We start from the raw sequence: 57671 nt of genomic DNA on the forward strand, positions 1-57671 counted from the left end.
CGCGGTTCTTGGAGCGGGCCGGCGCGGTCAGATAGTCGGGATGGCTGTAGAGTTCCGGCGCGCCGATCGCCTGCGCGCAGCGCTCCCAGATCCGGCCGCCCGTAGTTGCGATGTTGATGTAGCCGTTCGAGGTCTTGAACACGCCGGTCGGAATGCTGGTCGGGTGGTTGTTGCCGGCCTGGTTTGCCACTTCCTTCTCCATCAGCCAGCGTGCGGCCTGGAAGTCGAGCATGAAGATCTGGGCCTGCAGCAGCGAGGTCTGCACCCACTGGCCCTTGCCCGAGACCTCGCGCTCCAGCAGTGCGGTGAGGATGCCCATGGCACAGAACAGGCCGGCGGTGAGGTCGGCGACCGGAATGCCGACCCGCATCGGCCCTTCCCCCGGCGCGCCGGTGATCGACATCAACCCGCCCATGCCTTGCGCGATCTGATCGAAGCCCGGCCGCTTGTGGTAGGGCCCGTCCTGGCCGAAGCCGGAGATGCTGCCGTAGACGAGGCGCGGATTGATCCTGGCGAGGCCCTCATAATCGATACCGAGCTTCTTCTTCACGTCCGGGCGGAAATTCTCCACGACAACGTCGGCCTTGGCGGCGAGGCGCTTGAACACGGCGAGCCCGCGCTCGTCCTTGAGGTTCAGCGTCATCGCCCGCTTGTTGCGATGCAAATTCTGGAAGTCGGAGCCCCGCCGCGGGCCGCCCGGCTGCTCGCCGCCAGCATCCTCGGTCAGCGCGTCGATCTTGATCACGTTCGCGCCCCAGTCCGCGAGCTGCCGCACGCAGGTGGGCCCGGACCGGACGCGGGTCAGATCGAGCACGGTGAAGCGTGACAGGGCTTCCGAGGCATGCGGAAAGGGCATCTTGATGGGCTCCGGGACAGATTGCGGGCCTACCATAGTGCCGAAAGACCATGCGGCAAGACATCACGCGGCAGGTCAGGGCCGCGCGGATGCCGCCTGTCGAAAATGCAACGCCTGCGGGCGCCTGCGAAGGATCAGCGCGCCAGCCGCTTCAGCTCGGCGCGCGCCCGCTCGGCCAGCGGGTCATCGCCGTGGCGCGCAATGAACAGCTCGAACGCCTCCCGCGTTCCCTTGCGACGGGCGGATTCGTACTCCTCCGCGACCGCAGCCGAGGGGTCGCGGGCCATTGGAACGGTGGGGACGCACCCCGCTGTGACGCCTTGCCTGGCGCTTTCCTTGCCGCACTCATCCGCGTTGGCTTTTCCGACCATGACAGGCTGTCCTCCGAAGGATAGATGGCCCGGCCCGGCGAGCGCCATCAGAGCGCCGAACAGGCCGGCCGGGAGGGAACGTATTTTCATGATTTCACTCGCAACACGGCAGCTAGCCGGAACCGGCATCCTCGTCCTGGCCCGTATGACTACGGGAATTGATGGCTAACACGGTCTTATGGAAGGAGTCCGGACCTCCTCGCCCAAATTAAACCAAACGTTCAACTCTCAAGCTAGAATCGCCTGTCTGGCCCCCGAATCATATGGGCCACCTGCTTCGGAGATTCGCTTTGGCCACCGCGGTCACGGTCACCAAGACCAACAACGCCGACATCGACGGCCTGCTATCGGGCTACAAATGGTCCGGCACGATCACGTACAGCTTTCCCGACTCGCCCAGCGACTACGCCATTCCCTACAGCGGCGGCAGCAGCGAGCCGACGACGTCGGGTTTTGCCTCGGCGCCGAGTCAGACGCAGGCGGCGATCAATTACGCGATCGGACTGATCCTCAGCTACACCAACGCCAACATCCAGTATGCCGGGACGAACGGCGCCGACATCATGGTCGCGCAGTCGCCAGCGGCCAATCCGACATCCTACGCCTATTACCCCGGCAATTACGCGGCCGGCGGCGACATCTGGTTCGGCACCGCCTACAACTATTCGCAGGCGGCGCTCGGCAACTACTATTTCACGACTGCGTTGCACGAGCTCGGACACGCCCTTGGCCTGAAGCACAGTCAGGAAGCGGGCGGCCCCGCCAATGTCGCGGTGCCGAGCGCGCATGACGACACCGAATACACCGTCATGAGCTATCGCAGCTATGTCGGTGCTTCGACCACGAGCGGCTATACGAACGAAGCGTATGGGTATCCGCAGACCTATATGGCCAACGATATTCTCGCGCTACAGACGATGTACGGCGCGGACTACACGACCCAGGGCGGGACCACCGTCTATAGTTGGAGCCCGACCACCGGGCAGGAGTTCATCAACGGCGTCGGCCAGCCGGCCGACAATGGCGGTGCCGGTGGCTCGGCCAATCGCATCTATGAGACGATCTGGGATGGTGGCGGCGTCGATACGTACGACTTGTCGAACTACACGACGAACCTGAGCATCAATCTTAATCCAGGTGCGCCGTCCGTGTTCTCGTCGGTTCAACTGGCCAATCTCGGAAACGGCCATTACGCGTCGGGGAATGTCTACAATTCCTATCTCTACAACAACGACGCGCGGTCCTACATAGACAACGCCACGGGCGGATCAGGCAACGATACCATCATCGGGAACGTCATCGCCAACGTGCTGAACGGCGGGGCCGGCAACGATACGATCACCGGTGGCGGCGGCAACGACACCATCACCGGCGGCACCGGCACCGACACCGCCGTGTACTCGGGGAGCGAAGCCAATTACGCCATCGCTTACAATTCGACGACGCAGACCTTCACCATCGTCGACCAGCGTTCCGGCTCACCTGATGGAACCGATACGGTGACGGGTGTTGAGAATTTTCAGTTCGCGGATGGCACGATCGCAAGCGTCAGCGTGATCAACGTTGCGATCGAGGCGGTCGGGTCGACTAGCCTTGTGCAGACTGGAGACAACTTCTATCTTAAGGCCATCAGCACGGGCAGCGGGCCTGTCCTGAAAATCTACGGCTCGCCGGTCAGTGCCACTGCGTATGGGACCTGGGCGCCCTTCGCAGCCGAGCAGACCGGCAGCGGATACGACGTGGCCTGGAGGGACACGGCGACAGGTCACTACACGATCTGGAGCACGGACAGCAACGGCAACTATACGGCCAATATCGTTCCCGAGGTGACGGGGACGAATGCATCATTTCGATCGCTCGAGACCATCTTCCAGCAAGACCTCAATGGCGATGGCACCATCGGTATTCCGAGCGTCACGCTTGAAGCGCAGGGCGCCACCAAGCTGGTGCAGACGGGAGACAATTTCTATCTCGCGGCCATCAGCACGGGCAGCGGGCCTGTCCTGAAAATCTACGGCTCGCCGGTCAGTGCCACTGCGTATGGGACCTGGGCGCCCTTCGCAGCCGAGCAGACCGGCAGCGGATACGACGTGGCCTGGAGGGACACGGCGACAGGTCACTACACGATTTGGAGCACGGACGGCAACGGCAACTATACGGCCAATATCGTTCCCGAGGTGACGGGGACGAATACGTCGTTTGAGTCGCTTGAGACGACCTTCCAGCAAGACCTCAATGGCGATGGGACCATTGGTATTCTCAGCGTCACTATTGAGGCGCAGGGCGCCACCAAGCTGGTGAAGACGGGAGACAATTTCTATCTCGAGGCCATCAGCACGGGCATCGGGCCTGTCCTGAAGATCTACGGCTCGCCGGTTAACGCCAGTTTGTATGGGACCTGGGCGCCCTTCGCAGTCGAGCAGACCGGCAGCGGATACGACGTGGCCTGGAGGGACATGGTGACAGGTCACTACACGATCTGGAGTACGGACGATAGCGGCAACTACACGGGCAATATCCTTCCCGAGGTGGCGGGGACGAATACGTCGTTTGAGTCGCTCGAGACGACCTTCCAGCAAGACCTCAATGGCGATGGGACCATTGGTATTCCCAGCGCCACTATTGAGGTGCAGGGCGCGACCAAGCTGGTGAAGACGGGAGACAACTTCTATCTTAACGCCATCAGCACGGGCAGCGGGCCTGTCCTGAAGATGTCCGGCTCGCCGGTCAGCGCCAGTTTGTATGGGACCTGGGCGCCCTTCGCAGCCGAGCAGACCGGCAGCGGATACGACGTGGCCTGGAGGGACACGGCGACAGGCCACTACACGGTCTGGAGCACCGACAGCAACGGCAACTACACGGGCAATATCGTTCCCGAGGTGACGGGGACGAATACGTCATTTGAGTCGCTTGAGACTGTCTTCCACCAAGACCTTAATGGAGACGGCACCGTTGGAATTCCTTCGGGTGCGACCATGGCCAGCGCATCATCTGCAACGAAGCTTCTCCTGTCCCATCAGAAAGGTTTTGTTTTCCAACCTGAGATCCAGCCAATTAGTGGTTCCATCAACAGCGCGTCGCCGGCCTTTTTGAACGACCTATCGGGCACTGGATTTCACTTCGAGACGCAAGTGTCCTCCTCTGATTATGGATTTTGGGAAAACCAGGGGAGTGATCCGGCGTTCTCACATATTGATCATTCAGGCCTATCCCACATTACCGAACTTCTGACGCGAAATTTCCTGCTTCACTAGACTAGCACTACTTTGGCAGATTGTTGATTTTGTCTCGTTTTATAGGATTCCCGAATCAATTTTTCAATGATTCATGGGTGGTCGGCTCTTGGAGGGCTGACGATGCCGGGATGGGAAGACGAACCCGAACGCTGGCTGAGGCCGTTCTTGGACCGGCTGGGTCATAAGACCCGACAGCGGATGTGTCCTCTGTATGTTGCGGGACTGATCGGTCCTGGCGATCGCAAGAGCATTCAGCCGATGGCGGAACGCCTTGCCACGAGCAACTACGACCAGTTGCACCATTTCATTGCGGACGGTGTCTGGGACGCGACGCCGCTGGAGACAGAGCTGCTCAACCAGGCGGACCGACTTGTCGACGGCAGCGATGCGGTGTTGGTTATCGATGACACCTCACTGCCGAAGAAGGGTGAGCGCTCGGTCGGTGTTGCGGCTCAATACGCGTCGGCTCTCGGTAAAACGGCAAATTGCCAAACGCTGGTGTCTCTAACGCTTGCGCGCGGCGAAGTGCCATTGATGGTCGCGTTACGTCTCTTTCTGCCCGACAGTTGGACGAGCGACATGTCTCGTTTGAAGCGCGCTCGCGTACCAGTCGAACAGCGAACGCCACGGTCCAAGCCGGAGATTGCTTTAGCCGAGATTGACCGCGCGATGGCAGCCAAGGTGCGCTTTGGATGTGTGCTGGCGGATGCAGGATACGGCCTCATCGCACCGTTTCGACAAGTGCTAACAGAGCGCGGGCTGGCCTGGGCTGTCGGTATCCCTTCGGCACCTGAAAGTGTATCCGGTCGATGTGAAGCTCATTTGGCCGATTACTAAAGTTCGCGGGAAACCACGAAAGCACCACGTGCCCGATATCTTATCGATTGCGGCAGAACAAATGCTGGCCAGCGCCAAATGGAAAACCGTGAGTTGGCGCAGCGGGACGAAAGGTCGGCTAAAAGCCCGATTTGCTGCTCTCCGTGTCCGGACCGCCGACGGCCCTCCGCAGCGGATATGGGATAAAGGTCAGCAGCATCTCCAAGGCGACGAAGCTTGGCTCATTGGCGAGCAACGTGCCTCTGGAGAGAAGAAATACTATCTCGCCAATCTTCCGGCGGCGACGGATCTGCGCACACTAGCCGTCACCATCAAGGCACGGTAGATTTGTGAGCAGGCGCATCAGAATTGAAGGAGGAGCTTGGACTTGATCACTTCGAAGGCGATCATGGCAAGGTCTGCATCGCCACGCCCTGATGACAATGATTGCCTACGCCTTCCTGCAACATCATCGCCTCCCATACGCGGGGCGGAAAAAAAAGAATCAACGGGCCTCCGCCTCAACCAACCATGCCCGCCGTACGTCACGCCATCGTCGATCTCATCCTTCGGCCGCCGTCTCAGCAGTGCCCATATTGCCGAAAGCAAATCGTTGAAAAACAGTGGCGCAAACACATTCTGCCAAAGTAGTGCTAGGGGTGGACTCATAAACTCGTGTCGAGAGACGTGCAGATGCGAGAGCGACCGCGGCGAGGAAGTTGCGGGCGAGCTTATCGAAGGGGTTGCGATGCGTCTGAAATGCTTAAGCTTACAGAAGAACCGCTCGATCAGATTGCGCTGGCGCTAGATGCGCCGGCTGACAGAGCGTTGGATTATTCGCTGGCTGGTGGACGGATACGAGCCCTGGCGCCAGTGGCTCGGATCGTGTTCAGGAGGGCGTCGGCGTCATAGCCACGATCGGCGACGACGTCTCGGCACCTGAGCCCTTGCAGCAGAAATGGCGCAGCACGCAAATCGTGAGCCTCCCCGGGGTGGCATCAGCCGACCGTCATGCCCTTCTCATCGACAGCAGCGTTGATCTTGGTGCTCAGTCCTCCACGAGAACGGCCGATGGCGTGATCTTCGCCCCCTTTTTACCCCCAGCGGCATGCTGATGAGCCTGGATAATCGAACTGCAGATCAGAGCCATCGAATGCGGCGAAAGGTCTGCCAACACCTCGAAAATCTGCACCCAAACACCCGTCTTGGCCCAGCGATTAAAGCGGGTATAGTTGTAGAGGCCGTAGTGTTCCGGAAGATCTCGCCAAGGCGAGCCTGTCCGAAGCACATAAACGATGCCGTTGAGAACCCGCCGATTGTCCACCCGCGCAACGCCGCGCGACTTGTTCGGCAGCAGGACCTTGATCAAGGCGCATTCTCGATCGCTCAGGTAATACCGCGCCATGTCTCCCCTCCAAATCACCGGAGGAGTTCGCGAGCTATGGAGTCCCTTTATGATGGGGTGGACGCCCCGCCGACGGCATCGATGTGCCAAAGTGGAGGTGTTTAGCACCACTTAAGGGAGGCTTCCGTGTCGGAGGTTAGCATAATCGGTCTGGACATCGCCAAGCAGGTTTTCCACGCTCATGGAGCAGACGGGAAAGGGCGAGCTATATTCAGCAAACGGATCAGCCGAGGAAAGCTGCTGGATTTCTTCGCAGCCCAGCCGAGTTGCACGGTAGCGCTGGAGGCATGTGGCGGAGCGCATCACTGGGCCCGTCAGCTCACTCGGCTTGGCCACGAAGTTCGGCTGATCCCTCCCGCCTATGTAAAGCCGTTTGTGAAGCGGCAAAAGAACGACGCGATCGACGCCGAGGCGATCTGCGAAGCAGCGCAGCGGCCGAGCATGCGGTTCGTGGCCGTGAAGAGCGAACAGCAACAGGCGGCGGGTCTGGTGTTTCGGACCCGTCACCTGTTAGTGCGACAGCGAACGCAGCTCATCAACGCGATCCGGGGACATCTCACTGAATATGGTTGGGTCGCACCTAAGGGGCCATCGCACGTGGCGATGCTTATCGATCTGATCGAGGAGGAAGAGATGGCCAGCTCGCTTCCCAAAGCGGCCCACGCCATGTTCCGATTGATGTTGGACCTGCTGACCGACCTCAATGGCAAGATCGCGGATCTCGACCAGGAGATCGCGCGACGTGCTCGCGAGGACGAGGTATCGCGCCGGCTAATGACCGTTCCCGGCATCGGCCCAATCTCCGCCACTGCGATCGCCGCTCTAGCACCGCCGGCCGAGACCTTTGCCAAAGGCCGTGACTTCGCGGCATGGCTCGGTCTCACGCCTCTTCAAAGATCGACAGGCGGCAAGCAGAAGCTCGGTGCGACGTCCAAGATGGACGAACGCACGCTCAGGCGCCTTCTCATCATCGGCAGCAGCGCGGTCGTGCAACAGGCGAGCAAACGCGGTGCGCCAAGGGGATCGTGGCTCGAACAGATGCTGGCTCGCAAACCGCGCATGCTGGTAACGGTCGCGCTCGCCAACAAGATGGCGCGGATCGTCTGGGCGCTACTTATCAAGCAGGAGAATTACAGGGCTCCGGTCGCAGCCAAGGCGTAATCCTGGCCGACCTGAGGTCGTCAGAGATGTAGTCGGTCGAAGGAGAGTATGGCGCAACAGTCGGCGAGACGAGACCGGAAGAACCAGGTGTACTCATCGTGCCTACCGAGCACGCGTTTATGATTTGGTTCCGGTCTGCGAACTCCCATACGGGCCCGCAGCTTCATCGCTGCACCATCAGAGGCCGGACAGATGGCGGCATCCGACTACGTGCCGATCTTCTTCAAAAATCGCTTGCATCTCGTGGGGCGTCCACGAGTACAGGACCTAGTCCAGGCTGACGAGTGCACAGGTCGAGCGCTGCTCGATCCATGTTCCTTGGCGGCGGATCCCCATTTAAAAATGCATGTGTACAGACTCATGCACCCGCGGCGTGCTCCCAGCACGCTGCTACCCATTCGACCGGCGGCCGGGCTGCCGTGGCAGACTCGACGCATTAGGCTAAGCGCTATCAGATGGAGGGAGTGCCGGTGCCTTCTAACCGACACGACAGCGCGTCTGTCACTTCTATGCGATCAGGCATTCCAGCGCGAACAAGCGGAGCGCTAGCAACTGTGCGCTCCTCCCTCGCGCTTCGCTTCAGACACTTTAACAGCCATAGTTGGTGACCTGCGACGGCGATGCTTGGACTACGAGCGACGGAAACCCGTTCCATGACTTAAGTTGGAGATTGCGAGGGATCACGTTGAAAAAGCGAGCCACGTGGGAGCTGCGCTTCCGTCAGGGGAGATCGAGCGTACGCTTGAAATAGGCGATCGTCTCCTTCAGCCCGTCCTCGAGCGCGACCTTCGGCTCCCAGTCCAGCGCCGCCTTTGCCTTGGTGAGGTCGGGCTGGCGCTGGCGCGGATCGTCCTGGGGCAGCGGCTGGAAGATCAGTTGCGAGCGCGAGCCGGTGAGCTTGATCACCTTCTCGGCGAGCTCGCGAATGGTGAACTCCGAATTGTTGCCGATGTTGATCGGTCCGGTGATGTTCTCGCCGGTCGCCATCAGCCGCATGATGGCTTCGACGAGATCGTCGACATAGCAGAACGAGCGGGTCTGCCCGCCGTCGCCGAACACGGTGATCGGCTCGCCCTTGAGCGCCTGGACGATGAAGGACGACACCACGCGCCCGTCATTGGGCTGCATGCGCGGGCCGTAGGTGTTGAAGATGCGCGCGACCTTGATCGGCAGGCCGTGCTGACGCCAATAGTCGAAGAACAGCGTTTCGGCGCAGCGCTTGCCTTCGTCGTAACAGGAGCGGATGCCGATAGGGTTGACGTTGCCCCAATAGTCCTCGGTTTGGGGATGGGTCAGCGGATCGCCATAGACCTCGCTGGTGGAGGCCTGAAAGATGCGCGCCTTGAGCCGCTTGGCGAGGCCAAGCATGTTGATGGCGCCGTGCACCGAGGTCTTGGTAGTCTGCACGGGATCGCGCTGATAGTGGATCGGCGAGGCAGGGCAGGCCAGGTTGAAGATCGCGTCGACCTCGATGTAGAGCGGGAAGGTGACGTCGTGCCGGACCGCTTCGAACAGCGGATTTGCGATCAGATGGGAGATATTGCGCCGGCTGCCGGTGAAGTAATTGTCGACGGAGACCACCTCGGCCCCCGTATCGAGCAGCCGCTCGCAGAGGTGGGATCCGATGAAGCCGGCGCCCCCGGTGACGAGGATGCGGCTGTTCTTGTAGCTTTCAAACGGCATGATCGGTTCCAGATTGTCCGCGGCGCAGCGCGCTGAGTGGTATCGGCAACGGCCGTGCTCGCCAATAGCCAAATGGCTTGGTTGCAGGTATGGAAATACCGGTGCTGTGTATGGGGTTGTTTTCGCTATTTAGTGCGTGGCAGGGCACTGGCTAGAACTCCCGTCGTTTCAGCCAGGCGCGCGCACTCCAATGGGCAAAGCACCAGGCCGATCTGATCAGCGAGAGCTGTTCGACATTGCGGTAGATCTGCCAGACCCATTTGGCGGAACGCGCCGGGCGGCTGGAGACCGAAGAGCCCCTGACGCGGTAGCGCGCAAGGTCCTCGTTGAGACCGTAGGCGGTATGGCCGCGCTTGAGGATCGAGAGCCACAGGCAGAAATCGTCATAGCCCTCGTTCTTCATCACGACGGAACCGGCGATCTCGCGGTCGACCATCGCTGTCAGCGTCGCGATCGCGGTGTTCTCCAGGAGCTGGCTATAAGTGAGCGAGGCCGGCACCTGGATCAGCCGTCCGGTGATTGTGTTGCTCTCGTCGATGCGACGGAACGCGGTGTAGCTGAGGGCGGCCCGCTTCTCGCGGGCGAAGGCGAGCTGGCGCTCGAGCTTGCCCGGCAGCCACAGATCGTCGCTGTCGAGGAAAGCGAGATAGCGGCCCCGCGCGGCGTCAATCGAGGCTTGGCGGGCGAGCGCAGGGCCGCCATTTCGGGCCTGTCGGATCAGCTTGACGCGGGGATCGCGCTCGCCGATCGCGGCGATGATCGCCGGCGTCCTGTCGGTCGAGCAGTCGTCGGCGATCAAGAGTTCCCAATCGGCGAACGTCTGGTCCTGCACCGAACGGATTGTTTCCTCGATCAGGCCTTCGACGTTCCAGGACGGTGTTATGATTGAGACGAGCGGCATCACAGATCCGTTCAGTTCACGCGGGCCGGCTCGGCGATTGCCGCGCGCAAGGAGGCCGCAAACGTGTCGAGCAGCTTGGGATCGCTGATATAGAGCTCGCCCGGATAAGACCGGCGCCAGGCAGACTCGAAATAGGGTGCGCCCTTGGCCGTATCGAAAGACCCGGCGGAGAGCGCCTCGCGCAGCCGGGCAGGTACGTCGGCCAGACGATCGACCGCATATACCAGCGGACAAGAGCGGTAGAACGCATCGCCCATCACCACGACCGGCTTGCCGAGCAACAGCGCTTCGGCGCCCGACTTGCTGTTGACGGAGATGACCGCATCGGCACGATTGAGCACGGTGTAATTGTTGGTCTGCGGCGGCAGCAGCACGAAATTGTCGAACCGGCGCGCCAGCTCGAACAGGCGGTCGGCAGAGATCGCGCCGATCTGAGCGGGGTGCTCCTTCACCACCAGCACATGCGAGTCCGGGATCGTCCGCAGCAGGAAGTCGACGGTCGCGACCTGGTCGAGATAATCTGGTGAGCGCAGCGTCAACGCCATGTCGGCGGGAACGTGGAAAGGGTAGTAGACGAAGGGGGTGTCGGGGAGCGGGCGATAGAGCTTCCGCAGCCGCGTCGCGTTGAGCGCCATTGCCGCATGAACACGCGCGTGGCGCAGATTGTGCCCGAACTCCTGGTGCTTGCCGAGCGCAAACTGGTCCCAGAGTTTTTCGACAAGACGGTGGGCATTGTGCAAGTTCACGACCTTCTTGAAAGCCGCCGAATAATGGTGCTGGTCCTTCTTGGGGATGACGATGGCACGCTGCGTCAGCGTGTCGTCCAGATAAGCGCGCACCTCTGATGACACCGTGTCTGCCGGCGTCGCCATCACGTCGGGCGCTGCGAGGCTGTCACGGGTAAAATACGTCCGGCCGCGGAAGAACGACGGCTCGATGAACCAGTTGCGGATGTTGCGGCGCCTTGCGGCGTAGAAGCTCGCGATGACGGAGAGAAAGCCGCCGAGCTCCTGCACCAGTTCGGCGCGCGTGCCTTGCGCCTCCAGCCGGTCGAGCACCGCCTCCATGGCGTTGGCGTAGATCATGAATCGCCGGCGCAACGCTGCCGTGTCGCGGATGCCGAAAGTGAAACGTTCATGACTGAACAGGAAATTGGTCCCATCTAGTCCGTAGGCGGCGACGCGCGCGTCGAACGCCTTGCGGTCGTCGGGTGCAGGGCCGGCCTTGAGGCCCTCGCGGTACATGTTCGTAACCGGCACGCCTGCAGCGGCCGAAATCTCCGCGCTGCGATCGTCGAAGGCGAGCAATTCGACGTCATGGCCTGCCGCGCGCAATCGCTGTGCGACCGGAATCCAGAACCGGGTCTGGTATTCGGCAAGTGTGGTGATCAAGATCTTGTTTTCGGAATACATGCTAGCGCGACGGTTGTGTATTTGCCACTTCCGCATATAGAAGCGCGAGCGACAGTCAAGCTTGCATTAAAGTTCTTTTTTGCTCCAGGCTGTAGTAGTAGGCTGCCTGTTGGATTCGTATCGCCTGGAAACGCGACGCTTGTTGCATTGGCTGTTCGGGAGAGTTGGCAGCAACTATGAACAGGATGAAGCGGGTCATTTTCCGAGTCGACGCTTCGGTCCAGATGGGGATGGGGCACCTTACGCGTTGTCTGACCCTAGCGAATATCCTTGCCGAAGGCCGAACCGCATCGTGCTTTCTTATGCGCAGCCATGCCGCTGCGTTGGCTCCACTGATTCAAAGCTACGGCCATCTCGTGCGGCTCTTACCAGATCCACAGGTGTCGAATCCGCAAGCAGCTAACTCGGACCAGAGCTACGCGCATTGGTTGCCTACGACGTGGCAACAGGATGCGGAGCAGACCTTTCAGGTGATGGAGGAGATTGGACCAGCCGACTGGCTTGTCGTCGATCACTATTCTCTCGATGTCAATTGGGAGAATGCCTGCCGACGACACGGCTTGCGAATCCTCGTGATTGACGATCTCGCCGATCGTCCGCACGACTGCGAGATTCTCCTCGATCAGAACCTCGTTCAGCAGATGGAGACGCGCTATCGTGAACGTGTATCGCATTCTTGCGTGCAATTGCTCGGGCCGAGATACGCCTTGCTTCGTCCCGAATTTGTAGAGCAACGTCGCTTGTTGTCAGGCCGCAGCGGCGACATCGGTCGGATTCTGGTTTGCTTCGGTGGCTCTGATCCAACCAACGATACTGCTAAGGCGTTGCAAGCTATCGCAAGCCTCGGGAGTCCAGAGATTGCGGTGGACGTTGTCATCGGTCAGAGCAATCCGCATGCAAAGTCGATTGCGCAACTTTGCGACGAGCTGCCGCGTGCGCAGGTGCACCGCAGTGCAAATAACATGGCCGAGCTGATGCGCCGGGCCGACCTGTCGATCGGAGCGGGAGGTGGTATGAGCTGGGAGCGTTGCTGTCTCGGCTTGCCGGCTGTGGTGGTGGATATTGCGGCAAATCAAGTTAGCGCGTTAGCGGCCCTCGCCCACGCGGGAGCGGCGCTGTATCTCGGGTCGAGCTCGTCTGTCACGGCCGAAGCGCTTGCCGACGCCATCCGCTCGCTGCAGGCGGAACCGGCCCGAGTGAAGGTATTGGGGGAGGCCGCCTTGGCGCTGGTGGACGGCCAAGGTAGCGGCCGCGTGCGTCTCGAACTCACTTCCCGATTTTAGCCGGAGATCAGTCAACGAAAGATTTTATGAAGGAAAAACAGCGAGATGAAACATCTCTGCTTCCCGTATTTTTGCTCTGGGAAGTATACGGGAAGCACCCGGGCCGAAATCTCGTTACGAGTTGGCCGCCAACTCAAACAGGCCGGTGGGCTCAAATCCGCGAGCTCGTCGACCTCGTACTGATGCTGCCCATGTCGCCGATCAGACTCCGCCCGGTGGCCCGCACGTCAGGGCTGCCAGCGTCATTCATCAGCTATGCCGATCTCCTGAGAATCGGCTTAAGAAGCTTGCCGATTCCAGCCGGAGCCGCAAGCTTGGTTCTGCGTGCCATTGGCAGGAGCTTGGGCAGTGCGCAGGAGCAAGTAGAGGGCGGGGACTTGATTGGTCGCACTGATATCGCTAGCCAGAATATGATGGCGCAAGAACACAAGTTCAGGGATTACAAGCCGCCCGGGCGATCGCCGCGCTATCGGTAGCCTATTTCCATTCGTACGTCGCTGTGTGCGGCGCCTTTCCGGAAAGCGATTGGCTGCCGATTCCTCCGCTCGCTCGCTGGGACTTTTTGGGCGTGGACGTCTTCTTCGCCATCGCGGGTTATGTGATCTGCCTCGTCACCTCGAGACCTTCCTTCACTGTGGGCGGCTTCGTGTTCAAGCGGTTGTTCCGCCTCTACCCGATGTACTGGGCGACACTGATCGTTGTGGTAGGCCTCATTGTTTGGGGCAAGTACGCCCCTCAGACCAGCGGACATGTCATCTATTCGATGACTTTGCTGCCGCAACAGGGTGCCCCCGCCTATGAGATTAGCTGGACGCTGGAGCGTGAGTTGGTGTTCTACGCTCTCGCCGCGCTGTGCGTGCCCTTCATCGGGATCGTTGGCCTGGCGTTGGTGCTAGCCGGGCTGGCGTTCGCAGGCTGGTATCTCGGCAATCCTTGGTCGTTTCACCTTGTCTCGGCTGTCCAAGCCGATTTTCTTGCAGGAGTTCTCGTCTACCTCAGCCGAAAGCCGATAGCATGGCTTGGGAGTGCCGTTCCCCTCATTGCAGGCATCGCACTGCTTGCCTGGACTCGGCAGCATGATTTCCTGTTCTCCGTGCCAGCTTCGATGGCCCTGATTCTTGCGGGCATGGTCAAGCTCGAGCTGCCCTGGGGGCACCGCCCATTCACTTGGCTGGTCAAGGCGGGCGACGCCTCGTATTCGATCTATCTGCTGCATTACATCATCTTTCTCGTGGCTTCGATCATCGGAGGTCAATGGCTGCCCTTCCCACTGCCGGCGTGGAGTTGCGAAATCTGGCGCTTCGCGGCCCTGATCGCTTGCTGCCTTGTTTCGTATTTCACTTGGATCGTGATCGAGCGCCCGATGATCCGTCTCACTCGGCCACGGTGCTTGACTGAGCAACTGGCTTAATTGCGGCCCGCGTCTCAGCACGCGCGCCGCCTCGATACGGAAGTATCACCGTTTGAGGCGGCGTCGGCGCTTAGCAGCAGGTCAACAGGGGCCTCCGGATTCGCGGGTTGGCGATGAGCCCATGGGCAGCCCACGATAGTCCGCGATACGCTTCGGCCGTCGCTTCCCGTGCGGCGTCGAGCTGGGCTGCCGGCGGGTTCTGGTGCTGAACGGCGATCGCCCAGGCCACGGCTTGCCCTAAGCGCGGCGCGCCTCAACGTGCCGCTGGATATCCTGAAGGGAGTACGTCCGGTCGCCCCAGGATCTTGCCTCTTGGGGTTCAGCATCCGGCTCTGGTGGGAGAGCGGGCGCTGCTGACGGTCCGCCGGGGAACGTGACAACGTTACTCATACCATCGTTCCCTGCTGCCAGCCTTGCGTTCCAACTTGCTCTAAGAGGCCCTCGCGATCCCTATGCCAGTATCCTCGATTATCTCGAACGCCGTCGACACACGGGTCGCTCGTGTCGAGGAAAGCAATCAGCCGCTCGATCTCCCACGGATGCCTCTTTCCTCAGTCTGGCGAGGCGCTCAGAGGCCTTGCGGTCACCCGCGGTTGAATAGTGGCTGGGTATGGAAACGATCAACGACTCCGCTCGCGGCGGAAACATGGATTCTTCGGTGGACGGGTAGTTTCTCAAGATTTGGCTACCAAGGGCTGCTTGCCGTGACGGACGGCAAAGCCTCGGTCTTAAGAGCGAGCCTTGAGGACTCGCGGCATAGCCTTTGGGGTCCCCTTGAACATCGGCCGCAGGCTAGGCGGCCCTCGGCATTGCGATGCCACCCCGGCCGTGATATGCTAGAGTCAGATGAGGGTACTTGCCAAGGTGCAGCCATTGCGATCAGAGCCCGCCAAGGCTCGTCACGCAGGTCGACCCCGCCGCCAAGCGATATCGCCTTCGCAAGGTCCGGATTTCTGGGCCCGCGGACCCGCCATACTGATTTGCTAAGAAGCTGCCCCTTGGGGGCCGCGGCGCGCCCGCCACGGCCTTGAGCCCAATCACGATTGCCTGCGTCTTATAGGACACCCATCGGGCTTCCCTAGCCCGTTCTCCATCAACGGTTGTCCGCTCGCCGTCCCCAGTGATAGGAGGCTGGAAATAATTGCAAACAACGGGGCGCAATTTGAAACACGACCACCGGTCGGTTGGAATCGATTGCCTGCGGGCAGTCGCGATAATCTGGGTACTGCTCTATCACTTTGTGCCGATTTCCCTGTTCAATCGGGGAACTCACGGCGTTTTGCTCTTCTTCATCATCAGCGGATACTGCATATCGTTCAGTGCCCGGACCTCACGATCCGCCTGGCACTTCTACGCCAAGCGCGTTGGCCGGTTGCTTCCGGCTCTCGTCGTGTGCGGCTTCCTGACGACTGCCTTCAAGCACGTTGCTCCAGAACTCATTGACCCGTCCCGGCTGGTGTCGTGGCGCGACTACGCCTATTCGCTCGTTGCGCTCCCCACGCTCAATCTTCTCCGCATCGACTATGCACCGCCGGACTGGGCGTATTGGTCTTTGATCGTGGAGTTTCAGTTCTATGTGCTTTGCGCGGCGATATTAGTCCTCGGACTGCGCAAATACCTTCTGCTTGCCGTCTGCGGCTATTGCTTGGCGCGCTTTGCTCTGTCGAGCCCGAGCACGTCTTATACGAACGACTTTTTCGCCTTCTTCATCGCAGGCCTAAGCGTCGCTTCTTTAGCCAGTGGCGATCGCAAGCAAGCGCTATTTGGCTTGGCGACAGCGCTGTTTCTCGAATGTGCCCATCAACTCCTGCATTATCAGCAACCGTCTATTCCAATGGAAGGATGGCGGCTTCTGACGCTATCGCTTGGCACACTTGCAGTGTTTCTCGCCTCTCGATACGAAGCGCCAAAAGTTCTGCGGCCGGCCGCTTACATTGGTCTGATCAGTTATCCGCTCTACTTGCTCCATCAGGACGTAGGCCACATGATCCTTCACGCGCTGCATATCGGCGACGATCGGCCGATCGACTTACTCTTGCGGGCAGTAGCACTGCCGGTTTTCCTTGGAATGATCGCCTGGCTGACATATTTCTTTATCGAGCGGCGGAGCATCAAGCCGCTCACCACGTTCCTGCAAAATCCGCTTCCTTCAAATGAACTCGTTCTGACGAAAGACATCGCTACGGATTGAGGAACGCACTGTCGTCTTATGGCGCGCTGATATAGCTAAGTCTCGTTGGCGCAAAGGACGGTCTAATTCTGTCGCATTTTAGGTACGAAGCGGAAAAGTGCGTCTGAGTCGTGGCGGGTCAAAGACTCAAATCCGACAACCCACTCCCTGTGAATAAGGGCAAGCGCGAAATGAACTCCCTGATCTTGGGGGGGCGGGAATGGACTTGTCCTTTGGCGACCCACAGTTTCACGTCCACCCAGTAATCATATCCCCGCCGAATCAACTCCTCTGCGACTTTCCTCAGCTTCTGCGCTTCTGCACGGAAATCTTGTGCTCCTTCATGAGCACGGCGATGGTTGTGAGCCCAACAATGTCCTGGAAGAAATGCACCCGGCTGTAAGGCGCAAGCATATTTTCACAGGCGTAGCGAGGTTGAAAGAAGCCAGCACGGTCCTACGAGCGCAGCTGCCCGTGCGTAAGGCCAGTTAGCCGCGCTCTTCCTCGAGACCTGCTGCAAGGACGTTTTGCTCATGCTGAGTCCTTTTGGCGGTCCAGCGCTCCCGAATCGACCAGGCCAAGCCCGCGTGAACAGAGAGTGAATGTCCTATTCAGCGGCGATTGCATTTCCATAGCTATGCTTATCGGGGATTTGGTACACTTTAGAGGGAGAGAAACAGTGCTTGTTCAGGCTGCAACACTGGCGCTGGTGGGCCTTGGACCGATATCGTCCGCCCCGATACAGGAAGTTCCAATTCAGCAAATCCAGTTCCCGGGGAGAGCCGGTGGATGTCCGGTTGGCTACGACTTTAACTTTTCCAACGGTCGCTGTTATCCGAACAGCTATCACGCCCCCGGCGTCTACAAGCGGCCGTTACCCGATGACCCGCCATACGGCTATCGTTACCGACATCATAGATATAGTGATCGGCCCGGCTATGGGTACGGGCCAAGGTACTATGACCGCTACTAAGGATCGAATCCGTTCGCAGGCGGCAAGTCGACAGCGCGATCGGTGCTGCCACGCTGCTCGTTCAGCACAAGCTGACCTGCCCCTGCCGATTTCCTCCAGTTGAAGTTAGAGTCCGGCCTTCTGAAGGACGGACAAATGAAGCGAGCCAGGTTTACGGAATAGCAGATTATAGGCGTGCTGCGCGAGCATGAGGCCGGTGCGAAGACGGCCGATTTGGCACGCAAGCACGGCGTCTCGGAGCGACGCTTTACAACTGGAAGTCCAAATTCGGCGGTATGGACGTCTCGGAGGCCAAGCGGCTGCGTGAGCTTGAGGAAGAGAACGGGAAGCTGAAGCGGATTGTCGCCGACCTGTCGTTGGACGAGGCCATGCTTCAGGATGTGCTCTCAAAAAAGCTCTGAGGCCTGGCCGCAAGCGCGAGCTTGTCGACAAGGTGCGAAGTGACTGGAAGGTGTCGGTCAGGCGGGCCTGCTCCACGCTTCGGGTTGATCGCGCTCTTTACGTCTACAAGTCGAAGCGCGGCGACCAGGCCGCTCTCAAACACCGGATCAAGGACATCTGCGCGACGGGGGTGAGATACGGCTATCGGCGCATTCATGTGCTGCTGCAACGGGAAAACGTCAAACGGGTCTATCGCCTGTACGGGAATTGAGCCTGCAATTACGCAACAAAACGCCCAAGCGCCGCGTCAAGGCCAAGCTGCGAAAAGATGAACCGATGCCAAACAGATCAACGAGACCTGGGCCATGGACTTCGTTCACGACCAGCTGGCCACCGGCCGCAAACTCCGCGTGCTCACGATTGTCGACATCTTCAGCCGCTTCTCGCCGGCGGTCGATCCGCGGTTCAGCTATCGAGGCGAGGACGTTGTGCTGACTCTGGAGCGCATCTGCAAAACCGTCGGTTACCCGAAGAGCATTCGTGTGGATCAGGGATCGGAGTTCATCTCCCACGATCTCGACATCTGGGCTTATCAAAGAGGCGTTGTGCTCGACTTCTCACGTCCCGGCAAGCCGACCGACAAAATAGCTTCATCGAATCCTTCAACGGCAAGTTCAGAACCGAATGCCTGAACACGCACTGGTTCCTGAGCCTTGACGACGCCCGGCAGAAAATGGAGGATTGGCGTAGAGACTACAACGAAGTCCGGCCCCACAGCGCGATCGGCAATAAGGCGCCGATATCGCTGTTGAATGGCTCATCGGCGCCCCAGCCGGCATGAGCATAACCCCGGCAAATTCCAGCGCCGGCTGGCGTAGTTTTGGGGAGCACTTCAACATCCGCCGAGACTCTAATCGCCAATGGATGAAAGTTCAGCGGCAGGTCAAAGCTTGGCGCAACCGTTTTTCTGCGCGGGCTCCTGCGAGAGAGCCACTGCCGTATTTGTGCTCGCCAGCGTGACGAGCTGGTTGCATCCGAGCCACTAGACGAGTGCTTGATGGGCACGGATGCAGTGGCTGAAATGTTCACCCTAAACCCGTTCGGGATTTCCTGTGGTCGTCATTGAAATCGAAGGTGTTGACGGTGTTGTCTTGCCGCTCGATGGGCCTCAAAGATCGCGCTGCGCACACGACCCATCGTGGGTGCCGTAACTGACGCGAGCTCTGACGTTCACACCTTTGACGAGAGCAATAGTGTTGTTTGCCGAAATGTCGCGCTTGAAGAACACCGTAAAGTCTCGCAGGTCGGAGCGAAAAGACCCTAGGTGCGGCTCGGATCGCCGAGCGTGCTGCCGTGCATCCCCGGATCGAAGCGGTTGCCCGCGCGCAACGCGGTGCCGCCCCCAGCACCTCCCAGTATCACGCCAACGGAACTATTAGAGACGTGGGGGGAGAAGAGCACAGATTGGTGACGCCAGCGGGTACCATGGCGCGCGCATCCTGGAAGCCTCCGGCGCGGGATTGGCGGCGCGCCATAGGGTGCCGAGCGGGGCCGCAACCATCTCCGCTATCCGGATAGCCGAGCGTTCGGATAACCGAATAGGCCGAGTCAAATTCCGCCCCTGATGGGCGCGAAGTGGAAATGAATGTCGATCCTGAGACTGCACCGGCGTAGGGCGGGCAACTGAGTGTCCCCGGGGACGTGTTCAGGAGGAGCGGAGTTGTTGCATGAGTGACAACTGTGCCAGACGTGCTCGGCCACGTCCGGGAAGCGGACGCGATAATCGAAAATCTTGAGAATGGAAGCGGTCCAACCTTTTTTCGCGAACCAATGATCGATTGTGACCGCAGGTGAACGAGGCTTCCGCTTCGCCTAAGCCATTGCAGATTAAGGATTTTGGAGCATCGTAAAGGCTTCTGACAGCTAAGGCTATCTGTTGGCCGTGAATCGAGCCAGTTTCCCGTAGGTTTTTGGTGAATTTCGCTGATTTTACAACGGGAAGCGCCGTTCGCGCTTTGCTCCCTTTTTGTTGACTAACGCCGGGCTTGTGCCTATGTGAATCCCGGTTGGGCGGGCTTGCGACAATGAACGATTTTCAAATTCGGCTGGCCACGAAGGACGACGCTCGACGGTTGTTCGAATGGCGCAATGACGAGTCGACTCGCAGAATGTCCAAGAACAAGAGCGGCGTCGGATGGGACGAGCATGTGGGCTGGCTCAATCGACGGCTCGAGATGGACCAGCCAAACCTTTTCATCTTCGAGCTAGATCAAGACCCGGTTGCGACCTTCAGGATAGATGGCGAAGACGTATCTTATACAGTTGCGCCTGCGCATCGTAATCGGGGAGTCGCAAAGCTGATGCTGAACGCAGTCAGGTCGCGCTTTGGTTGCCTTCGCGCCCACGTCTATGCCGACAACGAGCCATCTATCAGAGTCGCGCGGAGTGCTGGCTTCGATGTTGTGATAATTGACCCTGATCCGACGAAATGATCAGGGCGCGGTCGCTCCTGTGGCGCCGCTGCCTTTGAAACTGTCCGGAGCATCTTATGACAGACACGATCTCCATTGCCGGTCATTTGATTGGCCGCTCGCATCGGCCATTCATCATTGCCGAAATGTCGGGCAACCACAATCAGTCGCTCGACCGCGCGCTGACGATCGTGGATGCGGCCGCTAAGTCTGGCGCGCACGCACTCAAGTTGCAGACTTACACTGCAGATACGATGACCCTTGATTTGGACGAGGGCGAATTCTTCATCAACGATCCTAACAGCCTGTGGCGAGGGAATTCGCTGCACAAACTCTATCAGGACGCCCATACCCCATGGAAGTGGCATGCTCCGATCTTCGAGCGGGCCCGGTCGTTGGGCATGATTCCATTCTCGACGCCGTTCGATGCTACTGCGGTCGATTTTCTCGAAAATCTTGGTGTCGCCTGCTACAAAATCGCGTCCTTCGAGAATACTGATCTCCCACTCATTCGCAAAGTCGCGGCTACTGGCAAGCCCATGATCATTTCGACAGGCATGGCGACCGTGGCCGAAATCGATGAGACGGTGCGCGCGGCAAGAGCTGCAGGCTGCAGACAACTTGTGCTCCTGAAATGCACTAGCACCTACCCCGCGACCCCCTCCGACACCAATCTGCTGACGATCCCCCATATGCGGACTCTGTTCGGTTGCGAGGTGGGCCTTTCGGATCACACCTTCGGAATTGGGGCTTCAGTTGCGAGCGTTGCGCTTGGTGCGACCGTGATCGAGAAGCATTTTACGCTTGCACGCGCCGACGGCGGTGTCGACTCCACGTTCTCAATGGAACCCGAGGAGATGGCGGCGCTGGTCGTGGAGACGGAGCGCGCCTGGCTCGCCCTTGGTGAGGCACGATATGGTCTCACGGAAAAGGAGCACAAATCACTTGTGTTTCGTCGCTCGCTCTATGTGGTGGAGGATCTGGCTCCAGGTGACGTGCTAACCGAGGGCAATTTGCGAATTATCCGGCCCGGGTTGGGCCTGCCACCGAAATACTTCGAGACGCTGCTTGGCAAGCGCGTCGGTCGGTCGGTCCGCCGCGGGACTCCGATGAGTTGGGACCTGCTCTCGCCTGCCGACAGTGCCTTTCAGGCGCGGCAGGAGATGTCGAGGAGCGATCGTGGCTGAACAGCACCATGTCTGTCTGATCGTCGACAACCCGCTTCGCGATCTTGAGGGGTTAGTACTACTTGCTCGCCAGCTGTCAATTCATGGCGCGCGCACCACGCTGGTGCCCATGTACGAGCAGGGAAATGATATCCCAGCTTTGCGTCCTGATCTCGTGCTGCTGAACTACACCCGTCCGAACAATGCCGACTTGATCAAGTCCTACAAGCGCGCCGGAATTCTCGTCGGCGTTCTAGATACGGAGGGAATTGGCGGCAAGAATGCGGATCAGTTCGCAAGCATGGTGAAGAACGCGGGCTGCCCTGACCTCGTCGATCTCTATTGTGTCTGGGGACAGGCGCAGTACGCGGCGTTCCTGCGGCAGGGCACTGTGTCGCCGGATCGCCTCCACGCCACGGGGTGTCCGCGCTATGATTTCTGCGCGCCGCCCTGGCGCGCTGCGTTGGCGAGCCCAACTGTCGGCTCGGACTACATTCTCATCAATACGAATTTCCCGACCGTGAACCCGCGATTTTCCGGCAGCTCGTCTGCCGAAGAGGAGTCGATGGTGCAGGCTGGCTTCGCGCGCGAGTTCGCTCGGCGGTTCATAGCCGATGCTAGACGAGCCTATCACAACACGTTGGATATGGCCGTCAAGCTGGCGGAGCACTTTTGCAAAGTCGAGTTCGTGTTGCGGCCACATCCGTTCGAGAACATCAACTCGTATGACGCGTTCGCGGCATTGCCGAATGCAAAAGTGGTCCAGAGCGGAACGTCACTCGAATGGATTAGCGGCGCGCGTCTGCTTGTCCATCAGAACTGTTCCACCGCGATCGAAGCAACCATGCTGAATGTCGAGCCGTTGAGTATGGAGTGGTTCAACACGCCTTCCCTGCGCTTCGATGCAGCGACGCGAGTCAGTCGCGAAGCCCGTGGTGAGGCTGAAATGCTTGAGCTAGTGCGGCAAGGGCTCGATAATCGCTTGCCGTCGCTGCGCCCTGAGACCGAGGCATTTCGCCGCGAAATTATCAAAGATCTGTATAGCGCAGTGGATGGGGCGAGTTCCGCTCGCGTTTGCGAGGCAGTTCTCGCAACCATCGCCTCCGCGAGATACTGCAAACAGCCAGTGCATTCATTGCCGCCACTGTCCTTGCGCGGTGCCGCGGCCGGCGCGCTTCGGCGAACGCTCGGATATAGGGCAAGTTCAGTCCTCCGCCGGACCTACAGCTCCGCCGAGAGCGAACGTCGCCGGGCCGGCAAGTCATTCGATGCCGAAACCGTGAACGCGATATTGCAGCGTCTCAATGCAGTGTCGCCTGATTGTCGGCGATTCGTAGCCGGGCCTACTGCGAATATCCGACTGAGCCGGTTGAGCAGCGGAACGAGCCTGCAGCTTGCGGAGGTGAACTGACCGTGCTGCGCCCTTTTCTACGTAACACTGCCATCTCCGCAGTCGCCTACGGAGCAGCGGGCGTGCTGGGGCTATTTTCTGTCGGACTTATTGCAAGGTCCTATGGAGTTACCGTCCTAGGTCTGCTCGTCTTAGTGCGAGCGTTTCTCCCAAGTGGCTTTCTCGCACTGATCGATTTTGGGGTGTCAGAACTTGCCACGCAGGCCGTCGCTCGCGGGCGGTTCGGCGATTGGAGACTGGCGAGCGAAAAGGTATCGCTTCTTACCTCGATTGCCGCAAGCACGGGGATCATCTCGAGCCTGGCGCTTTGGCTTGCGTCCCCCTGGCTCGCTGTCGTCCTTAAGGTGCAACATGAGCAGGTTCTCGGGTTCGTTTCGACGCTCCACGTTACGTCGCTAGTGCTTCCAATCTGTTTCGTTGGATTGGTCGTGGAAGGCGTTCTCAAGGGATTTGAACAGTACGCGTGGTTGCGTCTAACTGAAGTCGTCAGCAGCTTGCTATATATTGGTTCGATCTACCTCGCTGCCTGGAAGCAAGCTCCGTTCGAATGGCTTGCGTATGCCTATCTCGGAACGACTGTGACGAAGTATCTGGTATTGGGCATCGTTGTCAGATGTACAATCCGTGGCTCGTTGTTGAGTTTCACGTTGTGGACGGAGGCGAGCCGCAAAGATCTTGTTCATCGATGCCTGCAGATGTTTAACAACCGAATCGCAGGAACATTTCAGCATACTCTTCCGCCTCTCGCGATCGGATTTCTGTTTAGTCCCATCGAAGTGGGTATCTACGATTTGATCACGCGGTTGCCGCGCTTCTTGAAGGCGACAATGGGGCCGCTCTATTCGGCGATACTTCCCCTGTCGGCTCGTATTGAAGAGACGACGGACATCCGCCGCTTGCAGATCTTGGGGCGGAACGGTCTCGTCTTGCCAGCAGCTTTCGTGCTGCCGGTCTTGATGGTGCTCGCTCTCCTCTCGCGTCAGGTTTTGACAGTGTGGGTGGGCCCGGAGCACTCTCAGGAATGGCCTTGGGTTGCAATGTCGTTGCTAGTGCCCGCGATAACGATACAACTTGGTGCCGGCCAGACTGCCCTGATGGTCAAGCCAGAGTTTCTCACCTTCAGCACAAAGCTTCTATACCTGCAGGTCTTGACCCAATACACAATCACTCTACTAACCCTTGCCTGGTTTCGTGAGCATGCGTTCATTTTTGGCTGGGCTATCTCGCACGTCGTTTTTGCACCGCTTCTCGCATACAACATGCTGGCTCAAATCGGTTTGCCGAACTCATTGTTTTGGGGTCAGCTTTCGCGCCACTTGGTGGTCGGAATCATTCTTTCTGGAATAGTAGGACTATGCAAATCCGTCCTGCCCTTGGATAGCTTGAGTGAGCTTGTCATCCTGGGTAGCCTTCTTTGCCTTATTGCATTAGCCTTGAGTGGTGCGATCGTTCTTACGAGTGCAGAGCGGATGATGTTTGGACGTCTTGGGCGCGCACTGGCGTGTCGTGAATAGGCTCTGAGTTAGATCGGCTAAACTTCTCGCGATCCCCAAACTTCGGGGTCTTTGCGCAACAATGCAAGGTTGATTGTTAACCCCGGCCAGCGTAAAAACCTTGTAGGCCGGGCCAAATCCGACGCTTGGTGCTGCGGCACGCCGGCTCTGGTCCGGTGTTCCCACAGACTGCAGCGAGTATCTCAGGACATGTCGAGCGACCTTAAAATCTCAGAAGCCCTTGAGCGCGGTTATCCGCCTGCAGTGTTGTATCTGCGCAATGATGAAGTTGTGGCCACCGAAGTCTGCGCCTTCAACTACTTCTCGATTTTCTTTAAGGACCAGCAGGATGCCGTAGCTCACATCTGGTTCTTTGATGCGGAGGGTAGGTTAGTCAATTACCTTCGGAGGGATTTGGGATTCAATGGTCAGTTGCAGCTAAGGACGTCGGAACTATGTCCCGACATCTCGGGTACCGTCGCCATGACGATGCTGCCGAAGGAGGGCGCCAATGTCCGTCCGGGGAAGAAGGTGACGACTGGCTATTACACCCAGTATTATTCTCGATGTGGCGCCATCACCCTGTCCCACGAGCGCGAGGCAGTTGCCGCCAAGCCTTTTGCTACACCCGCCTGGATGCAGACCTACCTAACGAGGTTCGTCGAAGTATCGGGTGTCATATTGGTCAATGCGTGTCTTGCGCCGGACGGGAAAGCTTTCGGAATCGCCAGACTGCGTGCGTTGGATGGCACGCTGTTGGGCGAGAGAAGCCTCCCGAGTATACCGTCGATGGGAGCACGGCGCATTAAAACGATGGACCTGTTCCCCGATAGCAAGCGTCTTATAGGTTCGGCGGAGACTTTTGCGCTGGAATTCAGCGGAGGTAACATGGCTAGTCCCTTTAGTTTCTATCAGTTCGCCAACGGCAAGTTTAGTCTGCATCACTTTTGAAAGGGACTCACGTGAGTCGATTTCCTGCCACGCCTTGGAAGCCTCACGAGCCGAGGTTCATCCTTCCTACGTTTGAGGGGCTTGAGTGCAGACTGGGCTTTTCGATCCCCATTTGGCACAAGGCGATCGATGTCAAATACTTGCGCAGCCTCGTGGCCGGCAGTTTGAAGAAGAATGTATACGAGGCGCTCAAGGACCTTGGTCCCGAATTCATCGGTCTTCTGAAGTCTGGTTTCAGTAGCAATTTGCGTTTCAAACTTCATGTGCTGTCGCGTGAGGGCGAGTATTTGGCTACCCGAGAAGTTCCTTCGCTGCACAAACCGGGGGCCTCTTTCGAAATCGACCTGACCAAGTTGATCGCAGAGTTGGGGCTGGCGCCACGAGATTATCTGATCGTCGCGGTCATGTCGCACGGTCGCATGGATGCCTACCGATCCTCGCCTGGCAGCTTTTCCATGACCTATGTCGACAGAGACAACGTAGCTATCTACCGTACCGGTGCCTTTGCTCGACCTCTAAACGAAGGGCGGCTGAAGTCTCACGTGGGGTTTACAGGAATCAATCCAAAAATCCTCGCCACAAACGACTTTGTGAGTAGCTTGATGCTGCTCAACCATTCATCCGATCCAGACTATTCCTACGCGGCACGACCGTCCTCGATATTGATTCGCGAGGACGGAGAACAATTGAAAGCTGACTTCGGCGAGATTCCGCCTCTCGGAGCGAGCGAGATGTCCGTTGTCGACCTTTTCGGAAACGGTGTTTTTGATTTTCTGAAGCCTTTCGGCGGCCGAGGAACTACCATCACGACCTGCGCGGGCGTTACTCTGGCAAGTCTTCATTTGCAGCGCTCCAATGACAATCGTCGGACTCTATTGGGGATTGAGCACTCGAGGCCCGCTCACATGAATCTGATGGGGATTATGCAGCACTAGAGGGCGGTCGACATGGTGGGGAGTTTCTGGATAGACCGTGCAAGTTGGACGGCGGGAAACTCCCGATAAATTGTGCGAATCAACCGATTTATGTCGCGGGAGGCATCCGATTGCGGGGCTCGGAACTGTGGATGCTATTGGACGCGCTCGCTGCGTGTCTTGTGCTGCTGGCGATCGCGCGGATTGCTATCAACAAGCTTGGCTTGTTCATGGTTGCATTTTTTGTTCTTTTCTCGCTTGCGTGGAGATTACTGTCCGTCCTCTACATCGATTTAGCCGGCCCTTTGTTCTCGGAGCAATTGGAGCGGGACATCGGTTCGGGCAGTGCGGCGTTACCCCTTGCTGCCTCGCAGGGGTTGGTAATCGCAGCATTGATGTACTCCTTTCGGGACAAGCGGCTCGCTGAGCTGACAAAAGGGGCGAGGTTGGTCGATATGCTTCCCAGCGCTCGTCCAACGCTGTCTGATTTGGCGTGTTGGATCGTGGGCTTCTTTGCGGTCACGCTCTGGGTCGAACTGCTAGTTCGCGGGCCGATACCATTATTGACTGCTATGGAGCGTTACGACTATTCGGCGCAGTATGGTGGCCCCTTGCATCATCGGCTGATTGAGTGGGGCCCAATGTTGGCTTTTCAGCTGGGCATCTTCTTCGCGGCTCCTTCATCGAGAGGTCGAGAGTTTGACCTCCGATTTGCTGTGCTTTTCGGGATCTTCATCCTTTATCTGTTCGTGGTCGGACATCGGTTCTCCTCGTTCTTTTCCTATTCTTCTTTCTTTATTCTGCCCGTAGGTGCCGTGCTGCTCGCAAACACGACCTTGGCTTTTGATTATGCCAAGGTTTTCAGGGCCATCAGGCTGCCCGCAGTTGTCGTTTCAGCCTTGATCCTCGGTGCATTGATTTACTCCTATGCCATTGTTAGAGGGTTTGGGGGAGACCAGCTTCTGTTCAAACTGTCCCAGCGCATTTTCGTACAGCAGGGCGAAATGTGGTGGATGACGTATGAGCGTGTATTTCTGCGAGCGGACTGGAGCACCGATCAAACCTTGTACAAGTTGTTCGTCGGTCCTTTCGATCCAAATCGGAATTCGACCATGCAGTGGCTGATGGAGCTGGCGCTGCCGCTCGATCGCGCTCACTTTATCCTTGGAAAAGGTTCGGCTTACACCGGTGGTTGGCCCGAAGTGCTTTTCGAACTTGGTGGACCCGTCGAGGGCTTGGCACTGGTCGCTCTTTCGGCAATGCTGTTTTCCGAGTTCATGTTCCTGCTCGCACGTTGCATCGTACAGGAACGGTATGTTACGTGTTTTTTCTTGACCCCCGTGTTGTATGCCTTCTCGCTGTACATCGTCACGGGTATGGTCAATTCCTTTATTCAGGTTACCTTTTTTGTCAAGCTTGCGATCGCCGTTCTTGTATTTGCTGCTGAAGAGAAATGGCGGTTAAGCTTGTCCAGGCCGGTTATTTTCTACGGAAGTTTGCCTGCGATCGAGGGAGGAGAGCGGCTTGAATAGTGACCGGATCTCGATATCGAGCAGAGCATATCTTGGTGGGATGCTCGTGTTCGTCGTCCAAGCGGTTCGGCCGCGCATTTTGGCGATCGTGTCAGTCACGCTAGCGGTGATGCTGGTAGTGTTCCTAGTCGATCGTATGCTTCCCGTCGGCTACGTCGCTTCCGCCGATGTTAGGCTCGGCCGGGTCGATGGAGCTGAGGTGGTGTCGGTCCAGGCCGCTGCCTCCCAACTGAACTCTTTGCCCTTCAAGGAGCGTTTAGTAACGGCGATGAACCTTCGCGCCGAAAACGGTGACCGAGATCGGCAACAGATTCTCGCGAGTCTGACTGTGCGACCTCAGGCCTCCGACGTTTTTTCTTTGACGATTCGTGCCGGAACGGCGCAACGGGCTAGGGAAGCCCTCCAGAGTGCGGTACGCCAGCTCAACGACGGTCACGACAAGCTTCGTAACGAGCTGATCTCGGAGCTTAACGCGCAGATTGCGTTGGTCGATGCCAACATCGCCAATCTTACCAAGATTCGTGAGACCCTTGCGTCGCCGAACTCGTTGAACCCCGAGGTACCTAACGATGCCGCGGCATTGATGTTACGACGTGTCTGGGTACTGGATCTCATATCTAGGAACGAAGAGAGGCTCGCCGCAGCATTGGCGGAACGGCGTGCACTCACGACGCGAATTGGCCCAACCAAAACCTATCCGACGAAGCTCAGCGAGGATGTGACGATTGTTCAGGTGTCTCCGCAGCCGACTCGACATGCAATTTTCGCTGGCGCAATAGCGTTGCTAGCCATGCTGTTGTATGCCATGATCCGCGGGGCGAGTGCAGGCCGGGCACGCACCGCGGTAACGTAAATTGATCGCTTAGCTGCAATATGAAACTCGTTCTATTCTCTACTCCGTCCAGCGAACCGATCTCGTGTTGAAGCAGGCCGTAATCCTGGTTGGAGGCCTCGGGACCCGGCTCGGCGATCGAACACGGTTTGTCCCTAAGCCGCTGCTTGACGTGGGTTCCAGGCCATTTCTTGACTATCTTCTCGACGAGCTTTCGCGTTATTCGACCATCAAGGAGATCTTGCTGCTTGCTGGTCATCGGGCCGAGAGCGTTGTCGAGGGTTATCATGGTAAGCGCTGGCGCGGTGCGTCCTTGACGGTAATATCTGAGCCGTCGTCGTGCGGCACGGGCGGGGCGTTGAAGCACGCCGCATCGCGGCTCCACGAACAGTTCCTTCTTTTGAATGGCGACTCCTATTTCGACTTCAATCTGCTCGATCTCGCTGCGCAAGCGATGAGATCGAGGTCTATCTGCCATATGGCGCTAAAGCGGGATATGGCGGGCGACCGTTACGGCCGCGTTCTGCTTGAGAACAAACGCGTCAGAGGCTTCCTAGTGGCGGGCGCTCAGCCGAGTGGTCCCATCAACACAGGCATCTATTGCGTCGATCGAGAGATTATTGAGTACATCGACGACATGCCGAGCTCACTCGAACAGCAGGTATTTCCGCGGCTGATCGCAGAGGGGCAGCTTGAGGCCAAACTTTACGACGGCTTCTTCATTGATATTGGTGTCCCTGAGGATCTTGAACGGGCCCGGCGCGAACTACCCAACAGGGTGAAGCGTCCTGCGGTTTTCTTCGACCGGGATGGCGTGTTGAATATCGACAAAGCTTACGTGCACCGGATTGAGGATTTCGAGTGGGTCACTGGTGCGCGCGAGGCAATCAAGCTGTGCAATGATCGTGGGTACTACGCATTTGTCGTCACCAACCAATCCGGCATTGCGCGGGGCTATTATCGCGTCGATGATGTCCACCGGCTACACGACTGGATGAGCGGCGACCTCGCCACAGTAGGTGCTCATATCGACGACTACCAGTATTGTCCATACCATGAGGAAGGCACTGTTGAGGCGTATCGGCGCGTTAGTGACCGCCGTAAGCCAGCACCAGGTATGCTTCTCGATTGCATGAAGGCATGGCCCGTGCGGACGGAAGGAAGTCTGCTCGTTGGCGACAATGGGCGTGACGTCGAGGCAGCCGTCGCTGCGGGAATATCGGGACACTTGTACCAGGGGGGCGATGTTGCGGCGTTCCTTCGCACGCTGCTCGATGCACGATCTAACGCTGGGTGATCGTGCGGAACATGTATTCAGCCTGTTCCCAGTCCTCCATCGTGTCGATGTCCTGAACTAGGTATCTTGGCAAAACTATTCCGACGGAGCGCTCCGAGAACATCGGGATGCCATTGAGAAACGCCGCTGCTGTGCCCCAGTAGAACTGGCCTGCGTCGTGATAGGCCGGCTCGAGGTCCTGCGAGCGCGTCATGCGATACTCTGGATGAAATGGAATCACGCGTCCTGCCGCAGTAAGGCGAAGGGCGCGCTGGATCGGAAAGGCGTAGCTTGTCACCGAAAAAGAAAAGGTAGCGTCAGATCCGGCCAGGACGTCATAAGCTTCGCGTAGGAAATGGGCCCGGATGAGCGGTGCGGTGGGGTAGATGCAGCAGACGTGGCTGACATCTTTGCCCTGTGCGAGGAACCAAGTAACGGCGTGCTTGACGACCTCTGCGGTTCCCGTGTAGTCGTCTGCAATCTCCTTTGGCCGCATAAATGGTGTAGTGGCGCCGAGTTGGCGCGCCACGACTGCAATCTCCTGGTCATCCGTGGATACCGTAATCTCGTCGAACAGGCCGCTCTCGCGTGCAGCTTCGATCGAATAGGCGATGATCGGCTTGCCGCAGAAAGGTCGGATGTTCTTGCGGGGAATCCGCTTGCTTCCGCCGCGTGCTGGGATGACCGCGATCTTCATGCGAGGATCTTCGTAAGCGCCGCAACAACAGCGTCTTGTTCTGCATCCGTCATCTTCGAGAACAGCGGCAATGTGATGGCGTCCTGGTAATAACTCTCAGCCTCCGGGAACATTCCGACCTTGAAGCCGAGGCGTTGATAGTAGGGCTGGGTATGCACCGGAATGTAATGCACGTTGACTCCGATGCCGGCTGCGCGCAGCGCCTCGAACACCTGGCGCCGACTGATTTTGATTTCGTTTCGCCGCAACCGAATCACGTACAGGTGCCAGGCTGAATTGGTATCAGGATGCTGCCACGGGCAGATCACCGGCAGCTGCGCAAGCAGGGAATCGTAGCGTGTTGCGAGCTCGCGCCGGCGCGCGACGAAGGTATCGAGCCGATCAAGCTGGCTAGTGCCGAGCGCAGCCTGGATGTCCGTCATGCGATAATTCAGTCCAAGCTCGATCTGCTCATACATCCAGGGACCGTGCTGATCTTCGTTGAAGCGCCGTTCGTCAGAATCGGCCGGAGCCTCCGAAGGACGAATGATGCCGTGGGTACGCAAATACGAGAGCCGTTCAGCAAGCTTTCGCTCGTTAGTCAGTACCATCCCGCCTTCGCCGGTAGTAATGATCTTGACAGGGTGGAAGCTGAAGACCACGACATTGCTGAGATGGCTAGAGCCCACCTTACGCCCGCGGTACTCGCCGCCGATTGCGTGAGAGGCGTCCTCAATGATGCGAAAGCCGTAGCGATCCGACAGGGCGCGGATCTCGTTCATCTCGCAGGACTGTCCCGCGAAATGCACCGGGACCACGATCTTTGGCAATCGGTCTTGTCGCCTTGCGCCCTCGAGCTTCTCCGTCAGTGCAGCTACGCTCATGTTGTAGGTGCGAGGATCGATATCGACGAAGTCGACGCTCGCGCCGCAGTAGAGCGCGCAATTGGCCGAGGCCACGAAGGTGTTGGGCACGGTCCACAGAAAGTCGCCGGGACCCAGATCAAGTGCCATGCAGGCGATGTGGAGCGCGGCGGTCGCGTTCGACACTGCAACCGCATTGGCAGCGCCGCAGTATTTGGCGATCGCTTGTTCGAAGCGCGGGCCAGCCTGTCCTTGTGTCAACCAGTCTGACTGCAGGACGTCCTTTACGGCGTCGATGTCCTCAGCCGAGATGTCTTGGCGACCATACGGGATCATTGGACGGCAGTTTTGTTGAATTCTCTGATCTCGGCTATGTTCAGGAAGTGGTCATTCCTTCCGGAATTGTACTCGAATCCGTCCGACACCGCTTCGCCGCGCTCGCCGATCTGATTCGTGAGGTAGTCGACGTCACGACGAAAGAACTTGATCGTCGGCTTAATGACGAAGTGATCGCCAAATTTGAGCGTCAAATGTGAATCGTCGGTGGGACACATAACTTCGTGGAGCTTCTCGCCCGGTCGAATGCCGATCACCCTGATCGGTAGTGTCGGAGCCATCGCCGCTGCAAGATCGGGAATGCGCACCGACGGTATAATCGGAACGAAGATCTCGCCCCCGGACATACGCTCGAAACTTTTGATCACGAAATCGACGCCCTGCTGCAGCGATATCCAGAATCGCGTCATACGTGGATCTGTGATCGGCAGATGATCGGCGCGCTCGGCAATCAGCTTGTTGAAAAGAGGCACGATCGAACCGCGCGAGCCAACCACGTTGCCGTAACGAACCACACCGAACATGGTTTTATGGCCGCCTGCCATGTTGTTAGCCGCGATGAACAGTTTGTCGGAGGCAAGTTTTGTCGCGCCGTAGAGGTTGATCGGCTGCGCTGCCTTATCGGTCGACAATGCGATCACCTTTTCAACGTCCGCCTCGAGCGCCGCTTGAATTACGTTCTCGGCGCCATGGACATTAGTTTTGATGCATTCCATGGGATTGTATTCGGCCGCTGGCACCTGCTTCAGCGCTGCCGCATGCACCACGAAGTCGATGCCCTTCATGGCGGTGCGCAGGCGCTCGCCATCGCGCACGTCACCAATAAAGTAACGCATTGCGGGCTGATTAAATTCCTGCTGCATCTCATATTGCTTCAGCTCGTCACGCGAATAGACCACGATACGGCGAGGCTTGAAATTCTTAAGGAGGCAGCCGACAAACTTTTGACCGAACGAGCCCGTGCCTCCGGTGATCAGAATAGACTTATCGTTGAACATGCTCATTTCTGGGTCGGATCGTCGTTTGCACGAAATAGGAGAGTGGGGAGCTGGTTACCATACGCTCCTGCCGCCGTCCATCACTAGGTTTTGCCCGGTCATGTAGCTCGAGGCATCAGAGCACAGAAACTGCACAGCTGCGCGGTACTCGTCGACTTCGGCCATGCGTCCCATGGGGATTAGGCGCGTCAGCCGTTCCACAAAAGCCGGTTCTTGATTGTTGAAAACGCCGCCGGGCGAGATCGCGTTGACGCGCACGCCGTGATCGGCCCAGTAGGTCGCCAGATATTTCGTCAGCCCGATCAAGCCGTGCTTGATTACCGAGTAGGTCACGGGTTTCACCGGCTGTTCTTCTTCGCGCGTCACATGCGGCTGGCGATAGAGCCGTTGATCCGGCGCGATCACGCCGAGATCGGAGGCGATGTTGAGGATCACGCCGCGCCCGTATTTGGCCATGTCGCCGCCGAACACCTGTGCGCATAGCATCGCGCCGGTCAGGCCGACGGCGATTTCGGTCTGCCATTGCGGCACCGGGAACGCCTCGAAGCGCGAGGAGTGCATGACGCCCGGACTTGACGTCACCTTCGGGTCGATCGCGGCGTTGTTGACGAGGATGTCGACGGTGATGCCGCGGCCTGCGAGCTGCTCGTTCGCAGCACGCACCGAGTCGAGCGAGGTGACGTCGATCGCAAGCGCGATCAGATCGGCTGAAGCGGCGACCGGCTTCAGCGCAGTGATGGCGGCTTCGGCCTGCGTCAAACCGACATCTGTGACAACCACGCGCGCGCCGGCTTCGCTGAGCGCCGCAACATGCTGCTTGCCCAACAGGCCGCCGGCGCCGGTCACGAGTGCGGTCCGTCCGGTCAGGTCGTAGCGGGAGGAGGGGTTTGCCATGAAGGCTCCTGTTCAGCTTCTGAGCTGGCCGCCGTCGGCCACCATCACGCTGCCGCTGATAAAGGCGGCGCGGGGCGAAGCAAGGAAGGCGACGACGTCAGCGATCTCCTCGGGAGTGCCGAGCCGGCGTAACGCCACCTCGCGCTGGAGCATGTCGTCGACCGCCTGCTTGTTTTCGGCGATCTTGCGCGCCCAGGTCCCGTCCGGGCTCAAGATGTTTCCAGGCGCGACCGCATTGATACGGATGCCTTCCAGCGCCAGCGGCCGCGCCAGACCGCGCACGGTCGCATTCAGTGCCGCTTTGGCGGCGTAGTAGGCGACCGGCGCGCCGAGTGCGGCCATGCCTGCGATCGAGGAGATGCAGACGATGGCGCGATCGCCGCTGCTACGCGCCATCAGCGGCCGGGCCGGCTCGATCATGTTGGTGGTGGCGAAGAGATTGAGGTCCATCACCCGCGACCACTCCGCCGCGGTTTCCTGCCCCGGGGGCACGGACGCGCCGCTGCCGACATTGCAGACGAGGATGTCGAGCCGGCCCCACTGCTTTTCGACGTCCTGAACAAGGCCCGTGGCGGCGGCGGGATCGGTGACGTCGGCAACGTGAATAGAGTTCCGCCCGCCGATGGCCGCGCGCGCGGCGTTCAGCGCATCGGCGCCGCGTGCCGCAAGCGCGACCTTGGCGCCTTCTGCCGCGAGCGTTGTCGCGATTGCAAGCCCGATCCCGCGGCTGGCGCCGGTGACGAGAGCGACGCGATCGTCCAGCTCTAGCTTCATCGCGCCGCGTCCTCGATCCAGCGAACCGTCATGTCGCGGTATTTTGCCAGCGCGCCGGCGTGGTCGCCGTCGACGGCACGCGCTGTCTGCAGGATGTATTGGCCCTTGTAGCCGGATCGCTCGATCAGCCGGATCGTCTTGGCAAGGTCTGCGTTGCCGGTGCCGAGCGGCACGGTCGTGCCGCCGCGAACGCGGTCTTTCACGTGCACATTGAGGATGCGCGGCGCGTAGGCGCCGATCTCCTCGTCGCTGTCATAACCGAGCGAGGCGCTGTTGCCGCTATCGTAGTTGATGCCGAAGACGTCGGCTGGATATGCCTCCATGAACCGGGCGAGCTCGCGCGGCGGCAGATCGGATTCGAAGACGATCTTGACGTTCCGTCTTGCAAGCTGCTCGGAGCGAGCGAGCAGCACGCGTTTCAACGTATCGCTGTCGCTCTCGCGCTCGATCTTGCCGTTGTCGACCAGCGGGATCACGATGAATTCGATGCCGATGCGGCTACAGGAGGCGATCAGCAGATCGAGGTCGGCGACGAGCGCGTCGCGCACGACGGCATCGACCTTCCAGAACGGCGCCTGCATGAAGCAGTCGCCGGTCAGGCTCGGAATCCGCACGCCGTTTTCGCGTGACAGCGCCAGAATGTCCTGTTGACCCGGCTCGGTCATCAGCGGGTTCTCGCGCAGCCGTTCCTGATCGATGGTCCATTCCATCCGCGTCAGGCCGAGCGCCTTCGCACGCGAGAATTCCTCGCGCCATTCGTCCCAAGGGAATGCCTGGAGCTTGCCGTCGACGAGAGCCGAAAGCCTGCCTTGCATGAAGCCGATGCGTTCGAGCGTTGCGGTCACGGTTGCTTGTCCGAGTTGATGGCGAGGCCCTTTGTGGTCCAGCCGCCGTCGATGAAGAGTTCCTGTCCGGTCACATAGGCGGAGGCTTCTGACGCCAGGAAGACGGCGGCTCCCACCATGTCGGCAGGCTGTCCCCAACGGCCGAGCATCGTGTGGCGGCGCCTCGCCTCGTGCATGTCGGGATCGGCAAAACTCTTGGCGGTCATCTCGGTCGCGACATAGCCGGGCGCGAGTGCGTTGACGCGGATGCCGTCGCGCGCATAGTCGGCGGCGAGCGCACGCGTCAGTCCGGCAAGACCGGCCTTCGCCGCCACGTAACCGGGATTTCCGGGAAAGCCGCGGACCGAATTGATGCTGGTGACGTTGATGATCGCAGCAGAGCCCGCGTTCTTCAGAAGCGGATGGGCGGCAAGGATGGTGGCGTAGACGCCGGTGAGGTCGGTTGCGACCGTGGCGCGGAAGCGCGCGAGCTCGCTCCCGGCGCTTTGGGCCGGCAGGCTGATGCCGGCGGCGTTGACCAGCGCGTCGATGCGTCCGCCTTGAGCGGCCACGATGCGGAATGCGCTCTCGATGGCCTCGTCATCGGAGAGATCGCAGGCAACCGCGCTCACGCCCTGTGGTGCGGTCCCGGAACGACTGAGGCCGATCACTGTGGCGCCCGCATCCTTCAGGCCGGTCGCGATCGCAGCGCCAATGCCGCGGGAGGCGCCGGTGACGACCGCGATCTTGCCGGCGAGAGAGAAGGAGCTGAGGTCAGGCATAGCCGTAACTACGCATGATGGCGGCGCAAAGCTTGACGTCCTCGGGACGATCAATCTGGAACATCTTGTGACGATCCATCACGTGAAAACCGATCTTGCCGCCGAGACGATTGTTCTGCTCGCGCAGGAGTGATGGGATCAGGACGTAGAACGAGCCGTTCTCCAGGTAGCGTTTCTCGATCTGCTGCCGCATGCGCCGATTGTGATAGTCGTAATTGATCGGCTCCGGCCCGCTCGCGCCGATACGCCAGTTGAAATAATCCTCGACCTCACAGACCGAGAGCAGGCTGTCGAGATGGTCCCGATCGAAGGTCGCAAGCGCGTCCTCGATGTCGCTGGACTCGCGGATTGGCGATGTCGCCTGGAGCGCGACGATTCGCTCGAACCGTCCCATCCGCTCGTCGGCCGCATTGAGCGCGTGCAGCCAGGCGGATTCGGAGGAGGCGAGGTCACCCGAAATGTCTTCGGGGCGTCGGACGCCGATGGCGCCGGCGACTTCGGCCGCGGCGAGGATATTGTCGCTGTCGGAAGAGACCGCCACCACGTCGACGCCGCGCGCCGCGCGTGCCTGCTCGACCGTCCATGCGATCAACGGCTTGCCGCAGAGATCGAGCAGGTTCTTGTGCGGAATGCCCTTGGAGCCTCCGCGCGCCGCGATCACGGCCAGTGTCTTGCGCGCCATCAGATATGCCCCTCGAGACGCTCAAGCGCGGTCCAGAAGCCTTCGCCCATGTTCTTGTGGCCCTGCCAGATTTCGGGAATGAAGGACGCGGTCGGCGCATGCTTGCGCAGCACCCGTCCGATCTCGTCGAAGTCGATCTCGCCTTCGCCGACCTGGAGCCCTTCGCCGTCGAGTCCCTTGGCGTCACCGAAGTGCAGATGCGCGGTATGCGGTCCGAGTTGCGCCAAGCCCTGTGCGAAGTCGAAGCCGAAATGGTTGGCGGCGAGCTTGGTGTGGGAAATGTCGACGCACATGCGCAAATCGTGCTTGGCGCAGAACGACGCCGATTCCTCCGGGAAGATGAAGATGTTCTGGTGACGCTGGCCGCCGAAATGCCAGGGGAACGGCGCCATGGTCTGCGGCGTCAGCTCGACACCGTCTATGTCGAGCTCCTTCAGGCTCTGGGCAAAGATGGAGTAACGCTCGGCCTTTTGCTCTGGCGGCAGCGGCTCGTCCATGGTGAAGCCGCCGATATTGGCGACGATGGGCGGGCGCTTCGTCTTGGGGAAAAATTTCTTCAGGCCGCGGGTGATGTTGATCACCGCCTGGGTTTGCTCCAGCGAATATCGCCGCAGCGACTCGTCGGGTGTCGCGAGGTCCATCAGCTTCGACCCGGCGAACAGCTCCGGCGCATGCACGACGAAGCCTAGATCATAGGTGCCGGAGAGATACGCCGCGGGATCGCGCTCCATGTCGCTGTAGCTGAGATGGAACTCGATGATGTCGGGCTGACAGATCTCCAGGAAGCGCTCGGTGTCGTGATAGCGCACTGGCACGCCCCAGGGCCGGTCGAAGCGGTAGCGCCGCGCTTTTGCGGTACCTTCGTCGAGGTCGCTCTGGAAGAAATAATCATCGGCCGCCATCGTCCGCGTCAGCTTGCGGCCGAGCAGGGCCGGCATCTTCAGCGGCGACAGGCCCTGGCCCGGGCTCTTCACGGCGATGTCGCGGTCGGAGATCACGGTGCCGGCCGGAAGGTCGCGCCCGGCCACCAGGCTCTTGGCAAGGTTTTCACGGTTGATCAGTTCACCCTGACTCAGCACGCGCTCTGCCAGTTTCTCGCCGCGCGCCGCCTCCACCTCGCGGATGCCCGAGACCAGCGTCTTGAATTCCTCAGGCTCCAGGCTCGCGGCATGGTCCGGACCTTCCATCTCGCGATCGAGCGTGATGTGGCGTTCGATGACGACGGCACCAAGCGCGACCGCGGCCGTCGAAACGGCAACGCCGCGCTCGTGGCCCGAATAGCCAACGACCGGATGGATCTCGCGCAGCGTTTCCATGAAACGCAGATGGATGTTGTGGAGCGCGGCGGGGTACGTGCTCTGGCAGTGCAGCAACACGTACCTCGCATCGCGGTCGTCGAGGAATTTCGCCGCGGTCTTGATTTCGTCCGTCGTGCTCATGCCCGTCGAGACGATCAGCGTCTTGCCGGTGGCGGCAAGACACGCAAGCAGCGGCAGATTGGTGAGATCGGCGGAAGCGACCTTGTAGGCCTGCACGCCGAACCCTTCGAGCACGGCGACGCTCTTTGCGTCCCAGGGCGTGCAGAGATACTGGATACCCTTACCTGCGCAGTACTCGGCGATCTTCTTCTGCTGCGCGGTCGGGAGTTCGAAGCGACGCAGGAGATCGAGCGTATATTCGACGGCGAGGTCGTCGTCCTTACCGGACAGGCTCGAAGCGCGATAGACCTCGTCGAGCTTGCGCATCTGGAGTTTGGCGCAATCGGCACCGACCGCGACCGCGGCATCGACCAGCGCGATGGCGCGATCGAAGTCGCCATTGTGATTGTTGCCGATCTCAGCGATGACGTAGCAGGGTTCGCCATCGCCGAGAAGACGGTTGCCGATGCGGACCGGGGCAGGCTGTTTGGGCGATGTCATCAGAAGTCTCGTCTCATATCGTCAGGCGAATCGCGCCGGAAAGCGCGACTTCCACGTCCGGAGCCCGTTTTCTTCGAACATGATGCGCGAACAGCGGTGCCCCTGCTGTTCCAGTGCGGCAATGAGCTGATAGCGCTCGAACGGACGCACGAAGAACATGAAGTAACCGCCGCCACCGGCACCCAGCAGCTTGCCGCCGACCGCGCCGTGCTGTTTGGCGAAATCGTAGATCGCATCGATTGCGTCCGACGAGATCTTCGAACTCAGCTTCCGCTTGGCATGCCAGGCGTCGTCGATCAGCCGGCCACATTCCTGCAACTGGCCGCGCAGCAGATGCCGCCGGATGTCGCGCGTCACCTCCTTCTGCTTGGCGGCCGCGGCGACGGCGTCGCTGGTCTCGTGCTGGGCCTTCTGGTCGCGGTGGATGGCGCCGGAATCGCGGCCCGAGCCAGTGTAGCAGAGCACCAGGCTTTCCTCGAGCTCGGCGACGATGTTAGGATCGAGACGAAGCGGCACGATGGTGTTCTGGTCGGAGAAGAACTCCATATGATTGAAGCCGCCGAACACGGTGGCGTACTGATCCTGCCAGCCGCCGGGAATGTTCAGCATCAGCCGCTCGGCCTGAAATGCCATCTCGGCGACCTCGTGACGGTCCCACTGGTCGCTGCGAAATTCGTTGAAGCAGCCGATGATGGCAGACGAGACCACCGCCGAGCCGCCGAGTCCAGAGCCGACCGGGAAGTCTGCGGACACTTCGAGTTCGAAGCCGTAAGTCGGCTTGATCAGGCGCACGACCGACTTGATCAGCGCGAGATCGCCGTTGGTGCCGAGCTCTGCGAGATCGCCAACCTCGATCGTGCGGCGGAAATCGTGCGAATAGATACGAATGCTGGAATCGCTCCGTCGCCGGAGCGTCGCATGAGCGTACATCTTGATAGTTGCGTTGATGACCGCGCCGCCGTCATTTGCCACGAAATAATGCGTCAGGTCGGTGCCGCCGCCGGAGAAGCTGATACGCACCGGCGAGCGGGCACGCGCAAACACCTCGCTCTCTTCCGAGAGGTTGAACAGCTCGCGGCTGAATACGTCGACTAGCTGTCCCTGGCCGTCAAGGATCGGCACCACGTGCACGCGCTGGTCGAGCAGCTTGAGGATCTGCTCGCGCGGGCCGCCGCTGCGGGCCCAGACGAAATTGCGATTGATGCAGGTCGCCACCCGGTCCTGAATCGTAGTGCCGGTCAGCATGCGCCTGCGGATATCGCCGTCGGTCACCGCGCCGATGATTCGTCCGCCCGCGTCCTGCGCGAACAGGATCCCGAGCATGTTCGCATTGAGGCGCCGGAAGGCTTCCTCAATGGTTTCGTTCTCGGCGATGGTGACGAGGGCTCGTTCAAGCACGTTTTGGGTCCAGGGAGGGCCGAATTCTCTCGGCCAAAGGCGCATGCCCGGTTCGCTGATCGTCTGGTAATACGGGAGCCGATGGGGTGATGCAAGGTTCCGGTGGCGTTGATTCCGACGAATTTGACGGAGTCCGCCCGCGACGTCTTCCACGCTCATGTAGCATTCAGCGCCCCAGCTATCGTTTGGCTGCGCAGGAGAAAATACGATCTTGGTCACAACGATTGCGACAAGACTTGCTCTTTATGCGGGCCAGACGCCGCGTTCGTGGGCTCCGCCCGCGCCTAGAGGTGCAGTATCGCCTACCGAGGCATCCGCCGCCTTGCGGGAATGGCTGGGACCTGAGCGCTAGAGACGGTCTTTGCTATCCGAACGGTGACCTGACCTCCCGATGAGCAGGAGGCGCGGCAGCGATATTATCAGCCTCAGTACGGTGGGCCGGAATATGGCGAGCCTCCCTACCGGCCTTACGGAATGCGCAGGCGCCCGGTCCCTTGCACCGACGGCGCTGCTTGTGCTGACCTCTGCCCAGAGTGATGCCCCTCAAGCATCGGTTTTAGTCGACCAGTTCGCGTTGGAGCCCGTAGCCGACGGCGCCGCCCTGCTCAAAGCCAAGGCTGGCCACGCGGCAGGCGCCGGCGTGAACCTTGACGGATAGCTCTCTTGAATACTCCGCCGCCACCACCCTTTTCGGATTTTTCACGATGCTCGCGATCACGCTCCCTGTTTCGTATCACCAAGCGGACCAGGAAGAGATGTGCTTACCGGCCCAGTTCAGCACAATTGAGTAGATAACCGGTGCCAAGCCGGCCCAAAGCCAGGATCGCCCCGCGCTGCGCTGATGGATCTCAGATATAAAACGCGCCGAGCAGAAGACCGGAATTCCCGCTGAAGTCGCCATTGTGCCGGGGCGATCTTCGACAGCTCGCTCGACGCTTGGAGTTCCTCCACCATCCGGCTGCTCCTTCAATTTCGCAGGACCACCACCCTATAAACTCCTGTTGTGCCCGACGGCTCAATTGGTATTTCGTCAAATCGCAAATGACCGCAACTAAGTCTGCTTTTGGGAGTAACATCTGAGTGAGCGGCAGAAGCCAGCAGCATGATCTGGCGCGGTAGCATCGGTGCCCCAGGATCGGGTTTACCGCCGCGGCGCTAGCACCAAAACCTCAACCGAACAGGCTGGAAGAACTCAGCGGCTCGCGCGGAAGCCGCTCCAAGATTTCCTTAGTCTCCGGCGGCGGGTTCGCCTTCGACCGTCAATCACATCCGAGCAATCCAGCGGTCGTCGCCTGTCGGCTGGATCTGCAGGCCAAATCAGTCCTTGCCTCGTAAGCGCTGAGCGGCTTCTTTGCTGGGCAGCGTCCAAGCTGACATAAGCAATTGCCACATATAGCCTGCTTGAAAGTTGCCATTTTCGGTTTGAGAAAAAGATGAAACGATTGCTCGCAGGTGTGGTGATGCTACTGCTGCCAATATTGTGCTTGAACGCGGGATCAACCATCGTCGGCGCCGGTTCTCAATCTTGTACCGCCTGGATGAATAGGAACAAGAACCCGGTCGTAAAGGCAGCGTTTGAATCCTGGGTCGTAGGTTTCGTCAGCGGGCTAAATGTGGGTGCCGAGAGGGAGATTGTCGGCGGAGGCGATTTCACCGCGATCGTCGCTTGGATGGATCGGCGCTGCAAATCTAATTCTTTGGATCAAATTGGCGTGGCAGCTCTGGATTTGGCCATGGAATTGGCGGGTAACGCGGCAAAGCGCTGATCTGGTTAGGTAATTCGAACAGCGCGAACGGCTGGTGGGCCGCTGAACCGCGTATCCTCTGGGAAATTCCCTGCACGCAAGGAATTTGATTGGGTGGTGTTGGCTTCCGCTCGCGAAGGAGCGCTTGCTTCACGCTCTTGCACCAACCAGCGGATCGGCGGTCTATCTAGATTTGGAGACCCCGCTCTACCGCTACCGCTCGTCCGCGATCACCTTGCCGTCGTTCGGCAGCGCGCCGGGCCTCACCAGTTCAACCTCACCTCCGAGTTTCGTCACTGCCCGCAAGGTGCCTGCAATCTCCTCGCGCAACGCATCGTTCGCGGTCGCCGTCTCTGCTTTCAGCGTCATCGCATCGGTCTCGCCCTGGCGCGCGACGACGAGGCGTAGTCTTCCGAGCGCTGAATGGCGCTTGCCGATCTCGGCGACCTGCTCGGGGCGGACGAACATGCCTTTGACCTTGGTGGTCTGGTCGGCGCGGCCCATCCAGCCCTTGATGCGCATGTTGGTGCGCCCGCAGGTGCTGGTCCCGGGCAGTGCCGCGGTGAGGTCGCCGAGAGCGAGCCGGATCCAGGGATGGTGCGGGTCGAGCGAGGTCACGACGATCTCGCCGACGTCGCCGGGCGCCAGGGGATCGCCGGTCCCGGGCTTGACGATCTCCATGATCAGATCCTCATTCACGACCATGCCGTCGCGCGCGCTGGTCTCGAAGGCGATAATGCCGAGATCGGCGGTGCCGAAGGCCTGGTAGGCGTCGATGCCGCGTGCCTTGATCTCGGCCTGGAGCGAGGGCGGGAAGGCCGCGCCCGAGACCAGCGCCCGCTTGATCGAGGAAACGTCGCGGCCCGAGCTTGCGGCAGCATCGAGCAATATCTTCAGGAAGTCCGGCGTGCCGCTGTAGCCGACGGGACGGTAGGCCTCGATCAGCTCGAATTGCTGCTCGGCATTCCCTGGACCTGCCGGGATCACGGCGCAACCGAGCGCGCGGGCCGACGCATCGAAGATGAAGCCGCCGGGGGTGAGATGATAGCTGAAGGTGTTGAGCACGATGTCGTCGGGCCGGAACCCGGCCGCGAACAGCGCCCGTGCGCCGCGCCACGGATCGGCCTGTCGCCCCTCCGGCTCGAAAATCGGCCCGGGGGAGGTGAAGAGGCGGGCGAACGAGCCGGGCGCCGCCGCGACGAACCCTCCGAAGGGCGTGGAGGCCTTGTGCAGAGCCGGTAGTTCCGACTTGCGCAGCACCGGCAGGCCCGCCAGTGCCGCCCTGGAGGTCACGGCGGCCGGGTCGACGCCTTTGAGCCGATCGGCATAGGCGGGCGCGGCCATCGCAGAGCGCAGCACGCCTGGCAGGCGGGAGAACAGATCGACCTCGCGCGCGGCTTGTTCGCGCGTCTCGAGGGGGTCGTAATGGGCGGTCATGGCTGATCTTTCCGGGTTGGCATCCGTTGCGCGCCGCCGCCGGCATGGGTATCAGACGGCCATTGGCCAGGTTTGAAGAGGACGCGATGGCGGACGAGGGAATCAGTGTGGCGGACGAGGCGGCGGACGTCGTCGCGCGCCTGAAGCGCCGCATGATCGACGAGGCGCTGCCGCTGTGGTCGACGGTCGGCTGGGACCATGGCGCGGGTGGTTTCATCGATCGGCTGCACCGCGACGGCACGGCGGACAGCGCCGCGCCGCGCCGGGTGTTCGTGCAGGCCCGCCAGATCTGGTGCTACGCCAAGGCTGCGCAGATGGGCTGGTACCCTGAGGGGCGCGCCATCGCACTGAAGGGGCTCGAGCATCTGCTCGCCAAAGCAAAGGCGCCCGACGGCCGGCCCGGCTACGTGCACCGGCTGACGCCGGAGGGCGCGGTGCTGGACGGCCGGCGCGACGCCTACGACCACGCCTTCATCCTGTTTGCGCTCGCGGCCGTCTATGCGCTCGACCAGGACGCGCAAATTCGCGCCGAGATCGACGCGCTGCTCGCCTTCCTCGACGGCCATCTGCGCTCGCCGCACGGCGGCGTCCACGAAGGCCTTCCGGTCTCGCTGCCGCGCCGGCAGAACCCGCACATGCATCTGTTCGAGGCGATGATCGCGTGCTTCGACGCGACCCACGATTTGTCGTTCCAGAACCGTGCCGGCGAGTTCTTCGCGCTGTTCCTCGCCAATCTCTACGACAAGCGGACGCGCGCGCTCGGCGAATATTTCGAAGAGGACTGGTCGAAGATCGCGCCAGTCAGCGTCGAGCCCGGCCACCAGGCGGAATGGGTCTGGTTGCTGAAGGGGTTCGAACGCATCACGGGCTGCCCGACCGGACAGCGGCGCGCCGAGCTGCTGGAAACCGCGCTGCGCTATCGCGACGAGGCCACCGGCTGCCTGATCGACGAGGGTGACGACGCCGGCAACATTCGCCGCACTACGCGCCGGCTGTGGCCACAGACCGAGATTGCGAAGGCGTGGATCGCGCAGGCCGAATCCGGCGAGGCGGGCGCGGCGGAGGAGGCGCGCATGGCGCTGGCGCGGCTCGAACGCCATTATCTCAGCCATCCCGTGCGGGGCGGCTGGTATGACCAGTTCGAGCGCGACGGCAAATCGCTGATCGACACCATTCCTGCGTCGTCGTTCTATCATGTTCTCTGCGCAGTCACGGAAGCGGAACAGGTATTGGAAGGTTAGAGCCAGCGCTTGCGCCGCTTGAAGCTCTTGAGGTTCTTGAAGCTCTTGCGCTGGTCGCCAGCGCCGCCGAGATAGAATTCCTTGACGTCCTCGTTGTCGCGCAATTCGTCCGCGGTGCCGTCGAGCACGACCTTGCCCTGCTCCATGATGTAGCCGTGGCTTGCCACCGACAGCGCAGCGCGGGCGTTCTGCTCGACCAGGAGAATGGTGACGCCGAGGTCACGATTGATCTTGTGGATGATCGAGAACACCTCTTTCACCAGCAGCGGCGACAGACCCATCGAGGGTTCGTCCATCAGGATCATCTTCGGGCGCGCCATCAGCGCGCGGCCGATCGCGAGCATCTGCTGCTCGCCGCCGGAAAGATAACCAGCCAGTCCGGTGCGCTCCTTCAGGCGCGGGAAATAGTTGAAGACCATGTCGAGATCGGCGCCAACCTCGCGGTCCCTGCGGGTGAAGGCGCCGAGCTTGAGATTTTCCAGCGAGGTCATGTCGGCGACGATGCGCCTGCCCTCCATCACCTGGAAGATGCCGCGGCGAACGATCTTATCGGGGTCGATGCCGTTGATGCGCTCGCCCTCGAACAGGATCTCGCCGCGCGTGACTTCGCCGTCCTCGGTCTTGAGCAGCCCGGAGATCGCCTTCAGCGTCGTCGACTTGCCGGCGCCGTTGGCGCCGAGCAGCGCCACGATCGCGCCCTTGGGCACGTCGAGGCTAAGACCGCGCAGCACCAGGATGACATCGTCATAGACGACCTCGATGTTGCGCACGGCGAGGAGAGGCGGCGCGGGTACAGCGCCTGGGGAGGGACGAGCAGCTGCTTCATGAATTTCGGTCATGTCTCATACTCCGCTGTCGTCGCCCGGCTTGACCGGGCGACCCAGTATTCCAGAGACGCCTGACACTTACGGAGAGGCCGCGGCGTACTGGATCCCCCGCTCCAGTGCGCGCTGCGCACAAGGCGGGGGATGACATTTGTGTGTGAGGTAAGCGCTAAGCTCACCAGCCCAGCAATTCCGGCTTGCGCGGCAGCTCGACCGTCTTGACCTTCTCGAGTTTGATCGCGCCCTTGGCCATGAGGTCGTTGAGGTCGCCGTCGGTCGCGCCCGCAATCTTGGTGCGGTAGAGGTCGACCTTCAGCGTGCCGCGGTGGTCCTTGTCGGTCCAGGTCGAGGGATTGCAGACGCCTTCCATGCCGGCCGGCACCCAGTCCTTCTTCTGGTAGAAGCCCTTGGCGACGTTCTCGCCGGTGGCGCCGCCGTTCTTGGCGGCCCAATCGATCGCCTCCTTCATGTAGAGCGCCGAGCACACCGCCGCGATGTAGTGCACGGGCCGATAGACCTTGCCGGTCGGGTCGGACATCTTCGAGATCTCCATGACCGTCTTCATGCCGGACGCATCGCCGCCCCAGCTCACAGCGGTGCGCAGCGGAAAGATCACGCCGTCGGCCGCATCGCCGGCGGTCTTGGCGGCGTTCTCGTCCATGCCCCAGACATTGCCCATGAACTGGATGTCGACTCCGGCGGTCTTGCAGGCCTTCATCACCGAGATGTTGGACGCGGCGGTGTTGCCGAGATAGGCGTAGTTGGCGCCCGAGGATTTCAGGCTCAGGCACTGCGCGCTGTAGTCACCCGGCGCGAGCGCGAACACCAGCGGCGGTAGCACCTCGAAACCGAGCTCCTGCGCCATGGCTTCGCCGGCGGCCTTCGGTGCGTTCGGATAGGGGTGGTTGGCGCCCATGTGGACGAATTTCGGTTTGCCGGACTTGCCCTTGGCCTTCCAGTCCTCGGCGGCCCACATCAGCATGGCGCGGAGCGAGTCCGAATAGCTCGGGCCGTAGAAGAAGTTGTACGGCGCGGGCTTGGCCTTGCCGCTGATACCTTCGGGGTCGGTGAGCGCGGCGGCATATGAGCCGGACATGTCGGGGATCTTGTCCTGGGCGAGGAAGCCGGTCAGCGCCTCGGTGTCTGCCGTGCCCCAGCCCATGATGGCCGCGACCTTGGAGTCGGGCGCCGACCACTTCTTGTAGAGCGCGATCGCGCGCGGCACCTGGTAGCCGTAATCGTTGGTGTCGACATTGAGCTGCTTGCCGCCGACGCCGCCGTTCTTGTTGACCCAGGCGAAGGTGTCGGCGACGGCCTGGCCATAGGGTGTGCCGACGTCGGAGGTGCCGCCGGAATAATCGGCGAGGTGCCCGATCGCGATCTGCGCCTGCGCGCTTGCCGAGAATGCGGCGATCGCCAGCGCCAGCGACGCGGTGCTCAAAAGGGATCTTGTCTTCATGGGTTGCCTCCTCCTGTTTATTTGTTGGTTAGCGAGTGCCCGCGCTTAATGCGAGAACGGGTAGAGTTTCCAGTACGCCTTGATCTGTCGCCAGCGATGGGCGAGCCCGTCGGGCTCGAACATCAGGAACGCGATGATGATCACCCCGATTGCGATCTCGCGCAGGAAGGTGATGTTGTTGTTGAGCGACAGCGCCTTGTCGATCGCGCCGCCCTTCAGCGCGACGCTGAGGAACTCCATCGTCTCGGGCAGCAGCACCACGAACGCGGTGCCCATCAGCGTGCCCATGATCGAACCGGTGCCGCCGATGATGATCATGGCGAGGAACAGGATCGAACGTTCGATGCCGAAACCCTCTTGCGATACCACGAGCTGGTAGTGCGCATAGAGCGCGCCGGCGATGCCGGCGAAGAACGCGGCAAGGCCGAACGACAGCGTGCGATACTTTGTGAGATTGATGCCCATGATCTCCGCGGAGAGATAATGGTCGCGGATTGCCACCAGCGCACGGCCATCGCGGGTACGCATCAGGTTGGTGACGAGGATGTAGCTCGCCAGCACATAGGCCAGCACAACGTAGAAATACTGCCTGTCGCCGCGCAGCGTGTATCCGAAGATCGAGAACGGACTTGCGCTCGCCGGCACCGAGCCGCCGGTGAACCACTCGGCGCGGGAGAAGAAGTCGAGCAGGATGTATTGCGCGGCCAGTGTCGCGATCACTAGGTAGAGCCCCTTCAGGCGCGCCGCCGGGATGCCGAAGATCAGCCCGATCAGCGCCGTGATGATGCCGGCAAGCGGGATCGCGAAGAAGACCGGGATCGGCGTGTTGTTGGAGATGTAGGCCGAGGTGAAAGCGCCGAGCAGGAAGAAGGCGGCATGGCCGATCGAGATCTGGCCGGTGAAGCCGACCAGGATGTTCAGCCCCAGCGCCGCGATCGAGAAGATGCCGATCTGGATCAGGATACTGAGCCAGTAACCGCTGAAGAACTGGGGCGCGAAGCACAGCAGCAGCACGCCGACGATCGCAAAATTGCGGCTGGTCGTGGTCGGAAAGATCGTGGTGTCGGCCGCATAGGAGGTGCGGAAGTCACCAGCAGGGATGAGGACAGGGCCGGCCATGGATCAGATCCGCTCGATGTCGTGGGTGCCGAACAGGCCGTAGGGCTTGATCATCAGCACGATGATGAGGACGTAGAACGGCGCGATCTCGTAGAGATTGCCCCAGTGAAGGTATTCGCTGTCGACATATTGCGCGATGTTCTCGAGCAGGCCGATGATGATGCCGCCGAGCACGGCGCCGCCGACGGAATCGAGTCCGCCGAGGATCGCCGCCGGAAACACCTTAATGCCGTAGCCGGCCAACCCGGACGAGACGCCGTTCACCACGGCAACAACGACGCCCGCGACCGCGGAAACCGTCGCTGAGATCGCCCACGCCATCGCGAACACGCTTTTCACGGAGATGCCGAGCGACTGTGCCACCTGCTGGTTAAACGCGGTGGCGCGCATCGCAAGTCCGTACTTCGAGGCGCGGAAGAACCAGGCCATGCCGATCATCATCGCGACCGAGACGACGAGGCTCATGACATAGACGGTTTGGATCTGGAGCCCGAGCAGGCTGACGGACTGGCTCTCGAACACACGCGGGAACGGCTGTGGATTGACACCGAATATCCATTTCAGCGTCGCCTGCAGCACGGTGGAGAGGCCGATCGTCACCATGATGACCGAGATGATGGGTTCGCCGATCATCGGTCGCAGGATCAGGACCTGCACCGCGATGCCGAACACGAACATGAACACCAGCGTCATCGGCATGCCGATCCAGAACGGCACCTGGTATTTCGCGAGCAAGGTCCAGCACACCCAGGCGCCGACAAGCAAGAGCTCGCCCTGCGCGAAATTGACGACCTGGCTAGCCTTGTAGATCAGCACAAAGGACATCGCGACCACGCCATAGAGCGTGCCGACCACGAGGCCGTTGACCAGGAGCTGGATGAGGAAGGCGGTGTTCATGAAGTGGTGCTCGCTGACAAATCCGGCGCGCTCTTCCCCTCTCCCCTTGTGGGAGAGGGTGGCTTGGCGAAGCGAAGACGGGTGAGGGGTTGTCTCAGCAGTAAGGGCGGGGAGAGAGGACCCCTCACCCGAGTGGGGTCTTGGCTAATAGCGGAGATGCCCTCTCCCGCAAGGGGAGAGGGCGCATCGACCCGCATCGCGCTCTCGGTTCGAAGTAGGCTCACTCCGCGGCCTCCGCCATGTGCCCGGGTCCGCCCAGGTCCACGACCCTCAGCGTTGTACGTACGCGCTGCGTGCTACCGTCCTGGAAGCGGATCACGGTGTCCACGGGGATGTCGGCCTGGCCGCGGTAGATCGCGTCGATGATGCCTTCGTACTTTTCGTTGATGACGCTGCGGCGCACTTTCCGCGTGCGGGTGAGTTCGCCGTCGTCGGCGTCGAGCTCCTTGTAGAGCAGCAGGAAACGGGAGATGCGCTGTGCCGGCGGCAGAGTCGCGTTGACGGTCTCGACTTCCTTCTTGAGTAGCGCATAAACCTCGGGCCGCGAGGCCAGGTCGCTGTAGGTCGTAAACGAGAGCCGGTTCTTCTCCGCCCATTTCGAGATGATGGAGTAGCGGATGCAGATCATTGCGGCGAGCGCGTCGCGGCCCGAGCCCAGCACCACGGCTTCGGCGATATAGGGGGAGAACTTCAGCTTGTTCTCGATGAATTGCGGCGAGAAGCGCTCGCCGCGCGAGGTCTCGGCGAGATCCTTGATGCGGTCGATGACCACGAGCTGACGGTTCGCGTTGAAATAGCCGGCGTCACCGGACAGCATCCAGCCGTCCTTGATGTCGGCTACGCTCGCCTCCGGGTTCTTGTAGTAGCCGAGGAACATGTTGGGATGCCGCACCACGATCTCGCCGACGCCGTGGACGTCGGCATTGTCGATGCGGATCTCGACGCTGTCGGCCATCGGCACGCCCGTCGTGTCGGGGTCGACCTTGCCAGCAGGATGCAGCGTGTAAGCCCCCAGCAGCTCGGTCTGGCCGTAGAGCGTGCGCAGCGGCACGCCCATGGCCTGGAAGAACTTGAAGGTCTCGGGCCCGAGTGCCGCGCCGCCGGTTGCGGCTGAACGCAGGCGGGTGAAGCCGAGACGGTCGCGCAATGCACGGAACAGGATCGCGTCGGCAAAGCCGGAACGCTCGCCCTGTTCGAGCGCGGCAAGCCCGCTCTTCATGCCGATGTCGAACAGGCGCTGCTTGAACGGGGTTGCGTCCATCACCCTGGCGCGGACATCGGCGGCGATCGATTCCCAAACGCGCGGTGCAAACAGGATAAACGTCGGCGCGATCTCGCGCAGATCGTTCATCATGGTCTCGGGCTCCTCGACGAAGTTGATCTTCATTCGGCACAAGAGGCCTTTGCCGAGTACATAGACCTGTTCCATGATCCAAGGCAGCGGCAGCACCGACACGTATTCGTCGTCCGGCCCTTTCGGGTCGAAAGCGAGATACGTGGCGCAATGGCCGAGCACGCGGCCGGCGGCGAGCATCGCGAGCTTTGGATGCGACGTGGTACCTGATGTCGTGCAGAGGATCGCGACGTCCTCGCCCTTGGTCGCGTCCACCAGCCGATCGTAAAGATCCGGTTCGCGCGTAGCCCGCGCCCGGCCGAGTTCGGCAAACGTCTCCGCCGACATCAAGCGCGGATCATCGTATTTCCGCATGCCGCGCGGATCGGAATAGATGATGTGCTTCAGCTTTGGGACGCGGTCGGCGAGGGTGAGCAGCTTGTCGACCTGCTCCTCGTCCTCAGCGAAAACGAGCTGCGCCTCGCCATAATTGAGGAGATAGGAGGCCTCTTCGTCGAGCACGTCGCGATAGAGCCCGAGGCTCAATCCGCCGACCGCGTGGGTCGCGATTTCCGCCGCGACCCAGTCCGGCCGGTTGTCGCCGATGATGCCTACGACGTCTTGGCGCCCAAGGCCCAGTTCGACGAGGCCGAGCGCGAAATCGCGCACCCGCGTCTGGTAGTCGTTCCAGGTGAACGGGCGCCATAGCCCGAGATCTTTTTCTCGGAGCGCGATCTCGTTCCCGTACTCCTTCGCATTCAGCCGAAGCATTTTGGGATAGGTGTTGGCCTGCGCGACACGGCCTGCGTAATCCATCATGCCGCGCTCTCCTGCGCCGGCGGAGCATCGTCAGGGTCGACCAGCACCTCGTCCTCTTCGCCAAGATAGGCGCGCCTGACGTGCGGATCGGCGAGCACGGCGGCCGGATCGCCCTCGGCGATCTTGCGGCCGAAATCCAGCACCATGACGCGGTGGGAGATGTCCATCACCACGCCCATGTCGTGCTCGATCATCACCACGGTCATGCCGAACTCTTCGTTGAGATCGACGATATAGCGGGCCATATCCTCCTTCTCCTCGAAGTTCATGCCGGCCATCGGCTCGTCGAGGAGAATGAGGCGCGGCTCCAGCGCCATGGCGCGGGCGAGCTCGACGCGCTTGCGCAAGCCGTAGGAGAGAGTGCCGGCCGGCGCCTTTCGCACCGACTGGAGATCGAGGAAATCGATGATTTCTTCCACCTTGCGGCGCTGCTCGAGCTCTTCCTTGCGCGCGCCGGTGAGCCAGTACAGCGAGCCCGTGAGAAAATTGTTCTTCAGGAGGTGATGGCGTCCGACCATGATGTTGTCGAGCACGCTCATGTGGTGGAACAGCGCCAGGTTCTGGAAGGTGCGGCCGATGCCGAGCGACGCGCGCGCGTTGGGCGTCAGGCCGGTGATGTCGCGGCCCTGGTAGAACAACTGGCCTTCGGTCGGCTTGTAGCGGCCGGAAATACAGTTCACGATCGAGGTCTTGCCGGCGCCGTTGGGGCCGATGATCGAGAACAGCTCGCCTTCCGTGATGGCGAAGCCGACATCGGTCAGCGCACGAACGCCGCCGAATCGCAAGGACACGCCGCGCACTTCAAGACTGGTAGCCACCAAACAGATCCCTCCCGGTGATGGCGCTTTCAGTGGCGCTCTTCGTCCGTTCTATCGGGCAATCCTAGTACGACCGTGCCGGTGAGGCCATGCAGCAGATGGTCTCGACCGGAGCCGCGCCGCTCTCGTTCCCGTTTGGGATCAAAAGCCGCATCGCCCGAGGTGGTCCTCAATAGGGGAAAGCGTTATTTTAAAATGTCTCCCGCCTGACAATTCTGCGACAAAGTTTTTGGATGGGGGGATCATCCATCTTTCGTTGGATGGTGTTCGAAACGGTCATGCTGCGTTGCAGCAGAACAGGAGTGACGAACGGTGCGGCTGGCTTCGGGATCATGATTTCAGAGGATCAACTGAAGCGCGTCGCTGCCTGGTCGCGCGAGCTCACGCAAGCGGAGATCGAGGTCGCTCGTACCGGGATCACGGAGCGGTCCTACGGCACTGGCGAGACCGTCTTCATGCGCGGCGATACGTTCGACTATTGGGCGGGCATGGTCTTCGGCCTTGCCCGGATGGGTGGGGTCTCGCGCGACGGCAAGGAGACGAGTCTTGCCGGGCTGACGGCAGGGGCCTGGTTCGGCGAGGGCAGCGTCCTCAAGAACGAGCCGCGCCGCTATGACGTGGTCGCGCTGCGCAACAGCCGCGTCGCGCTGATGGAACGCAGCGCCTTCATGTGGCTGTTCGAGAACAGCGTCGGCTTCAACCGCTTCCTGGTACGCCAGCTCAACGAGCGGCTCGGCCAGTTCATCGGCATGCTCGAGGTCAACCGCACGTTGGATGCCACTGCGCGGCTTGCCCGCAGCATTGCTTCGCTGTTCAATCCGATCCTCTATCCGGAATCCACCGCGCATCTGGAGATCACCCAGGAAGAGATCGGCGCGCTTTCCGGCATGTCCCGCCAGAATGCCAACCGCGCGCTGAACCGGCTGGAGAAAGAGGGCTTGCTCCGGTTGGAGTATGGTGGCGTGACTATTCTGGATATCGAACGGCTAAGGGGGTACGGGGAGGAGTGAAGCCGCGTTCGCGGCCGCAACTGCGAGCGCCGCAACCCACCGCTTGCTCTTCCGGCACGACGAGCCCATCCTTGCCGAGATCCTGGGCCATCTGACCGGGTCCAGCAGGCTGCGCCATCGCGGCGCCCGCGGAGTCTCGACCCATGAACTGCTCCTGTTGCGGTTCCGAGGTTCAGAGCGGCTTTGCCTTCTGCCCGAAATGCGGCACGAAGCAGCCGAACGCCTGCCCCGGCTGCGGCTATGCGTGCGCACCGGATTTCGCGTACTGCCCGAAATGCGGCGCTCTCGTCAGTGAAGACTCCAAGTCAGGCGGGCAGGCATCAATGCGGGCCAGCCGCGTGACAGTCCCGACCAGTGCGTCCTCGCCACCGCTGGCGCCGACGGCCGAAGCCCAATACGGGTTTCGATCGCAGCCGGACAAGATCGACAGCGAAGCCAACCGCCGCACCATTACCGTGCTGTTTGCCGACCTTAGCGGCTTCACCACGATGAGCGAGCGACTCGATCCTGAAGTCATGCAGGCGCTTCAGAACGAATTGTTCGAGGAGCTAACGGCGGCGGTGCAAAGCTTCGGCGGCTTCGTGGACAAATTCATCGGCGACGCGCTGCTTGCGCTATTCGGAGCGCCGGCCGCGCACGAAGACGACCCCGAGCGGGCCGTCCGCGCCGCGCTCGACATGATCGGCCGAACGGCGCAACTCAGCGAACGTGCAAAGGCGTATGCCGGGTCACCGCTCCTGCTTCATGTCGGCATCAACACCGGGCACGTGGTTGCTGGCGGACTGGGTGTTGGAGTTGCCAAATCCTACTCGGTCACGGGCGATACGGTGAATACGGCTCAACGATTGCAGTCGATGGCTTCCACGGGCGAGGTGCTGGTCGGGCCGCTGACCTACCGTCTTACGCGGCATGCATTCTCATATGAATCGCTTGGCGAGGTCTCGCTGAAGGGCAAGATGGGCAGCGTCCTGGTCCATCGCTTGAACGGACCGCTCGACACGCCCCGTGCGGCACGCGGCCTCGATACGCTGGGCCTGAGTGCGCCGGTGATTGGGCGCGACGCCGAGCTCGCCCGTCTAGTCGACAATCTTGATCTCGCGTGTGGCGGCGCGGCGCAGCTGGTGCGGCTGGTCGGTGAAGCCGGCATCGGCAAAACGCGTCTGGTGGACGAATTCGTTGCCCACGCCCGCGATGAGGACCGTTTCGCCGGCGTGGCGATCCGGCGCGCTGTCTGCTCGCCGCTGGGCGAACAGTCCTATGGCACCCTTGCCGCTGTGCTGCGCAGCGCCTACGGCATCGCGCAGAAGACGACCGTGGCGGAGGCCCAGGCCAAGCTGGCGACGGCACTGTCGGAGCTCGGCCTTGCGGTCGAAGAGGCCGATCGCCTGATGCCCCTTTATTTCCACGTTCTCGGCCTCGGCGATCGGGACGCCGCGCTGCAGCACGTCGAGCCCGAGCAGCTTCGGCGGCAGATATTCTTTGCGATTCGTACCGTGTTCGAACGGCGCCTGGTCCTGTCGCCGCTCCTGATCATTGTCGAGGATCTGCACTGGGCCGATGCCGTATCGCTTGAAGCGCTGCGGTTCCTGATGGACCGGCTGGAGCGTACGCGGCTGATGCTGTTGTTTACGCATCGGCCTATGCTGGAACTGGATCAGTTCGGCTCGGGGCGGATCAGCCATACAACCCTTCGATTGCTTCCGCTTGGTGATGCAGACGGACAAAAGCTGCTCGCGGCCTACTTCAGCCACGGTTGGAGTGAACCGCCGGGAAATCTGTTCAGTCGAATCCTGGAGCGCGCGGGCGGCAATCCACTCTTCTTTGAGGAAATCATCCGCGGTCTCATCGAAGCTGGCGCCTTGGAGCGTGACGGCTCACAGTGGCGGATCAAGTCAGATGAAGCCGCCGCCGATATACCGGCAAGCATTCAGGCCCTGTTACTGGCGCGCCTGGACCGGCTGCCGCATGAGGTGCGCCGCTTGGCCCAGGAGGCCGCGGTGATCGGCCCACGTTTCGATGCGGCTCTTCTCGGTGCGATGGCATCGCAGCGGACGAAGGTGGAAGCGGGGCTCGAACTTCTGTGCGATGCCGAGATTGTCGAGGAGGTCGCGGGCGCGAACTCGATCTCGCTGCGATCTTATCGCTTTACGCAAACCATGCTTCAGGACGTGATCTATCAAAACCTGCTCTTGCAGCGTCGGATCGAGCTCCATGGACGGATTGGTGCCGCGCTGGAGCGGCTCTATGGCAATGAGCCCGAGCGCCTCGAGGACCTCATACTGCTCGGACATCATTTCAGTCTGAGCGCGAGCAAGCCGAAAGGTGCGCGCTATCTGCGCGCGGCCGGCGATCGCGCCCGCGCGACCTACGCCAATGACGATGCCATCCGCTTCTACCAACAGGCTCTCGCCGTGTTGTTGGCCGGCGGGGAATGGGAGCCCGAACGCCTGATGCTCTGCGAGCGGATCGCGGAGCTGTGTGCCGCGGCCGGCCGGAGGATCACGGCTGAGGAGCACTACCAGAGTGCGCTGGAAGGTCATCGCAATGCGGAGGACCGCATCGGCGAAGCGCGAATTCTCCGCAAGCTTGGCCGATTGTTGTGGGACGCCGGCAAGCGGATCAAGGCAGAGGCGCATTATGCCGAGGCGGCCGAACGGCTGGGAGGGACCGACGCGCCCATCGAGTGGGCGCACCTCCTGCAAGAGCGCGGCCGTCTTTCGTTTCGCACGGGCGATCACGTGGCCGCCGCGAGATGGGCGGACGAGGCGCTTGGCTACGCCCGAAGCGTACCGGCGGACGCCGACAGGCAAGTCGGATTCGAGGCGGCGCGCGCCATTGCAGAGTCGCTCAACACCAAGGGGGTGGCACTGGCGCGGCTTGGCCGACACCAGGAGGCGGTGCGCGAGGTGGAGCAAAGTGTCGCAGCAGCCGAGGCCGCCGGGCTCCTCAACGTGGCCTGCCGCGGCTACACCAATCTCGGTGTGCTCTACACGATTGTCGACCCGGCGAAAGCCGTGGAGGTTTGCCGGCGCGGACTCGATGTCGCGTGTCGGATCGGCGATCTCGGGTTCCAGGCGCGCCTTCTTGCCAATTTTGCTGTTGCCTGTTGCACCTTCACGGACAAATGTACTGAGGAGGGGGTGCCCGCCGCCGAAAAGGCGATCGAAATCGACCGCGCGCTTGATCAGCGCGAGCATCTCTCCGTGCCGTTGATCGTGCTCGGGCAAATCCATCAATGCCATTTCCGGCCCGATCTGGCTGCTCGTTGCTACAATGAGGCAATCGAGGTGGCGAGCGAAACCGGCGAGCCGCAGCAGCTGTTTCCATGCTATGATGGTCTTGCGACGCTGAACCTTGATCGAGGCGACATGCCCGAGGCCGAGCGATATTTCGCGCTGGCACAGGACGTCTGCACGCGGCACGGGCTTGATCCCGCAGGGCTGATCGTACTGCCGTTTCTTGACTAGATCATGTGAAGGAGTGCCATCATGTCTGAACGTCACGTCGAGGGACCACTTCAACCGGGCGATCGTGCACCGAACGTCGTGCTGGACGCGATCACACGCGACGGAAAGATCGCGCTCGAAGACTTTCGCGGACAAAGCCCGATATTGGTGGGCCTGTATCGGGGGCTGCATTGCCCGTTCTGCCGCCGCCATATCGCGGCACAGGCGCAACTTGATGCCGCCTTGCACGAGAAAGGCGTCGAAAGTCTCACGGTGGTCAACACCCCGATCGAGCGCGCGCGACTCTATTTCCGTTACCATCCGTTGCCCAACCTGCTCGCTGCGTCCGATCCCGAGCGGCTCTCGCACCGCGCGTTCGGCCTGCCCAATCTCGAGTTCACGGAGAACGAGACCGAGTGGCCGCACAAGGTCGGCATGAACGTGGTCATGAGCATGCAAGTCGACATGCCCGGCGAATTGCCCGGCCCGATGAACCGGCCCGCGGCCGCGGAGTACCTCAATAACAAGGACGGCTATGAGATAACGGAAGCCGATCAGCGCATGGCGGCAACCGGCCAGGGCCAGCTCTTCGGGCAGTTTCTGCTCGACCGCGAGGGGGTTGTGCGCTGGAGCTTTACCGAGGTGCCCGAAGGCGGCCATCGCATGTTTGCCGCGCCGAGCCCGCAGGAGCTGATGTCGGCCGCCTCGCAGATGGCAAGCTAGGCACCGCGTCAGGCGATCATTCCGCCACCTTCGGCCGCTTGTCCACCAATGCTGCCGCCATCGCCGAGATCAGCGGGCGCATGAAATAGTGGTCTTCCACCGGCGAGACGTCCGTGCGCAAACCATGCGCGGTGAGCTCGCCCGAGACCGCCGGTCCTACCGACGCGATCAGCGTCCGCTCGAGGCCCGCGCGCAGCTTCGCCTCGCTGCCGTGGGCTCTCGCAGCTTCGATCAGCCGTCGGACCTGGCCGAGATTGGTCAGCGCGATGGAATCGATCCGCCCTTCGGCCATGTCATCAATGGCGGCGACGATGTTGGCGTCCGCCGCCTTGGTGTCATAGGCATAAGGCAGCACGGTATCGACTTCGGCAGTTTGCGCCGACAGCGCACCGGTCAGCGCGCTGTGATCCTTGTCGGGATAGAGCTGGAGGCCGAGGCGGTGCCCCTTCAAATCGAGCTTGCCGAGCATCTCGATCACGCCCTCGGTGGTCGGCTTTTCCGTGGTCTGCTGCGCCTCGAGCCCGACTTCGCGCAGTGCCTTGCCGGGCT

General features: G+C 60.7%; 42 protein-coding genes and 4 pseudogenes (2 of these 46 cut by a window edge). 21 read left to right on the forward strand and 25 right to left on the reverse strand.

Going from position 1 to position 57671, the window contains the following annotated elements; all coding sequences use genetic code 11:
- On the reverse strand, window positions 1-856 hold the 5' portion of the coding sequence (locus ACIPUD_RS30185) for a CaiB/BaiF CoA transferase family protein (protein ID WP_446482109.1). 338 nt of this gene lie to the left of the window's left edge; the window shows 856 of its 1194 coding nt (coding positions 1-856); the start codon lies at window positions 854-856; its stop codon lies off the left edge, out of view.
- 134 nt (window positions 857-990) lie between these two features.
- Window positions 991-1317 (reverse strand): hypothetical protein, encoded by a 327-nt coding sequence (locus ACIPUD_RS30190; protein WP_446482110.1) that lies wholly within the window; start codon window positions 1315-1317, stop codon window positions 991-993.
- A gap of 200 nt (window positions 1318-1517) precedes the next feature.
- On the opposite strand from ACIPUD_RS30190, the gene ACIPUD_RS30195 reads away from it, so the two are divergent.
- Window positions 1518-4481, forward strand: coding sequence for a M10 family metallopeptidase C-terminal domain-containing protein (locus tag ACIPUD_RS30195; protein WP_446482111.1), 2964 nt, complete (start codon window positions 1518-1520; stop codon window positions 4479-4481).
- A 66-nt stretch (window positions 4482-4547) separates the two neighbouring features.
- Window positions 4548-5896 (forward strand): annotated as a pseudogene (locus ACIPUD_RS30200) (IS701 family transposase).
- Window positions 5897-5970: 74 nt separating this feature from the next.
- Here the strand turns inward: ACIPUD_RS30200 and ACIPUD_RS30205 are convergent.
- Window positions 5971-6684 (reverse strand): annotated as a pseudogene (locus ACIPUD_RS30205) (IS5 family transposase); the annotation flags it as partial.
- 126 nt (window positions 6685-6810) lie between these two features.
- Here ACIPUD_RS30205 and ACIPUD_RS30210 point away from each other — a divergent pair.
- Window positions 6811-7845, forward strand: coding sequence for an IS110 family transposase (locus ACIPUD_RS30210; RefSeq protein WP_446482112.1), 1035 nt, complete (start codon window positions 6811-6813; stop codon window positions 7843-7845).
- Between the two features lie 720 nt (window positions 7846-8565).
- Here ACIPUD_RS30210 and ACIPUD_RS30215 read toward each other — a convergent pair.
- From ACIPUD_RS30215 to ACIPUD_RS30225, 3 genes are all read right to left on the reverse strand, one after another.
- Window positions 8566-9528, reverse strand: a complete 963-nt coding sequence (locus ACIPUD_RS30215; RefSeq protein ID WP_446482113.1) for a UDP-glucuronic acid decarboxylase family protein — start codon at window positions 9526-9528, stop codon at window positions 8566-8568.
- A 151-nt stretch (window positions 9529-9679) separates the two neighbouring features.
- Window positions 9680-10429, reverse strand: coding sequence for a glycosyltransferase family 2 protein (locus ACIPUD_RS30220; protein WP_446482114.1), 750 nt, complete (start codon window positions 10427-10429; stop codon window positions 9680-9682).
- Window positions 10430-10440: 11 nt separating this feature from the next.
- Window positions 10441-11841 carry a capsular polysaccharide export protein, LipB/KpsS family gene (locus ACIPUD_RS30225; protein WP_446482115.1) on the reverse strand — a complete coding sequence of 467 codons (1401 nt, stop codon included), beginning with the start codon at window positions 11839-11841 and terminating at the stop codon, window positions 10441-10443.
- Window positions 11842-12017: 176 nt separating this feature from the next.
- Between ACIPUD_RS30225 and pseG the strand changes: the two genes are divergently transcribed.
- From pseG to ACIPUD_RS30290, 13 genes and pseudogenes are all read left to right on the forward strand, one after another.
- Window positions 12018-13124: a UDP-2,4-diacetamido-2,4,6-trideoxy-beta-L-altropyranose hydrolase gene (gene pseG / locus ACIPUD_RS30230; protein WP_446482116.1), complete on the forward strand. Its 1107-nt coding sequence runs from the start codon at window positions 12018-12020 to the stop codon at window positions 13122-13124.
- Between the two features lie 448 nt (window positions 13125-13572).
- A pseudogene (locus tag ACIPUD_RS30235) lies at window positions 13573-14535 on the forward strand (acyltransferase family protein); the annotation flags it as partial.
- A 1162-nt stretch (window positions 14536-15697) separates the two neighbouring features.
- The gene (locus ACIPUD_RS30240) at window positions 15698-16726 is read left to right on the forward strand and encodes an acyltransferase family protein (protein ID WP_446482117.1); all 1029 of its coding nucleotides are present in this window, start codon (window positions 15698-15700) and stop codon (window positions 16724-16726) included.
- 1117 nt (window positions 16727-17843) lie between these two features.
- Window positions 17844-18900, forward strand: a pseudogene (locus ACIPUD_RS30245) (IS3 family transposase).
- Window positions 18901-20143: 1243 nt separating this feature from the next.
- A complete protein-coding gene (locus ACIPUD_RS30250; RefSeq protein ID WP_446482118.1) occupies window positions 20144-20551 on the forward strand; it encodes a GNAT family N-acetyltransferase in 408 nt (135 codons plus the stop codon).
- A gap of 56 nt (window positions 20552-20607) precedes the next feature.
- A complete protein-coding gene (gene pseI / locus ACIPUD_RS30255) occupies window positions 20608-21717 on the forward strand; it encodes a pseudaminic acid synthase (RefSeq protein ID WP_446482119.1) in 1110 nt (369 codons plus the stop codon).
- A complete protein-coding gene (locus tag ACIPUD_RS30260; RefSeq protein ID WP_446482120.1) occupies window positions 21710-23107 on the forward strand; it encodes a surface carbohydrate biosynthesis protein in 1398 nt (465 codons plus the stop codon). Before pseI ends, ACIPUD_RS30260 begins: the two co-directional genes overlap by 8 nt.
- A 2-nt stretch (window positions 23108-23109) precedes the next feature.
- Window positions 23110-24621, forward strand: a complete 1512-nt coding sequence (locus ACIPUD_RS30265) for a lipopolysaccharide biosynthesis protein (RefSeq protein ID WP_247479743.1) — start codon at window positions 23110-23112, stop codon at window positions 24619-24621.
- A 189-nt stretch (window positions 24622-24810) separates the two neighbouring features.
- Complete coding sequence (locus ACIPUD_RS30270) at window positions 24811-25551, forward strand: hypothetical protein (protein ID WP_446482121.1); 741 nt, start codon at window positions 24811-24813, stop codon at window positions 25549-25551.
- Between the two features lie 11 nt (window positions 25552-25562).
- Window positions 25563-26486, forward strand: coding sequence for a hypothetical protein (locus ACIPUD_RS30275; protein ID WP_446482122.1), 924 nt, complete (start codon window positions 25563-25565; stop codon window positions 26484-26486).
- A gap of 131 nt (window positions 26487-26617) precedes the next feature.
- Window positions 26618-27997, forward strand: a complete 1380-nt coding sequence (locus tag ACIPUD_RS30280; RefSeq protein ID WP_446482123.1) for a DUF6418 domain-containing protein — start codon at window positions 26618-26620, stop codon at window positions 27995-27997.
- Entirely contained in the window at window positions 27990-28850 is an 861-nt protein-coding gene (locus ACIPUD_RS30285; protein ID WP_446482124.1) for a hypothetical protein, read from the forward strand. The genes ACIPUD_RS30280 and ACIPUD_RS30285 overlap by 8 nt, the downstream gene beginning before the upstream one ends.
- Window positions 28851-28914: 64 nt before the next feature.
- Window positions 28915-30126 (forward strand): HAD-IIIA family hydrolase, encoded by a 1212-nt coding sequence (locus tag ACIPUD_RS30290; RefSeq protein ID WP_446482125.1) that lies wholly within the window; start codon window positions 28915-28917, stop codon window positions 30124-30126.
- Here the strand turns inward: ACIPUD_RS30290 and pseF are convergent.
- From pseF to ACIPUD_RS30345, 11 genes are all read right to left on the reverse strand, one after another.
- Complete coding sequence (pseF, locus tag ACIPUD_RS30295) at window positions 30113-30802, reverse strand: pseudaminic acid cytidylyltransferase (protein ID WP_446482126.1); 690 nt, start codon at window positions 30800-30802, stop codon at window positions 30113-30115. The genes ACIPUD_RS30290 and pseF overlap by 14 nt on opposite strands.
- Window positions 30799-31980: a UDP-4-amino-4,6-dideoxy-N-acetyl-beta-L-altrosamine transaminase gene (pseC, locus tag ACIPUD_RS30300; protein WP_446482127.1), complete on the reverse strand. Its 1182-nt coding sequence runs from the start codon at window positions 31978-31980 to the stop codon at window positions 30799-30801. The genes pseF and pseC overlap by 4 nt, the downstream gene beginning before the upstream one ends.
- Entirely contained in the window at window positions 31977-32978 is a 1002-nt protein-coding gene (pseB, locus tag ACIPUD_RS30305) for a UDP-N-acetylglucosamine 4,6-dehydratase (inverting) (protein ID WP_446482128.1), read from the reverse strand. The genes pseC and pseB overlap by 4 nt, the downstream gene beginning before the upstream one ends.
- Window positions 32979-33032: 54 nt before the next feature.
- The gene (locus ACIPUD_RS30310; RefSeq protein ID WP_446482129.1) at window positions 33033-33872 is read right to left on the reverse strand and encodes an SDR family oxidoreductase; all 840 of its coding nucleotides are present in this window, start codon (window positions 33870-33872) and stop codon (window positions 33033-33035) included.
- A gap of 12 nt (window positions 33873-33884) precedes the next feature.
- Window positions 33885-34646, reverse strand: coding sequence for an SDR family NAD(P)-dependent oxidoreductase (locus ACIPUD_RS30315; protein WP_446482130.1), 762 nt, complete (start codon window positions 34644-34646; stop codon window positions 33885-33887).
- Complete coding sequence (locus tag ACIPUD_RS30320) at window positions 34643-35491, reverse strand: sugar phosphate isomerase/epimerase family protein (protein WP_446482131.1); 849 nt, start codon at window positions 35489-35491, stop codon at window positions 34643-34645. Before ACIPUD_RS30320 ends, ACIPUD_RS30315 begins: the two co-directional genes overlap by 4 nt.
- Entirely contained in the window at window positions 35488-36252 is a 765-nt protein-coding gene (locus ACIPUD_RS30325; protein WP_446482132.1) for an SDR family oxidoreductase, read from the reverse strand. The genes ACIPUD_RS30320 and ACIPUD_RS30325 overlap by 4 nt, the downstream gene beginning before the upstream one ends.
- Window positions 36245-36934 carry an acylneuraminate cytidylyltransferase family protein gene (locus tag ACIPUD_RS30330; protein ID WP_446482133.1) on the reverse strand — a complete coding sequence of 230 codons (690 nt, stop codon included), beginning with the start codon at window positions 36932-36934 and terminating at the stop codon, window positions 36245-36247. Before ACIPUD_RS30330 ends, ACIPUD_RS30325 begins: the two co-directional genes overlap by 8 nt.
- Complete coding sequence (locus ACIPUD_RS30335) at window positions 36934-38853, reverse strand: N-acetylneuraminate synthase family protein (RefSeq protein WP_446482134.1); 1920 nt, start codon at window positions 38851-38853, stop codon at window positions 36934-36936. The genes ACIPUD_RS30330 and ACIPUD_RS30335 overlap by 1 nt, the downstream gene beginning before the upstream one ends.
- Before the next feature lie 21 nt (window positions 38854-38874).
- Entirely contained in the window at window positions 38875-40251 is a 1377-nt protein-coding gene (locus ACIPUD_RS30340; protein WP_446482135.1) for a GHMP family kinase ATP-binding protein, read from the reverse strand.
- Between the two features lie 556 nt (window positions 40252-40807).
- Window positions 40808-40969, reverse strand: coding sequence for a hypothetical protein (locus ACIPUD_RS30345; protein WP_346348247.1), 162 nt, complete (start codon window positions 40967-40969; stop codon window positions 40808-40810).
- Between the two features lie 715 nt (window positions 40970-41684).
- Between ACIPUD_RS30345 and ACIPUD_RS30350 the strand changes: the two genes are divergently transcribed.
- Entirely contained in the window at window positions 41685-42017 is a 333-nt protein-coding gene (locus ACIPUD_RS30350; protein ID WP_446482136.1) for a hypothetical protein, read from the forward strand.
- 192 nt (window positions 42018-42209) lie between these two features.
- On the opposite strand, the gene ACIPUD_RS30355 is transcribed toward ACIPUD_RS30350, so the two are convergent.
- Window positions 42210-43433 (reverse strand): phenylacetate--CoA ligase family protein, encoded by a 1224-nt coding sequence (locus ACIPUD_RS30355; RefSeq protein ID WP_446482137.1) that lies wholly within the window; start codon window positions 43431-43433, stop codon window positions 42210-42212.
- 86 nt (window positions 43434-43519) lie between these two features.
- Here ACIPUD_RS30355 and ACIPUD_RS30360 point away from each other — a divergent pair, with 86 nt between their 5' ends.
- Entirely contained in the window at window positions 43520-44674 is a 1155-nt protein-coding gene (locus ACIPUD_RS30360) for an AGE family epimerase/isomerase (RefSeq protein WP_446482138.1), read from the forward strand.
- Here ACIPUD_RS30360 and ACIPUD_RS30365 read toward each other — a convergent pair.
- From ACIPUD_RS30365 to ACIPUD_RS30390, 6 genes are all read right to left on the reverse strand, one after another.
- A complete protein-coding gene (locus ACIPUD_RS30365; protein ID WP_085360006.1) occupies window positions 44671-45513 on the reverse strand; it encodes an ABC transporter ATP-binding protein in 843 nt (280 codons plus the stop codon). The genes ACIPUD_RS30360 and ACIPUD_RS30365 overlap by 4 nt on opposite strands.
- A 160-nt stretch (window positions 45514-45673) precedes the next feature.
- A complete protein-coding gene (locus ACIPUD_RS30370; protein ID WP_446482139.1) occupies window positions 45674-46957 on the reverse strand; it encodes an ABC transporter substrate-binding protein in 1284 nt (427 codons plus the stop codon).
- Between the two features lie 45 nt (window positions 46958-47002).
- Window positions 47003-48076 carry a branched-chain amino acid ABC transporter permease gene (locus ACIPUD_RS30375; protein WP_085348728.1) on the reverse strand — a complete coding sequence of 358 codons (1074 nt, stop codon included), beginning with the start codon at window positions 48074-48076 and terminating at the stop codon, window positions 47003-47005.
- Between the two features lie 3 nt (window positions 48077-48079).
- A complete protein-coding gene (locus ACIPUD_RS30380) occupies window positions 48080-48973 on the reverse strand; it encodes a branched-chain amino acid ABC transporter permease (protein ID WP_204511807.1) in 894 nt (297 codons plus the stop codon).
- A 220-nt stretch (window positions 48974-49193) separates the two neighbouring features.
- Window positions 49194-51125 carry a long-chain fatty acid--CoA ligase gene (locus ACIPUD_RS30385; protein ID WP_247392424.1) on the reverse strand — a complete coding sequence of 644 codons (1932 nt, stop codon included), beginning with the start codon at window positions 51123-51125 and terminating at the stop codon, window positions 49194-49196.
- Window positions 51122-51943: an ABC transporter ATP-binding protein gene (locus tag ACIPUD_RS30390; protein WP_446482140.1), complete on the reverse strand. Its 822-nt coding sequence runs from the start codon at window positions 51941-51943 to the stop codon at window positions 51122-51124. The genes ACIPUD_RS30385 and ACIPUD_RS30390 overlap by 4 nt, the downstream gene beginning before the upstream one ends.
- A 332-nt stretch (window positions 51944-52275) precedes the next feature.
- On the opposite strand from ACIPUD_RS30390, the gene ACIPUD_RS30395 reads away from it, so the two are divergent.
- The 3 genes from ACIPUD_RS30395 (at window position 52276) to ACIPUD_RS30405 (ending at window position 57122) form a co-directional block, all read left to right on the forward strand.
- Window positions 52276-52953, forward strand: coding sequence for a Crp/Fnr family transcriptional regulator (locus ACIPUD_RS30395; RefSeq protein WP_026233339.1), 678 nt, complete (start codon window positions 52276-52278; stop codon window positions 52951-52953).
- A gap of 143 nt (window positions 52954-53096) precedes the next feature.
- A complete protein-coding gene (locus tag ACIPUD_RS30400; protein WP_446482141.1) occupies window positions 53097-56420 on the forward strand; it encodes an adenylate/guanylate cyclase domain-containing protein in 3324 nt (1107 codons plus the stop codon).
- A gap of 21 nt (window positions 56421-56441) precedes the next feature.
- The gene (locus tag ACIPUD_RS30405; protein WP_085359998.1) at window positions 56442-57122 is read left to right on the forward strand and encodes a redoxin domain-containing protein; all 681 of its coding nucleotides are present in this window, start codon (window positions 56442-56444) and stop codon (window positions 57120-57122) included.
- 16 nt (window positions 57123-57138) lie between these two features.
- Here ACIPUD_RS30405 and ACIPUD_RS30410 read toward each other — a convergent pair whose 3' ends face one another.
- Window positions 57139-57671: the 3' portion of a uroporphyrinogen-III synthase gene (locus tag ACIPUD_RS30410; RefSeq protein ID WP_446482142.1), read on the reverse strand. 307 nt of this gene lie beyond the right edge of the window; only the last 533 of its 840 coding nucleotides appear in the window; the start codon falls outside the window, past its right edge — the gene reads right to left on this strand; the stop codon is at window positions 57139-57141.

This window comes from Bradyrhizobium sp. CAR08 (genome assembly GCF_052871955.1).

Excerpts from the sequence above, each read along its gene's own strand:
- ACIPUD_RS30190 (WP_446482110.1), bottom strand. The coding sequence starts at position 1,317 with ATGAAAATACGTTCCCTCCCGGCCGGCCTGTTCGGCGCTCTGATGGCG.
- ACIPUD_RS30215 (WP_446482113.1), bottom strand. The coding sequence starts at position 9,528 with ATGCCGTTTGAAAGCTACAAGAACAGCCGCATCCTCGTCACCGGGGGC.
- ACIPUD_RS30220 (WP_446482114.1), bottom strand. The coding sequence starts at position 10,429 with ATGCCGCTCGTCTCAATCATAACACCGTCCTGGAACGTCGAAGGCCTG.
- ACIPUD_RS30225 (WP_446482115.1), bottom strand. The coding sequence starts at position 11,841 with ATGTATTCCGAAAACAAGATCTTGATCACCACACTTGCCGAATACCAG.
- pseG (WP_446482116.1), top strand. The coding sequence starts at position 12,018 with ATGAACAGGATGAAGCGGGTCATTTTCCGAGTCGACGCTTCGGTCCAG.
- ACIPUD_RS30250 (WP_446482118.1), top strand. The coding sequence starts at position 20,144 with ATGAACGATTTTCAAATTCGGCTGGCCACGAAGGACGACGCTCGACGG.
- pseI (WP_446482119.1), top strand. The coding sequence starts at position 20,608 with ATGACAGACACGATCTCCATTGCCGGTCATTTGATTGGCCGCTCGCAT.
- ACIPUD_RS30270 (WP_446482121.1), top strand. The coding sequence starts at position 24,811 with ATGTCGAGCGACCTTAAAATCTCAGAAGCCCTTGAGCGCGGTTATCCG.
- ACIPUD_RS30280 (WP_446482123.1), top strand. The coding sequence starts at position 26,618 with ATGCTATTGGACGCGCTCGCTGCGTGTCTTGTGCTGCTGGCGATCGCG.
- pseF (WP_446482126.1), bottom strand. The coding sequence starts at position 30,802 with ATGAAGATCGCGGTCATCCCAGCACGCGGCGGAAGCAAGCGGATTCCC.
- pseC (WP_446482127.1), bottom strand. The coding sequence starts at position 31,980 with ATGATCCCGTATGGTCGCCAAGACATCTCGGCTGAGGACATCGACGCC.
- pseB (WP_446482128.1), bottom strand. The coding sequence starts at position 32,978 with ATGTTCAACGATAAGTCTATTCTGATCACCGGAGGCACGGGCTCGTTC.
- ACIPUD_RS30310 (WP_446482129.1), bottom strand. The coding sequence starts at position 33,872 with ATGGCAAACCCCTCCTCCCGCTACGACCTGACCGGACGGACCGCACTC.
- ACIPUD_RS30315 (WP_446482130.1), bottom strand. The coding sequence starts at position 34,646 with ATGAAGCTAGAGCTGGACGATCGCGTCGCTCTCGTCACCGGCGCCAGC.
- ACIPUD_RS30325 (WP_446482132.1), bottom strand. The coding sequence starts at position 36,252 with ATGCCTGACCTCAGCTCCTTCTCTCTCGCCGGCAAGATCGCGGTCGTC.
- ACIPUD_RS30330 (WP_446482133.1), bottom strand. The coding sequence starts at position 36,934 with ATGGCGCGCAAGACACTGGCCGTGATCGCGGCGCGCGGAGGCTCCAAG.
- ACIPUD_RS30335 (WP_446482134.1), bottom strand. The coding sequence starts at position 38,853 with ATGACATCGCCCAAACAGCCTGCCCCGGTCCGCATCGGCAACCGTCTT.
- ACIPUD_RS30350 (WP_446482136.1), top strand. The coding sequence starts at position 41,685 with ATGAAACGATTGCTCGCAGGTGTGGTGATGCTACTGCTGCCAATATTG.
- ACIPUD_RS30355 (WP_446482137.1), bottom strand. The coding sequence starts at position 43,433 with ATGACCGCCCATTACGACCCCCTCGAGACGCGCGAACAAGCCGCGCGC.
- ACIPUD_RS30360 (WP_446482138.1), top strand. The coding sequence starts at position 43,520 with ATGGCGGACGAGGGAATCAGTGTGGCGGACGAGGCGGCGGACGTCGTC.
- ACIPUD_RS30365 (WP_085360006.1), bottom strand. The coding sequence starts at position 45,513 with ATGACCGAAATTCATGAAGCAGCTGCTCGTCCCTCCCCAGGCGCTGTA.
- ACIPUD_RS30370 (WP_446482139.1), bottom strand. The coding sequence starts at position 46,957 with ATGAAGACAAGATCCCTTTTGAGCACCGCGTCGCTGGCGCTGGCGATC.
- ACIPUD_RS30375 (WP_085348728.1), bottom strand. The coding sequence starts at position 48,076 with ATGGCCGGCCCTGTCCTCATCCCTGCTGGTGACTTCCGCACCTCCTAT.
- ACIPUD_RS30380 (WP_204511807.1), bottom strand. The coding sequence starts at position 48,973 with ATGAACACCGCCTTCCTCATCCAGCTCCTGGTCAACGGCCTCGTGGTC.
- ACIPUD_RS30385 (WP_247392424.1), bottom strand. The coding sequence starts at position 51,125 with ATGATGGATTACGCAGGCCGTGTCGCGCAGGCCAACACCTATCCCAAA.
- ACIPUD_RS30395 (WP_026233339.1), top strand. The coding sequence starts at position 52,276 with ATGATTTCAGAGGATCAACTGAAGCGCGTCGCTGCCTGGTCGCGCGAG.
- ACIPUD_RS30400 (WP_446482141.1), top strand. The coding sequence starts at position 53,097 with ATGAACTGCTCCTGTTGCGGTTCCGAGGTTCAGAGCGGCTTTGCCTTC.
- ACIPUD_RS30405 (WP_085359998.1), top strand. The coding sequence starts at position 56,442 with ATGTCTGAACGTCACGTCGAGGGACCACTTCAACCGGGCGATCGTGCA.